We start from the raw sequence: 56,257 nt of genomic DNA on the forward strand, positions 1-56,257 counted from the left end.
GCCTCGCCCAGCTTCAGAACTAGAACTCTTTAGGGGATATCATGCGTAATGCTTTGAGAATGGCGCTTGCCGCCATCATGATGATCTATGCCTTCGCGGCACGCGCGGAGCAGACCGAATATGATCCGGCCAAGGTCTCTGACAGCCTGAAAGCCATCTTCCAGTTCGGTTCGACCTCGACCAAGCAGTCGCTGAACGCCAACACCGTGACGTTGATCACCGGCACGATCGGCGGCACCTATGTGCAATTCGGCGCCGACCTCGCCTCCGTGCTCGACGACGGCAACAGGATTCGTGTGTTGCCAATCGTCGGCCGAGGTTCGGTGCAGAGCGTTGCCGACATCCTGTTCCTGCAAGGCGTCGATCTCGGAATCGTCCGCGCGGATACGCTCGACTATCTCGAGCGCAAAGGTTTTGCCAAGGACATCAAGAAGCAATTCACCTATGTGACGAAGCTCTACAACGAAGAGATGCAGGTGATCGCGCCAAAATCGGTCGCGACACTCAAGGATCTGGAAGGCAAAACTGTAAGCGTCGATCTGCCCAACGGCGGCACCTTCGTCACCGCGCTCACCGTGTTCGAGCGGCTCGGGATCAAGGCGAAATTCGTTTATGTCGAGCAGCGCATCGCGATGGAGAAACTGAAGGCCGGCGAGATCGACGCCGTCATCGTGGTCGGCGGCAAACCGTACAAGTCCGTTTCGACCTTCGGCAATGACGGCCGCTTCCACCTTGCGACCGTGGATTATGCAAAGCCCCTCCAGAGCGACTATCTGCCGGCGACGCTGACCGCCAAGGACTATCCGAACCTGGTCAAGGAGGGCGAGAGCGTGGACACCATCGCGGTGCCGGCCGTGCTCGCGGCCTACAACTGGGCGCCCAACACCGAGCGCTACCGCAAGCTTGCACTGTACGTGGACGCGTTCTTCACGAAATTCCCGACGCTGCAGAACCCGCCCTTCCATCCAAAGTGGAAGGAGGTCTCGCTCGCGGCGCCCCTGGCGGGCTGGAACAGATTGCCGGTGGCGCAGCAATGGCTCGACCGCCACGGCGTCGAACCGGTGACGCGGCAACGCTTCGAGGCGTTCCTGCGACAGAGCCCCTCGGCCGCAAAAGTGTCCGACGCGGACAAGGAAACGCTGTTCAAGCAATTCCAGGCGTGGGACGCCGAAAAGGCCCAGGCCCAGGCGCAGGCGGAGAAGAAGTAGCGAGCAGTCATCCACACATACAGCTGTCATCGCCCGCGAAGGCGGCGATCCAGCATTCCGAGACGGTTATGGTTCAATCGGAAGGCCGCGGCGTGCTGGATTCCGCACCATCGCGAGGAATGACAGCGGAGTATGCGGCGACAGCTATTGCGCGGCTTCCGGCTCCACCTCATCCACCCCGCGCTTCAGCGCGGCGCGGGCGGCTTCGCGATGCTCGTTCGTGATGTGGCTGGCAACCATGCGGATCGCGGTGGCGAGTACGGCGGCGTCATCGGTGAAGCCGAGGATCGGCATCACGTCGGGAACGAAATCAAACGGCAGGATGAAATAGGCGATCGCCCCGAGCAGCGAGGCCTGGACATGGCGCGGCGTCTGCCGGTCGAAGGCGCAGTAATAGGCGGCGAGCAGATCCTCCGCGAACGGCAGATGCGCGGCGACACGCTTCAGCTTGCGCCAGAAGCGGCGGCGCACGCTCTCACGATCTTCCGCGAGCCGGTCGGCGGGCTCGAAACCGACGCTGTGTTCGGCAGCCATGTTCGACAAACTCCCCGTTCCAGCCTGGGTGGCAGATCGCCGCATCCCGTGCTGATCACAAGATGGGGACGCGGCCTTCCCCTGCAAGACGTCAGCCTGGTGTCAGCTTGGCGATGGCGTTCATCGCCTTGGCGAGCTCGATGTCGAGCGCGGTGACGCCGCCGGCGTCATGGGTCGACAGCACCACCTCCACCGTTTTGTAGACATTGCGCCATTCGGGGTGGTGGTCCATCTTCTCGGCGACCAGTGCCGCGCGGGTCATGAAGCCGAACGCCTCGTTGAAATCCTTGAAGACAAAGGTTTTCCCGATCGCCTCGCGTCCTTGAGCCTCGGTCCAGCCAGGTAGTTCGCCCAGCGCCTGCCTGCGTGCCTCCGCCGAGAGCCGTTCTGTCATCCTCGCCTCCGTCCTTTCAGGGGAACTTTACCCTAACACCGCACTGACGCCCCGGGTTCATACGGGATTGGACCCCATCCGCTAACCATGACGGAGATGTAACCCTGCCGGACAAGAAATTTGCTACACTTGCAGGCGTAAACCGCCGGCCAAGATGAAACTGAGCCTCAAGCGAATGTTCGGGAGATCGATGACCGGGGGATTGGACCTGGCCGAAGCGCCCACCCCGCCCTCGCCGCGATCATCGGCGCGGAAGACGGCGCTCGTGACTCTCGCGCTGGTGCTCGCGATCGTTGGCGCGCTCGCCGGCGGCTATTACTTTGCCATGCGGCCGGTGACGCTGAAGATCGCGGTCGGCCCCGCCAACAGCGATGACGTCAAGGTCGTGCAGGCACTGACCCAGGCCTTCGCGCAGCATAAGAGTTCTGTGCGGTTGCGCCCGATCCAGACCGACGGCGCCACCGCCAGCGCCAATCTGCTCGCGGAAGGCAAGGCCGATCTTGCCATTGTGCGCGGCGACGTCGACGTACCGAAGAACGCGCAAGCGGTTGCGACCCTGCGCAAGAACGTCGTGGCGCTATGGTCCGTGTCCGGCAAGGGCAAGAAGAAGGGCGCGAAGATCACCAAGATCGCGCAGCTCGCCGGACATCGGGTCGGCGTGGTCGGCCGCACCCAGGCCAACGTCAATTTGCTCAAGGTGATCCTGCAGCAATACGGTGTCGATCCCGCCAAGGTCGAGATCGTGCAATACCCGGCAACCGAAGCCGTCGAAGCGATCAAGGCGCAGAGGGCTGATGCCTATCTCGCGGCCGGTCCCGTCAACAGCAAGATCACGGCGGAGGCGATCGCCGCTTCCACCAAGGATTTCGGCACGCCGACCTTTCTCGCGATCGATTCCGCGGATGCGATCGCCCAGAACCATCCGGTCTATGAAGCGGCCGAGATTCCCGCGGGCACTTACGGCGGCTCGCCCGATCGTCCCGATGACGAGGTCAAGACCATCAGCTTCTCGCACCACATCGTGGCGCGCAAAGCAGTGTCCGAAACCACCATCGCGGCGTTCACGCGCCAGCTTTTCTCCGTACGCCAGCAATTGGTGACGGAATTCCCGCTGGCGGCGAAGATCGAAACGCCCGACACCGACAAGGATGCGGTGATTCCCGTGCATCCCGGCGCCGCCGCTTTCGTCGACGGCGAAGAAAAGACCTTCCTCGACAGATACAGCGATTACATCTGGTGGACCCTGATGGCGCTCTCGGCCATGGGCTCGATCGGCGCCTGGTTTGCGGGCTATCTGAAGAAGGACGAGCGCGACAACAACAGCCATCTGCGCGAGCGGCTGCTCGACATGATCACCGCCGCTCGAAAGAGCGAAACGACCGAAGATCTCGATCAGATGCAGACCGAGGCCGACGAGATCCTGCGCGATACGCTGCGCTGCTACGACCACGGCGCGATCGAGGAAGGTGCGCTTACCGCCTTCAACATTGCGCTCGACCAGTTCCATGCGGCGGTTGCCGACCGCAAGGCGGTGCTGTTCAGCCTGCCGCAGAACCTGCAGCGCGCCGGTGCCCAATTCCGGGCCGCTGGCAACGCGTAAGCGCTCGCGCGTTATCGCCGCGTCACATTGTCTCAATATAGCGTCTGCTTCACCATGGCGACCGCCCTGGGCGATCGCCTCCCGCGATATCGAGACCGTCTTCATGAACATCAAATTCTCCCGCCGCCGTTTCCTGACGACCAGTGCCGGCGCGCTCGGCGCGGTCGCAATGCCCCATCTCTCCCGCGCGGCCGACCGGCCGGCGGTGACCCATGGCGTGCAGTCGGGCGACGTCACCGTCGACAGCGGCGTGGTCTGGGCGCGCACCGACCGGCCCGCACAGATGCTGGTCGAGGTGGCGACGACGGAGTCGTTCAGGGATGCCCGCGCGCTGCCGCCGATCGCGGCGCTGCCCGACAGCGACTTCACCGCGAAGATGCTGATCGAAAACCTGCCGGGCGGACAGGACATTTTTTATCGCGTCCGCTTCCGCGATCTTTCGCACACCGCGGTGGAGGGCGAGCCGGTGACCGGCCGCTTTCGCACCGCACCCGCCGACCGTCGCGACGTCAGCTTCGTCTGGGGCGGCGACGTCGCAGGACAAGGCTGGGGCATCAACCCTGATGACGGCGGCATGTTCACCTTCTCGGCGATGCGCAAGCACCGTCCGGATTTCTTCCTGCACTCCGGTGACACCATCTATGCCGACGGCCCTATCCAGTCCGAGGTGAAGCTCGTGGACGGCAAGATCTGGAAGAACGTCACGATTCCCGAGAAGGCCAAGGTCGCCGAGACGCTGGACGAGTACCGCGCCGCGCACAAATACAATTTCACCGACGACAATCTTCGCGCCTTCAATGCCGAAGTGCCGATCTTCGTGCAGTGGGACGACCATGAGGTGACCAACAACTGGTCGCTGTCGAAGGAGCTGCCGGCGACCTACAAGGAGCGCGACATCGCACTGCTTGCGGCCCGCGCAAGCCGTGCCTTCCACGAGATGTATCCGATGCGCGAGAGCATCGTCGAGCCCGGCCGCGTCTATCGCCAGATCTCCTATGGTCCCCATCTCGACGTGTTCGTGCTCGACGAGCGCAGCTATCGCGGCCCGAACGGCCCCAACCTCGAAACCGTTTACGACCCGGCCAGCTATTTCCTCGGCCCGGACCAGATCGCCTGGCTCAAGCGCGGCCTGTTGAATTCTCGCGCGACCTGGAAAGTGATCGCCTCCGACATGCCGCTCAGCCTCGTCGTGTCAGACACGCCGAAGGGGGGATCGGAAGCCATTGCGCAGGGCGACGGCCCGGTGCGCGGCCGCGAGTTCGAGATCGCCGACATTCTGCGTTTCATCAAGATGGCGCCGATCAGCAACACCGTATGGCTGACCGCGGACGTGCATTACGCCGCCGCGCATTATTACGATCCGAACAAGGCGCAATTCCAGGATTTCGAGCCGTTCTGGGAGTTCGTGTCGGGGCCGCTTCACGCGGGCACATTCGGTCCGAACGCGCTCGACAATACGTTTGGGCCGGAGGTGCGTTTCGTCAAGGCGCCCGGGAAAGACAACCAGAACCTGCCGCCGTCCGCCGGCATGCAGTTCTTCGGTCACGTCAAGATCGACGGCGCCTCCGGCCAGATGACGGTGACCTTGCGCGACCGCGCCGACGTCGCGCTGTGGTTGACCACGCTCGATCCGAAGCCGGCCTGACGCCGTATCGCTAGTTCGCCGCGCGGACCTGGAGCGCCGCCTCCAGCGCGTCGCTCGAACACGGCTTCTGCAATCGCGGCTGGCCGGCGAATTCGGGCGGGATGCGCGCGTCAGCGCCGTAGCCGGTGACGAACACAAAGGGAATTTTCAGCGCCGCGAGCCGTTCGGCGACCGCAAAGCTGTTCTCGCGACTCAAACCGACGTCGAGCAAGGCGAATTCGGGGGCGTGCGCCGCGATTGCGGCCAGCGCCTGCGCGACTGAACCTACCGTGCGCACGCTCTTCACGCCAAATCCGAGCAGGCGATCCTCGAAGTCGATCGCGATGATCGGATCGTCCTCGACGATGAGGACATCGGCGGGACAGTTCGAATCATCGGAAACGGCGGGTGCCATCATCGTAACTTGGAGCATGAGGTTTCTCTGACTGGGATACCGCGTCATGACGCCTGTACCCGGCGCGGAGGTTCCCGGAACGAAACCACCACATCACAGTTGTTAGGTCTGTCTACTTGTGCACACAGACCTCGTCGGAACTCGCTAATGTGGAGGCGGATGGGAGTTTAAGATGGACGCGCGGACCAGCAACGCCACCGAGATCGATAGCCGGCCGACCAACAATCTGCTGCGGCGCTTGAGCCCGGCCGACTTCGCCCTGCTTGCGCCGCATGTCATGCTCGAAAGCGCCGCAGCGAATGAGCTGCTCTACAACCCCGGCGACGACGTCCAGGTCGTCCACTTCCCCTGCGGACCGTCGCTTGCAACCTTCCTCGTTCCCAATGAGGACGGCCGCGATGTCGAGACCATCCTGGTCGGCCGCGAAGGCGCGGTGGGCGGCATCGTCAGCGAGGGTTATCTGCCGGCCTATACCCGGATCTGCGTGAAATTCGGCGGGCCGTTTGCGCGAATTCACGTCAGCAAGCTGGAGGCCGCCAAGCAGCGCTCGCCCTCGTTGCGCCATGTCTTCGCTCGTTACGCCGACTGCATGCTGGCTCAGATCTTCCAGTCCACCGCCTGCAACGCCATTCACTCGATCGAGCAGCGCACCGCCAAATGGATGCTGGCCGCTATGGAGCGGACCGGCGACGAGAGCAGCGTGCCTCTGACGCACGAGCAACTCGCGACACTGCTCGGCGTCGGCCGCAGCTATGCCAGCCGCGTGCTCCAGTCGTTCAAGGCGGAGGGCGTGCTCGACACGCGACGCGGATCGATCCTGGTCCGCAACCGCGAGGGCCTGCGCCTGCGCTCCTGCCTGTGCAACGAGGCCGTGAAGATGCACTTCGAGGAGGTGCTGCGCGGCGTCTATCCGACCGAGGAGAGGCAGGCCGGCTAGCCGCCTGACTCGCTCCTCTTGGGGGATAAGAAGCGGCCGCACTATCCCGCCGCGGGGGAACCTGGGCTAATGTCCCCGCATGAGCGGGGCTTTCCTTCACACTCTCTTCGACATCGCGGCGTGGCTGGCTGCGGCCGTGGCGCTCTACTGGCTGTCGCGACAGGGCTTGCGGTTTCCGGCGCAATCCTTCGAGCGGTCCTACCTCGCCGCTTTGGTGTTCGGTGCGGGCCTTGGCGCCTATCTGTTCGGCTCCGCGAATCTGTGGCTGTCCGGCCAGAGCGGCATCGCGCGCTCCGTGGAAGGAGCGCTGGTCGGCGGCATCGCGGCGATCGAGCTCTACAAAAGGTCCGCAGGGATCACGGTCCGAACCGGCGCCCGTTTTGCGCTGCCGCTGGCGCTCGGCATCGCGATCGGCCGGCTCGGCTGCTATTTCGCGGGCCTCGACGATTTCACCTACGGCACGCCGACGGCATGGCCCTGGGGCCATGATTTCGGCGACGGCATCCCGCGCCATCCCGTGCAGCTCTACGAAAGCGCCGCGATGGGGGTGTTCGCGCTGCTCTACGTGGTGGCGGTCTTGAACCGGAGCGCGTTTGTGATCACCAATGGTTTCTACCTCGTCCTCGTCTACTATGGAGCACAGCGCTTCCTGTGGGAATTCCTCAAGCCCTACGGCACGCTGATCGGCCCCTTCACGCTGTTTCACCTGCTGTCGCTGTCCATCCTGCTCTACGCCGTCGTCATGCTGGCGAGGGCGCCCAATGCGAGACCCATGCATGAACGCGCCGTTGCGTAAGTCGCGTCCCTATATCTTCTGGGGCCAGACCCAATCTCTCTGCGAGACCTGCCTGAAGCTGGTGCCGGCCAAGATCCAGATCCTCGACAACGAGGTTTGGTACGAGAAGCGCTGCAAGGAGCATGGCGTCCAGTCCACGCTCGTGTCGACGGACGCCGCGTATTGGCGCCTGTGCAAGGATTTCATCAAGCCGGGCGACCGGCCGCTGGCCTTTCAACGGCATACCGAATTCGGCTGCCCCTATGATTGCGGCCTGTGCCCCGACCACGAGCAGCATTCCTGCCTCGCGCTGATCGAGATCACCGAGCATTGCAATCTGACCTGCCCGGTGTGCTTTGCCGATTCCTCGCCGGCGCGGACCAGCTTCACGCCGCTGGCCAAGGTCGAGCGAATGCTGGACGCGCTGGTCGCGAGCGAGGGCGAGCCTGATTTGGTGCAGATCTCCGGCGGCGAGCCGACGCTGCATCCCGACTTCTTCGCGATCCTCGATGCGGTGCGCGCCCGCCCGATCCGCCATGTCATGATCAACACCAACGGCCTGCGTATCGCCCGCGAAAAGGATTTCGTGGCGCGGCTCGCCGAGAACAAGCGCGGGCTCGAGGTCTATCTCCAGTTCGACTCGCTCGAACGCGACGCTTTGATCAATCTGCGCGGCGCGGATTTGCGCAAGATCCGTCAGCAGGCGCTGGAGAATCTCGAGCATTACGGCGTATCGACCACGCTGGTGGCGACCATCAAGCGCGGTGTCAACGATGCCGAGATCGGCGACATCGTCCGCCACGCGCTGACCTGGAAGTGCGTTCGCGGCGTCACGCTGCAGCCGGTGCAGGACGCCGGCCGCAACGAAAATTTCGACAAGAACACCGATCGCATCATGCTGTCGGAGATCCGCAAGCGCGTGGTCGAAACCGGCGTGTTCGGCGACAAGGACATGATCCCGCTGCCCTGCAATCCCGAAAGCATCTCGATCGGTTACGGCCTGCGCAACGGCGAGAAAGTGCTGCCGCTGACCTCGCTGATCCCGCAGGAGCAACTCGTCGCATTGTTGCCCAATACGATAAGCCCGGAGAAGCATCCGGCACTGAGGGAGAAATTCATCGATCTGTTCTCGCTGTCCTCGGGACCGCTGAACACGAGCGAGCGCGTCTGCGAATTGCTGTGCTGCCTGCCGAGCTTCGAGGTGCCGCAGGGAATCACGTACGAGAACGTATTCCGCGTCACCATCGTGCAGTTTCTCGACCGCTTCAATTTCTGCGTCGGCAACGTCAAGCGCAGCTGCATCCATTTCGTCACCGAGAACGGCGCGATCATCCCGTTCGACACCTACAATCTGTTCTACCGAAACGGAAAGATCGACGGCATCCGCGCCGAACTGGCGGCGCAGTCAACCGCAGGAGTCCTGCAGGCATGAGCATCAGCGACACGCCGCCGCCAGCCCCTCCGGGACCGCCTCCTGCCCCGCCGAACAAGCGCGGCGGCTGCCTGACCGCGATCATGGCGATCTTCGGGATCCTCATGCTGCTACCCGGTGCCTGCGCATTGCTGTTCGGCGGAATGTCGGTGATCGAGGGCGGCCGGATGGGTTCCGACGTGGCACCGCTGGTGTTCGTAGGCCTGGTCGTGGGGCTGGGCGGGGTCGCCCTGATCTGGGCCGCGATCAAGGGCCGGCGCGGCTGAGCCCGGCTTTTCGCCTAAACCCCGGGAATTCCCGGACAAAATTCAATCAACCAACGGCCAAAGAACACATTGTTTTTTGGCCGTTTTTGCCTATATTGCGCCGCAACGCGTAGGGTGCCCGGTCGATATGCCGGGCTTTCCCTTTTGGGCGGAAAGCGCCCCGTTTCCAGTCTTCAAGCGTTGTTTCGAGAAGAGGTCCCGGTCTGACCGGCGAGATCGCGCTTAACCCATTGTCCGACCGCAAAGAAGCCCACTCATGAATCTTCGCAACATCGCCATCATCGCCCACGTCGACCACGGCAAGACGACCCTGGTCGACCGCCTCCTCCAGCAATCCGGCACCTATCGCGAGAACCAGAAGGTGACTGAGCGCGCCATGGACTCCAACGATCTGGAGCGCGAGCGCGGCATCACCATTCTGGCCAAGGCGGCCTCGGTGCAGTGGAAGGACACCCGCATCAACATCGTCGACACCCCAGGCCACGCCGATTTCGGCGGCGAGGTCGAGCGCATCCTCAACATGGTGGACGGCGCGCTGGTGCTGGTCGACGCCGCCGAGGGGCCGCTGCCGCAGACCAAATTCGTAGTCTCCAAGGCGCTCAAGGTCGGTTTGAAGCCGATCGTCGTGATCAACAAGGTTGACCGTCCCGACGCGCGGGCAACCGAAGTCATCAACGAGGTGTTCGACCTGTTCGCGGCGCTCGACGCCAGCGAGGAGCAGCTCGACTTCCCGATCCTCTACGGGTCGGCCAAGCAAGGCTGGATGGCCGAGAGCCCGGACGGGTCGCAGGAAGCCGGCATGCAGCCGCTGTTCGACCTGATCGTGCGCCATGTCGCGCCGCCGACCGTCGAGGAAGGCCCGTTCCGCATGATCGGCACCATTCTGGAAGCCAACCCCTATCTCGGCCGCATCATCACCGGCCGTATTTCCTCGGGCTCGATCAAGCCGAATCAGGCCGTGAAGGTGCTGGGCGCCGACGGCAAGATGATCGAGCAGGGCCGCATCACCAAGATCCTCGCCTTCCGCGGCATCGAGCGCACTCCTCTCGACGAAGCCGAGGCAGGCGACATCGTCGCCATCGCCGGCCTGACCAAGGGCACCGTCGCCGACACCTTCTGCGATCCGTCGGTCGACACCCCGCTGGTGGCGCAGCCGATCGACCCCCCGACCGTGTCGATGTCCTTCATCGTCAACAACTCGCCGCTCGCCGGCACCGAAGGCGACAAGGTCACCAGCCGCATGATCCGCGACCGCCTGCTGCGCGAGTCCGAGGGCAACGTTGCGCTGCGGGTCGTCGAAGCCTCCGACAAGGACGCAATGGAAGTTTCAGGCCGTGGCGAATTGCAGCTCGCGATCCTGATCGAGACCATGCGCCGCGAGGGCTTCGAGCTTTCGGTGTCGCGTCCGCGTGTCGTATTTCAGAAGGACGAGGCCACCGGCGCCACCCTCGAGCCGATCGAGGAAGTCGTCATCGACGTCGACGAGGAGCATTCCGGTGTCGTCGTGCAGAAGATGAGCGAGCGCAAGTCCGAGCTGATCGAGATGAAGCCGTCCGGCGGCAACCGTCTGCGGCTGGTGTTCTACGCGCCGACCCGCGGCCTGATCGGCTACCAGGGCGAGCTGCTCACCGATACCCGCGGCACCGCGATCATGAACCGTCTGTTCCACGGCTACGCGCCGTACAAGGGCGAGATCCAGGGCCGCCGCAACGGCGTGCTGATCTCCAACGACCAGGGCGAAGCGGTGGCTTACGCCATGTTCAAGCTGGAAGATCGCGGCCCGATGATGATCGAGCCGGGCTGGAAGGTCTACAAGGGCATGATCGTCGGCGAGCATACCCGCGACAACGACCTCGAGATCAACGTGCTCAAGGGCAAGCAGCTCACCAACATCCGAACCACGTCGAAGGACGAAGCGGTGCGCCTGACCCCGCCGATCCGCATGACGCTGGAAAAGGCGCTGGCCTATATCGAGGACGACGAGCTGGTGGAGATCACGCCGAAGTCGATCCGCCTGCGCAAGCGGCACCTCGACCCGAACGAGCGCAAGCGCGCGGAAAAATCCAAGGAAGCGGTGGCTTAAGGCCACTCGGACACACGACGAATGCGTCATGGCCGGGCTTGTCCCGGCCATCCACGTCTTCGATACTGGTGTCAATGACGTGGATGCCCGGGACAAGCCCGGGCATGACGATGAAATTGACCGCTATGTCCCTCCCCTCCTCCGTCGACGTCGCGATCATCGGTGCGGGCGCCGCCGGCCTCGGCGCGGCGCATGCGCTGGCAGGCCCCGGCCTCTCCGTGATCGTGCTCGAGGCGCGTAACCGGCTCGGTGGCCGGGCCTGGACGGTGCAGGCCTCGCCCGAAGTCACCTTCGACGTCGGCTGCGGTTGGCTGCATTCGGCGGACAACAACTCCTTCGTCGCGATTGCAAAGCAGCTCGATTTCGAGGTCAACAAGGACCTCCCGCCCTGGCGCGAGCGCGCCTATGGCGACGCGTTTCCGAAAGCCGAGCGCGATGATTTCATGCACGCCATGGACGCCTTCTATCAGCGGCTGTGGGAGACCGCCCAGAAGGGCCAGGATGTCCCCGCGAGCTTCAGCCTGGAGCCCGGCAATCGCTGGAATCCCATGATCGACGCGATCTCGACCTACATTAACGGCTGCGAACTGAAGGACATGTCGACGCTGGACTGGGACGCCTACGAGGACAGCGACCTCAACTGGCGCGTCCGCCGCGGCTACGGCGCGCTGATCGCGGCCTATGGCGCGCCCTGCCTGGTGGCGCTGAACTGCAACGTCACGCTGATCGATCATTCCGGCCAGCGCATCCGCATCGAGACATCGCAGGGCACGCTGACCGCGGACAAGGTGATCGTCACCGTGCCGACCAATCTGATCGCCAATGAGGCGATCCGCTTCTCGCCACCTCTCCCCGCCAAGGTCGACGCCGCGGCCGGCCTGCCGCTCGGTGTCGATGACAAGGTGACGCTGGCGCTCGACGATGCCGAAGCCTTCCCGAAGGAAGGTAATTTGCGCGGCGCCACGATGCGCACTGACATGGGCACCTATCATATCCGCCCGTTCGGCCAGCCCTGCATCGAAGGCTTTTTCGGCGGCAGCTTTGCACGCGAACTGGAAGACGCGGGCGACGGCGCCATTGCCGCCCAAAGCATCGAGGAGATCGCAGGCTTCCTCGGCAACGACATCAGGCGAAAGCTGAAGCCGCTCTACGAGTCGCGCTGGGCCCACGACCCCTTCGCGAGAGGCTCCTACTCGCACGCCCTGCCCGGCCACGCCGGTGACCGCGCCGTGCTGGCGGCACCGACCGATGGGCGGCTGTTCTTTGCGGGAGAAGCGACGTCGCCGAACTTTTTCTCGACGGCGCATGGGGCGCGGGACTCAGGGGAGCGGGCGGCGAGGGAAGTGCTGGGCGTTCTGGGCAAACCGTAACCGCACGCTCGTCATTGCGAGCGCAGCGAAGCAATCCAGAATCTTTCCGCAGCGACACGGATCGCTTCGCTGCGCTCGCAATGACGAATTACTCGATCACCCGTGCTCGCAAATCGGCGTCAGGCACGAAGCACGCATCGTACTTGCCAAATATGCGGTAACGGTTGCGCGCAATGAGGCTATACACCGGGTCGCGCAACGCTTTCGGGACGGCAAACAACGCACGCACCCAGCCCCAGCCGGGAAGCTGCGACAGCACCGTCAGCGCAGCGTCCGACTTCATGAACACCTCGCCGCCGTGAATGACGGCATTGGTGTCGGGATCAGCGGGATCGATGCCGAACGTGCGCGCGAGCCGGGCGCCATAGTCGGACTGGATCGGCGTGAAGCGAAACCTCTTCCCCGTGTCGCGCGCGGCGACGAAGCGGACCCAGCGCGAGCAAAAAATGCAGACGCCGTCGAAGAGGATCACGTCGTCGTCAGGCCATTTTGGCATCAGCGATTGTCCAACATCAAAAGCGCAACAAGCATCAGCACGATCGCCGGCCCCGTCTTCACCGGTGCGCCGAGCGGCTCGATCCAAAGGTCCGGCGTCAGGATCGCGGCACCCAACATATAGCCCAGCGAAGCCAGGATGCCTGCAACGAGCCCGAGCGCAGCGGTGCGACGGAACGCGATCAACACGCCGATGCTCATATCCATCAGGCTGGTGGCGATGGTGATGGGATCGACGAGCGCCGAGGGAAAGTTGTGCGCACTCAGGATGCCAGCAGCGGCGCGATAGGACACGAACAGCGCGATGAAACCGGAGACGCACCAGAACGCGACAAGGCTCGCGAAGATCAGCGTCTTCACCAAAAACAGCCGCGCGAACCATTTGTCCTGGATCGTGGCGGGGTGGCGCCCGACCGTCTGAGCCAGTGATTTCGGCACGATGCCCGTGGCGGCGATCCACGCCGAGGGATCGCCGGTGACGCCGCGGCGCAGCTCGGCGATGGCCGTGGAGCGCATCGGCGGTATCCAGCCGAGATAGTTGGCGACATCGCCGCCTTTCGCGCCGAGATCGAGCACGAAGGACGGCATCGCGACGCGCGACCAGCCGGCCGTACCGAACGCGATACGGAACTGCTTGATGACGCCAGCCATTGTAATCGGTTCGACCTGCATCAGGTCCCAGTTCACGGCCTTCACCGATGCGTCGTCGATATCGCGCGCGGCAAGCCAGGCAATGGTGGCGGAAATATCCTCGACAGCAAAGGGCTGGAACGGCGTCGCCATCTCCTTCTCCGGCAGGTCGAGCGGGGAGGCCGCAAGCGTGCGGAGCATCGCGCTGCCGCCATAGGCCGACGGCGCGACCACGAAACCGGGCCGCAGGATGGCGTGGGGAGTGCCGGAAGCCACGATCAAACGTTCGGCCTCACGCTTCGTCGTTGCGAACGCGGTTCGATCCTCGCCGGCGGTCCCGGGAATCGAGATGTGCACAAACCGGATCGCACGGCCGCTGCCGCCAATCGCCTGAAGCAATCGTATGACGAGATCGCGATGCACCGCGTTGGTATCGCTGCCGGGGCCGTCCTGGAGCACGCCGAGGCAGTTCACGACGACAGCGACCGCGTGCTCACCAAGGAGGCGCGTCAGAGCCGCCGCATCGAGGGAGAGGATCGGCAGCTCGATGTCCAGCGCGCTCATCTTCTGCGCCACCGACAGGCTGCGCGCCACCCCGATCACGCGAAATCCATGCGCGCGAAGATCGTCGGTGACGTAGCGGCCGATCAGGCCGGAGGCGCCGAGCACGAGAATGGTTCGCTGGCTCATGACCTTCCTCAAAACGGTTTTGCGATCATCAGCCAGAGGATCAGCATCGTGGCCCCGAAGCCGGGGAAACCGAACGCGAACCAGCGGCGAAACAGGACGAAATAGCGCTCCGGAAGCGCGCCACGCTGCTCGGCGGCCTTCCGCGCGAGATCGCGCATCTCGATCTGCATGAAGATCACGGGGATCCAGAACAAGCCAGCAATTGCATAGAGCGCAAGGGAGGCGAGCAGCCAGCGCTCGGCGACCGACGTTGCCGAGAGCATCATCAGCAGGCCGCCCGTGACCGGCTGGAGGATCACGGCGGACAACGTGAAGATCGCGTCGGCGATCACGACTGCCGAAGCGGTGCGCGCGATGAACGCCACGTCGTTCGTGCGATGTGCCATCAGCATGAAGAAGGCAATGCCGGTTCCGGTGCCGAGGATGACGATAGCTCCGAGCACGTGCAGATATTTGATGAGGAAATACAGCGTCATGGCTTCTTGGTCACCACGGGCTTGGGCAGGCTCAACCCACGCGCAAGCTCGGCACTCGCGGCTTTGACGCCGGCCTCGGTTTCGATCATCCAGTGGCCCTCGCTACCGACGGCCGGCGTCGTGCGGAAGTCGACCTTGCCACCGCGGCCGCGAAACGCATCGACCAGCGCAAGCGAAAATGCCGGTGCAAAGTAGCTGTCATTGGCGGCAACGAGCCATGTGACGCGGATGCGCGCGGCCTTGCCGAATTCAGCCGCCGCGGCGAGAAGCGTATGCGGCGCGCAGATCCGGTTCGGCTCGTCATTGGCATGGCCGCCGCGGCCCGGCGCAATGGCGATGATGGCGGAGATCGCCTTCGGATCGGCATTCGCGAGCGCCAGCGCGCCCCAACCGCCGGCGGAATGGCCTATCACGATCGCGGGGTCCTTGCGGATAAAATCCTGCTTTCGCACATAGTCCAGCGCGAGCGCGATTTCGTCGGCCGTTGCGCGGCCCGAGCGCACGTAGTCCGCCTCGTCGCAGCCACCCTGGTCCTCGACATAGCGGCCACCGGTCGCACCATGGCCGAGCCGTTCGGGCACCAGCACGGCGAAGCCGCGCGCGATGAGGAATGCAGTGAGTGCGCGGTATTCCGGCTGTGGCGTTTGCGCGCGCCGCAAGCTGTTTTGCGTCGAAGCATGCGCGATCACCGCAAGCCGGAAGGGGCCGGCACCGGGCGGACGAAACAGCAGGGCATGAGCGGCGATGTCGGTATCCGGCGATGGCACGTGCCATTGCTGCCGGCGAAACGGAGCGCCCTCCGCTCCTGACGAACCAAAAATGACCTGAGCGCACACCGGCGGCGCGGTCAGCAAGGCCAACAGAGCCAGGAGCACGAGAATGTTGAGGAGCCGCATGAATGGCCGGAGGCGAGAAACTGCGACTGTCACACTAGTAGGAACGAATCAATATCGGCAGACTTTCTGCGTTGCCATTGCCGTTCATTCGTTGCCGCAAAGCAGTTTTGCACCGGCGCAGAGCACCCTGGTGCCATTCGAACCGGCGTCTTGTCTTTTTTCGGTACAACATGGTTCAAATACTGATGCAGAAAGTCCACACGTTAACCGATAATTAACGATAGGTCTTGCCGCCGGCGCGGCGACTTGGTTTGATCACGTCCATGAGCACAACCCTGATCGAGGTCCGGCCGGCCAAAGCCGCAGATGCAACTGCGGTGGCGTCCACCCATGACGAAGCCTGGCGCTCCGCCTATCAGGGCATCATTCCCGGCGCCGAACTGGAGAAGCTGATCAACCGCCGCGGTCCGCAATGGTGGGACAGCGCGATCCGCAAGGGCAGCCGCGTCAGCGTGCTGGTGTTCGGCGACAAGATCGCAGGCTACGCCAATTACGGCCGCAACCGCGCCCGCAGCCTGCATTTCGACGGCGAGGTCTACGAGCTTTATCTGCGTCCTGAATTCCAGGGCCTGGGCTTTGGTCGCCGCCTGTTCACCGCGGCCCGCCGCGACCTGATGCAGAGCGGCCTGAAGAGCATGGTGGTGTGGGCGCTCTCGGACAACGATCCGGCCACCGAGTTCTACCGCGCCTTGGGCGGCCGCATGGTGGCGCGGTCCTCGGAGCGTTTCGGGCCGAAGTCGCTCGACAAGGTTGCCTTCGCTTGGACCAATTGAGCTGCTGAAGTCCCGCCGGCAGCGTTTTCCTTCCGTCGATACCGCTGCCTTGAGCCGGTGATCGCCGGATTCATTATTTCACAAAAACGCGATGGATCAGCGGGCCAAGCCCGCGTATGACAGCGCCAAAATCGCTGCCGGGTGCGATTTAACCTCGGCAACAACGGAGCCTTGAATGCGTATCGATGCGGTCTCGATCGGGAAAAACGTCCCTCACGACGTCAACGTCATCATCGAAGTCCCCGTGGGCGGCGAACCGATCAAGTACGAGATGGACAAGGAAGCCGGCACGCTGGTGGTTGACCGCTTCCTCTACACGCCGATGCGTTACCCCGGGAACTACGGCTTCATTCCGCACACGCTGTCCGACGACGGCGATCCCTGCGACGTCCTCATCATCAACACCCGCGCCATCATTCCCGGCGCGGTCATGAGCGTGCGCCCGGTCGGCGTGCTGTTCATGGAAGACGAAGCCGGCGGCGACGAGAAGATTCTTGCGGTGCCGTCGTCGAAGCTGACGCAGCGCTATGACAAGGTGAAGTCGTATTCCGACCTGCCGGACATCACGCTCCAGCAGATCCAGCACTTCTTCGAGCACTACAAGGATCTCGAACCCGGCAAGTGGGTGAAGATCCTGCGCTGGGGCGGCCCCGAAGATGCGCACAAGCTGATCCTCGAAGGCATCGATCGCGAGAAAAAGAAGAAGGCCTGAGCTCTGCTCCCTCGCCCCGCTTGCGGGGCGAGGTGAACTACACCGCCGGCTTCGGCAGCCCTGCAATCGCGCAGGCCGCGCGCAACGTGTTCACGAGCAGGCAGGCGACTGTCATCTGACCGACGCCGCCCGGTACCGGCGTGATGGCGCCAGCCACGGCGAGCGCTTCCTGAAAGGCAACATCGCCGACGAGACGCGTCTTGCCGTCGTCCCTCGGAATCCGGTTGATGCCGACGTCGATCACGGTCGCCCCCGGCTTCAGCCAGCCGCCGCGCACCATCTCGGACTTTCCGACGGCGGCATAGACGAGGTCTGCGCGCCTCACGAGCCCGGGCAGGTCACGCGAGCGCGAATGCGCGATGGTCACCGTGGCGTTCTCGTTCAGCAACAGCTGCACCAGCGGTCGGCCGACGAGGTTGGAGCGGCCGATGACGATGGCGTTCATGCCTTCAAGCGAAGCATGCACGCTCTTGGTCAAAATGATGCAGCCGAGCGGCGTGCAGGGCGACAGCGCCTCGAAACCGCCGGCGAGGCGGCCGGCATTGTTCGGATGCAGCCCGTCGACATCCTTGCCGGGGTCGATGGCATTGACGACCGCCGCGGTATTGAGGCCCTTGGGCAGCGGTAGTTGCACCAGAATACCGTGCACGGCGGGATCGCGGTTGAGTTTTGCGACCAGCGCCAGGAGATCTGCTTGCGAGACGTCGGCCGGCAGCTTGTGCTCGAACGAGGCCATGCCGGCGGCCTGGGTCTGGGTGTGTTTCGACCGGACATAGACCTCGCTCGCCGGGTCGCTTCCGACCAGGACCACCGCAAGGCCCGGAACCAGATTGTGCTCGCGCTTGACGCGTGCGACCTCGTCGGCGACGCGGGCGCGAAGTTCTGCGGCGATGACTTTTCCGTCGATGATCTTGGCGGTCATGTCAGTTCCCTCAGTCTGTCGATTTGGCTGATGCGAGCTGGCGCAGGGCTTCGCCGAGCCGCGCCGGATCGCCGTCGACCGCGATCTGCTTCAGCCGCGAGGTCGCTCCCGACAGGAGTTTGACGCTGGCCTTGGGCACGCCCAACGATTTCGCCAGCAGCACCAGAACGGCCTTGTTGGCCTCGCCGCCATCTGCGATAGCGCGCACTCGCACCTTGAGCACGCTGCGGCCATCGGAGAGCTGCTCGATCCCGTCGATGTCGTCGCGGACGCCGCGCGGCGTCACCCGCAGCGCGATGCTGATACCTGCGGCCCCGTAACGCCAAGGTTCCTTGATGACAAGGTTCTTTGGCAACCCAAGGCGCTCCAGCTTGCTTAGATCACGTTCGGGTAGATGTAATACAGGATCACCCGCTCGATGAACATGATGAGCAGGATCAGGATGATCGGCGAGATGTCGAGGCCGCCGAGGCTGGGCAGGAAATTGCGAATCGGAGCCAGGACCGGCTCGGTGATTCGGTACAGGAACTCCGCCACCGCCGAAACGAACTGGTTGCGGGTGTTCACGACGTTGAAGGCGATCAGCCAGGACAGGATCGCGGACGCGATCAGCAGCCAGACGTAGAGGTCGAGCACGATGATGACGATGTCGAGAACGGCACGCATGGCTTTTGAAGACTCTGACTTTTGAAAATTCTGGCTGCGGTCGGGATTGACGCCTGCTGCTAGATATCGGTTCCCCCCGGTCCAAACAAGGGAAGTCGGTGCCGGGATGGCTAAAACCGGGTTACACCCGTCCTTGACTTGACCTTGGCGGGGACTTAAATGGCGCCCGGTTGTCGGCCGCATTGACCAGAGCGGCCTACAAAAGGGGCCATAGCTCAGCTGGGAGAGCGCGTCGTTCGCAATGACGAGGTCGGCGGTTCGATCCCGCCTGGCTCCACCACGCTTCGCCCTTCGGGCTACGCGTGGCGCAGCCGCGCGGAGCTCGAGGGGCGAAGCGTGGTGTCCGGCGTAGCCCGCAGGGCGAAGACGGACTGCCCCTTAAGCTTCCCTACTTCCCCGTAAACCTTGGCGGCCGCTTCTCCATGAAGCTCGCGACTCCCTCCCGGAAATCGCTGCCGTTCAGCGCCACCATCATGTCCCGATTGGCTTCGATCGTCGCCTCCGCCAGCGTCTGGAACGGCACCTCGTAGAGCTGCCGCTTGATCACGGCCATCGCGCTCGGCGAGACGAAATCGGCGAGGTCGCGCGCATAGGCATAGGTCTCCTCGCGCAGCTTCTCGGGCGAGCAGAGCCGATTCACCAGCCCCATCCGCAGCGCCTCGTCACTCGAAACGCGGCGCGCCGAGAGCAACAGATCCATCGCGTTGGCGTGGCCGACGATTCGCGGCAGCATCCAGCTGATGCCGTGCTCGGCGATCAGACCACGCCGGGCGAAGGCGGTGGTGAACACGGTGTTGTCGGCGGCAAAGCGCAGGTCGCAATAGAGCGCGTGGACGAGGCCGATGCCGGCGGTCGCGCCATTGAGCATGGCGATGACAGGCTTTCCGATCGACGGGTAGAAGCCATAGCGCGTCTGCCAGTCCGGCCGCCGGTTCATGTCGAAGGGAGGCAGGTTCGACGCGCGCCTGACATCATCGGGGTCGAGCCCCTTCAATGCGTCCATGTCGGCACCGGCGCAGAAGGCGCGGCCCGCGCCGGTGATCACGATGACGCGGACATTGTCATCGGCGCTCGATGCTTCCATCGCATGGCGCACGTCGCGCTCCATGATCGGCGTCCACGCATTCATGCGATCGGGACGGTTGAGCGTGATGGTCGCGACCTTGTCGCTGACCTCATAGAGAATGTGTTCGTAAGCCATGGTGCTCTCCCTTTGTTTGCCGGCGCAGTTTCGCGCGCGCTCGTTGACATGAGCCTAGCATATCAAGGGATGAGACAAGGGCTTGTGCCAACGGCCTGGGAGGGCGCGATCACTCGGCGGCTTGCGCCAGCAACGGCCGACGCGCCAGCCAGCCGTCGATGAATTGATCAAGCCAGGCCCGTTCCGCGGCATCGTAGACGGCACGGTCCGCGAAGTGATGATGCCGCTGCCGCGCGCCGGGCGCGCTGAGACCGTCATAGCCGCGCGTGGTCCAGCAATGCATCATGGCGTAGGTCACGTCAGGATGAAACTGCACGCCGAAAGCGTTGCCGGTGCGGAACGCCTGCACCGGAAAATCATCGCCTTCGGCAAGCAGTTCAGCGCCAACCGGTAGCTCGAAGCCTTCGCGATGCCAGTGATAGACCCGTGCCGGCCAATTCGGGCAGAGCCCGTGTCCCGCGGGTGTCGGGCGGATCGGGTAGTAGCCGATCTGGGTCAGCGCATCGGCATGCGCCGCGACGCGGGCTCCTAACTGCTTCGCGAGCATCTGCGCGCCGAGGCAGATGCCGAGGAACGGCCGCTGTTCGCGGAGCGGAATTTCGATCCAGTCGATCTCGCGGCGGATGTAGTCGTCGGGATCATTGGCGCTCATGGGACCGCCGAAGACCACAGCGCCGGCATGCTGGTCGAGGGTCTCAGGCAGCGGATCGCCGAGGCGGGGACGGCGGATGTCGAGGCGGTGGCCAAGGGCGCGCAGCGCATTGCCGACGCGGCCGGGCGTCGAGGATTCCTGATGCAGGATGATCAGAACCGGCAACCGGGTTTCGAAGGCGGCGACATCAGGCGTCCTTCTGGGGAAGGGCACCACATCTGCGCCACCAAATCTGTCCGTCCGGAACGACATGGTCTTTGCGACTGCTATCGGTTCTGACCGCCAGCATAACTAAGCGATCGTTAATTTCGTGTGAGTTTGCGCACACACACTCCCGATAGAAAGCAAGCTCCGGGCCACGACCGACCGAGAGCTCCCTCTAGCGTCTTTGTCTCTGAAACCGGCTGGTGGCGGACAGGATGAAGCCGCGCGGGAAGAAGCGCAGCGCGAATGGCACAATCTTGATGCCCAGACCGGGGAGCACGGCCCGCTTGTTGGCCATCAGGCCGCGATAGGCCTGTCGTGCGACCTCAGCGGCAGGAACATTGAGAAGGGCCGTATCATGTCCGGACCCAACGCCGGCGCGCGCCTGGAATTCGGTGGGCACCGGGCCCGGGCAAAGTACGGTGACGCGAACGCCGTGCGGTGCAAGCTCCGCCCGCAAGGCCTCGGTGAAGGAAATGACATAGGCCTTGGACGCGTAATAGACCGCCATGCCGGGGCCGGGCAGATAGCCGGCGACCGATCCGACGTTGAGGAGGCCACCCTTGTTCCTGATCAGCTGATCGGCAAAGCGCAGCGACAGATCCGTCAGAGCCCGGACATTGACATCCACTATGCCGACCTGCTCGACGCGGTCGCGCTCAATTGCGTCGCCGAACACGCCGAAGCCGGCATTGTTGACGAGATGATCGAGCTCGACGCCTTCGGCAGCGAGTGCGGCGGCGATCTTCTCGCCGGCATCCGCATCCTCAAGATCGCAGGCGATCACGATCGGCTTTTTGCCACCCTTGGCAGCGAGCTCGTTTGCGAGCGCCTCGAGCCGGTCCGCGCGTCGCGCCGTCAGCGCAAGACGGTGTCCGTTCGCGGCGAACACACGCGCTAGCTCCGTGCCGATGCCCGCCGAGGCACCGGTGATCAACGTTACCCGCTCAGTCACGATCAAGATCTCTTGAATTGAAGTTTTTTGGCGCCGCAATGCTGGAACGAGAGCATAGGCCGTGCGCGACAGGCAAGCGGCGTCCACCGCATAGCCACCTGAGCGGGAAACGGGGGAAGCAGGAAAACCCCGTTTTTACAGGGGAAAACCGGAACCCGGGCAGCCCCGAGGCTACATTAAAGTTTCGTCATGTGGTCCGCACAACCGCCAATTGGCGGTATTGGCAATGATCACCCACCGACCGCGCTGTTCTTGACCTGACCACCGGCACGATCTGCGACCGCGTGCTTCAGGTCGATCCGGTCGCGTTGCGAAATCCCGAGCAGGTCGGAGGCACGCCAGACCACATTATCCTCGAACTCGGTAACCTGGCCATCGGCATAGACCAGCTCCCACATCATCTGGACGACCCGCTTGCGGCCCTCTTCGTCGAGCGAGCGCATCATGATGCTGGTGAAGTGATAGAGGTCGACCGCCTCGCCCTCGACCTCCGTCGCATCCGCGATCAGACGATCCGCGGTGCCGCGATCGAGCCCAAAGTGGCTTTCGATCAGGCTGTGCAATTTGCGCTGCTCGGCAGCCGTCGGCTGGCCGTCCAGCGAGATCACGTGAACCAGCAGCGCGGTCGCCGCCAGCCGGTAATCACTGTCACCGAAAGCACGGTCCTGGGCATGGGGAGCAACAATGTCGGCGATGAATTGGCGCAGGCCGTCGAGCATAAGATCCTACCGAAATCGATGAAGCCGCGGAGCGCGACCGCTACCAGCATTATATGAGTAGGAAATTCAACCGGCGCAACGTGCGTCAGTTCCGCGCGTCGCATTACGTTTCGGCAATCTGAGTCTGTGATTTTGGAGTAGGGCAAGGCAAGTGCGCACATGTGGTCCCGGCGAAGGCCGGGACCCATAACCACAGGCTGCGGTTTGGCGAAGGCTTTGGCAACGACCATCCAGCCTGTTTCGGAAATCACGCGGTATGGTCCCGGCCTTCGCCGGGACGACACCAGTCACGGTATCTCGTACACCACCATCTTGTCGGCGATGCCGCGCAGTGCGGCCTGCTTCTGGATCGGCCTGATTTCGCGCTGCTTGAGGACTTCGGCAACCGCCGGCGCATCCAGCACCGGGCCGGTGATGTGAATCTCCTGCGCGGTCGAGAGGCTCTGCACGCGGGCGGCGATGTTGACGGTCTGGCCGAAATAATCCTGCCGCTCGTTCAGCATCACCGCGAGGCACGGACCTTCGTGGATGCCGATCTTGACGATGAGATCGGCAGTACCGCGCTTTTTGTTGAGCTCGTCCATCGCCGCGCGCATCCGCAAACCCGCTGCGATCGCATGCTCGGGACGGACGAAGGTCGCCATCACGGCGTCGCCGATGGTCTTCACCACCGCGCCTTTCTCGGAGGAGATGATCTCGAGCAGCGCATGGAAATGCGCGCGCACGAGGTCGAAGGCGGCAAGATCGCCGACGCGCTCATAGAGCGCGGTCGATCCCTTCAGATCGGTGAACAGGAAGGTCAGCGAGGTGATCTGGAGCCGCTGGTCGAGACTGAGATTGTCCGCCTTGAACACATCACGAAACGTCTGGTTCGACAGCATCCGCTTGGCGGTCAGGAACGGCTTGCGCTTGCCGATGAGGTGATGGAGCGCCTCGGCCGCGATGAACACCGACGGCAGCACGCGTACGCCGGCCTGGTTCTCCAGCGACAGCCGCAGCGGGCCCGGCCGCATGGTCGTGGTTCCCGTCGGCGCCTGCACCCTGTTGTACATGATGGCGAGCTGCTGACGGTCCTTGGTGGGCTCGCCCTGCACGTCGATGAAATGCGCCGCGTGCGTCACCGGTTCGAAGATGATGATGAAATCGTTCGGCAGTTGCAGCGACATGGTCGCCTTCTCGCCGGCCGGCAGCTCCATCGTATCCAGCGTCACCTCGTTGGCGAGCGTCGCAAACGATTCCTTGTTGAAGTCGACGCCGGAACTCCAGAACACCTGCTTGAAGTACTCCCACACCGGAAGCGTATCGGGATCATGCGCCGCAATGCGCCGGACGCGTGAATTGACGGTGAAGGAGACTTCGACCTGATCATCGACGGAGGCCTTGTAGCCGCAGGCGCACAGCGCACAATGATAATCGTCTGGCTTGAGCGCCTTCAGGGTCGAGTGCGCACCCAACACGCCGCCGCAGCCCGGGCACAGCACATTCCAGCCCAGATCGAACAGGCCGAGCCGCGCCGAATGCAGGAATGCCGAAATCGCGTGCTCTTCATCGAGACCGTGCTGCTTCGCGAAATCGAGGACATTGACGCGGTTGAGCTCGTGATCTTCGCCGTCCTCGATGAGGCGCGCGATCGCGTCGACCACTTTCGCATCGGCGGTCTGCTTCAGAACGGAAAACTGGGCCTGGATATCGCTCATGGCGCAACTCTATCTGGAGTGGATCACGCCGTCGGCCAGGCGAACGCCTGTCACCGACGCGTGATGCGGAACAGCGGCGACCGGTCCGGCTGGGTCGTGACGACGCCGAGCGGAATGACAGGGCTGGTATCGGCAAGCTCGACACGGAACGCACCGATCAGCCGGGCCAGCGCCAGCACGGATTCGGCTTGCGCGAAGGGGGCGCCGACGCAGACGCGCGGACCCGCGCCAAAGGGCAGATACGCGAATCGATCGGGCCCTTCCGTGGACATGAAGCGTTTTGGAATGAACGCGTTCGGCTGATCCCACAGCTTCTCGTGCCGGTGCAGCAGCCACGGTGCGATCATGATGATGTCGCCCTTGCCGATGGCGACGCCGGCCGCGTTGTCCTTCTCGCGCGCGGCCCGGGCGATCAGGAAGGCCGGCGGATAAAGCCGCATGGTCTCCTCGATCACGGCGCGGGTGAACTTCTGCCGATCGATGTCGGCCATGCTGTCGAGGTGCTCGCCGCGGGTCTCGGAGGCGATCTCCTCCTGCGTATCGGGATCGAGCGCGAGCAGATAGAGCGCCCAGAACAGCGCGGTCGCCGTGGTCTCGTGACCCGCGAGGATCATAGTCGCGACTTCGTCGACGAGTTGTTCGTCCGAAAAGCCCTTGCCGGTTTCAGGGTCACGCGCCTCGTCCATGAGATCGAAAAGATCGCGCGGCGGCGCGCCGTCTTTCTTGCCCATCTCACGCCGCTCGGCGATCAGCATCGCGACGAATTCGGTCCAGCGCTTGCGGAAACGGGCGCGGGCAAAATCCATCGGACTCGGCCAGGACAGCGGCAGCACCATGTCGAGCAAGTACGGCCGTCCGAGTCGGGCTCCATACTCCATGACGAAGTTGCGCAAGGTCGGACCATGCCGGTCCATGCCGAACGAGAACATGGTGCGGCCGGCGATCTCCAGCGTCATGCGCTGCATGATCTCGCGCAGATCGACCGGCTCGCTCGTTCGCCCGTCGAGCTTTGCGATGGTCTCGTCGAGCACCGCCGTCATGTGCGGAACGAGATTTGCTGTCGCACGCGGCGTGAACGCCGGCGCGAGGGTGCGGCGCTGAAACGTCCACGAATGGCCCTCCGCAATCAGAAGACCGTCGCCGAGCACGGGACGAAGCATGCGGATGCCCGCCGGAGTACGCGAATAATTCTCGTAATTGCTGAGCAGGACATGCCGGATCGCATCCGGCCGGTTCAGGATGAAGCTGTTGCGGAAGAAGAAGCGGCCCTCAATGACGTCTTCCTCATAGGCGCGCTGCCCCCAGGTCGCGATCATATTCCGCTTGATCACGGCAAGCCGGCCGAGGAACGACATGTCGTCGGGCGCTCGCGGCGGCGTCGGAGGGACGATGGGCCGACGCACGCTGGCGATGTTCATGGCTCTCTCCCGGAGGGGTGGCGCAGGCAGTTAGCTAGTAAGTCAGCTCGGCAATCGCAATCCTGTTCTCGGAGGCAGGCCAGGCGCGTGCCACAATTCGTTCTTCGTTGAATTCGGCCACGATGTTACGCCCGACCTCGCCGGCCGGAAGGCGCAGTGTTGCTGTCGAATCCGTGGGCACACCCGATTTGACGTCCGCCGGCTCCTTGCCGTCGAGCAGCACCACGTCCCGCGGCAGGCCGAAATAGCCGCGCGGACGCGACATGATCACGACGGCCCCGGCGTCCTTGTCCGCGGGACCGAGCGGGCGCGCGGCGCGCAGGTGAACGACGTCGGACGAGCGCGGGAAGGGCGAGTGGTAGATGTGCGTCGTCGGCGCATCCGGCGCTGCGAGGGCGAATTCGAGCGACCAGGAAGGTTCGACCTGCGCCGGTCCCCAGCGGCCGTCGGCACCGGTCTTCGCGCTGTGCACGGCGCTGCCCTTGCGCTCACCGGTTTCAGGATCAACCCGAAAGATATCGACGGTTGCACCGGCCACCGGCCAATTGGTCGGCGCACCGCCCGGTGTGCCCGTCACGAGGCCGCTCAGCCTGACGCTCTGCTCCGGCACAATCGCGATTCGCGCGGGCTCGCGGCCGGCAATGAACTTATAGATCTCGCGGAAGGCTCGGGGGTGAAACGCCACCTCGCGATGATCGAGTGCGCCCAGCACGAGGTTGGTAGCCCCCTTCAACTCCGGACCTTCGACGCTGACGCCGGTCGGCGTGCCGGGCTTGCCGATGAAGCGGCCATCGGCCTGCGCGTATTTGTCCATGCCGTCGCTGCGCAAGGTCAGGAAGGCAACACCCGGCGTCACCTCACTCTCGCCCTCGTTCAGGCCGCGCAGGAACGCGCCGCGGCCGTTGAACTCGCTGTTGGGCTGGTCGTCAGTCGCGAACACGCCGTGATTGGGCGTGCCGCACAGCACGGCGTGGCTGACATCGCCGGCGCCGCCGTTCTTGATGACGTTGCGGATGGCATAGCCGCCGCGCGAGCTGCCGACCAGCGCCACGCGGGCGGCGCCGGTGCTGCGCTTCAATTCGGCTATGGCGGCGGCGAGCTCGCGGCGCTGGTCCTCGGTCGAGGAGCGGCCCGCCTGCTCGACCTTGTCGTCACTTCGCGCATTGGGATCGTTGAAATTGATCGCATGCATGCGATCGCGCGCAATGCCGTTGGATTCCATCCGCCACAAGCTCGTCATCCAGAGCGCGTCGTAGTCGCCATTGCCGTGGACGAACAGGATTGGCGGCACCTCGCTCGGCGCAGTGGGTGCGGATTGAGCCAATGCGCCCGTGCGCAAGCTCGCAATTGCGAAGGGCAAGCTGCCGGCACCTTGCAAGATCATCCGTCGTGACAGCTTCATCTGTTCCTCCCCGGCAAAAGCATCTCTGTGCACCGCTTATACCGGCCTAACCACTGGACAGCGAAGGACTTTCGCGGGCATCACTGAACTTGCCGAAATCGCCCAAAGACCACGCCGACGCCACTTCTGCCAGCCCATTTGGAAGGGGATATGACCGAGCAGACGAACCGTCAGAAAATTGACGCCGACGGCATCATGGCGCCGCTACGGTACACCGTGTTCCGGCGCATCTGGCTCGCCAGCCTGCTCTCCAATCTCGGCCTGCTGATCCAGGGCGTGGGCGCCGCCTGGGCGATGACGCAGATGGCGGCCTCGGCGGGCAAGGTGGCGCTGGTACAGACCGCCCTGATGCTGCCGATCATGCTGATCTCGATGCCGGCGGGCGCCATCGCCGACATGTATGACCGCCGTATCGTCACCCTGATCGCGCTCATGATCGCGCTGACTGGCGCGACCGCACTCACGGTCCTGGCCTGGTTCAACTTCATTTCCCCGGAAACGCTGCTCGCCTTCTGCTTCGTGGTCGGCAGCGGCAACGCACTGTTCGGTCCGGCCTGGCAGTCCTCGGTCAGCGAGCAGGTGCCGCCCGATGCACTGCCGTCAGCCGTCGCGCTGAACGGCATCAGCTACAACATCGCCCGCAGCTTCGGCCCTGCGGTCGGCGGTGTCATCGTCGCCGCACTCGGTGCTGTCGCGGCGTTCGCGTGTAACGCGATCCTCTATTTGCCGCTGTTGGTGGTGCTGCTGCTCTGGCGGCGCAACACCGAACCCTCGCGCCTGCCGCGGGAGAAGCTCAACCGCGCCATGGTATCGGGCTTCCGCTACATCACCAATTCGCCGCCGATCAAGATCGTGCTGTTGCGCACGCTGGTGATGGGCCTGATTGGCGGTGCCATCATGGCGTTGATGCCGCTGGTCGCACGTGATCTGCTGCATGGCGGCGCGCAAACCTACGGCATCATGCTCGGCGCCTTCGGAATGGGCGCTGTGATCGGCGCGCTCAACATCCACGAATTGCGCAAGCGCATGAGCGGCGAAGCCGCGATCCGCGCCTGCACCATCTCGATGGCGTTTGCGATGGCCGCTCTCGCCGTGAGCACCGAGCCGGTGCTGACCGCGGCTGCGCTGGTGCTCGCCGGCGCGGTCTGGATGGCCGCCATCGCGCTGTTCAATATCGGCGTGCAGCTCTCGGCGCCGCGCTGGGTCGCCGGCCGCTCGCTCGCGGCGTTTCAGGCCTCGATTTCCGGCGGCATCGCGATCGGCGCCTGGGGCTGGGGCCATCTCACCGACTATGCCGGCGTCGAGGTCGCGCTGCTGACGGCCGCCGGCCTGATGCTGATCTCGCCGGTGCTCGGAATCTGGCTCACGATGCCGCGCGTCGGCGCCCGCAACGAAGACGCCGATCTGCTGGCCGATCCGGAAGTCAAATTGTCGCTCACGGCGCGCAGCGGGCCGCTGGTGGTCGAGATCGAATACCGCGTCGCCCAAGAGAACGCCCGCGCCTTTCACAACGTGATGCAGGACGTGCAGCTCTCTCGCCAGCGCAACGGCGCCTATGGCTGGTCGATCGCGCGCGACATCGCCGATCCCGAATTGTGGACCGAGCGCTATCATTGCCCGACCTGGCTCGACTATCTGCGCCAGCGCAACCGCTCGACCCAGTCCGAACGCGCGCTGCATCAGGAGGCGATCGATTTCCACATCGGCCCGGATCCGGTGCGGATCCGCCGCATGCTCGAGCGTCCGTTCGGCTCGGTGCGCTGGAAAGAGGAGACGCCGGACCAGGCAGCAAGTGAGGTGCTGCCCGTGGTCGCCACTGCGGCGGGAAGCAGCACTTAGGTTTTGCGAGTCCGTAGCGACGTCTTACTGCCCGTGATCCGTCAGCACCTTGTCGCAGCCCTTGGTGAGCCGCGTACGGTTCTGCTTGAGGCAGGCGAGCACGGCGCCATCGCCATTGTTCATCACCGGACGGCAGAAGCGCGTGACGTCGCGCGCGCAGGCGTCGTGACCGGGCTGCTGCGCTGACGCAGCCGATGCAAACAGGATCAATGGAATGATGGAAAGAAATCTGGTCATCGCGTAATGCCTCTTACCCGGAAGATGTGCGGGCGAAGCTAGAGCGACGATCCCGAAGCCGCAACGGCTTTATTGGCAGACGGGCTTGCGCCGCCGCGGCGCTCCGGCATCACGCCGGGGCACATCGCGAGGGGAGCTAACCGACGCAACGACGCTATCGTTGCTGTTACTGACCGACTCTTATTGACTGTCCCGGGCGTCAGCGACCTTGCGTGACGCGCCGCCCTTGGCGAGATCCTTGTCCATCACCGCACGGCAACCGGCGCTCAGATCCGAACGATGCTTCATCATGCACGCCGTGATCTTCGGGATGTTCGGGATTTCCGACGAGCACAGGCGGAAAGCGTCGCCGGTGCACTGCTGCTGCGCTTCGGACGAGAAGGCGAAGCTCGAGCCGGTCGAGGCGATCGAGAGGATGGCGGCAAAGCCCAGAGCCAGGCTGACGTCGCGGATCTTGCTACTTAAGGACTTGATGTTCAGCGAGTTGGTCATTTGAAGCTCCCATTGGCACCGCGGAAGCGGGCCCGCCGTTGTTGATGGGATTGACCATGCTCCAGCAAAACAGTTCCGACTGTGATGACGGTCACGGGAGGCTCACCCTCTGTGACCTCGGTCACGCTGGCGCACCTCGCTGAAATTCCTCCATATCCGCTGTCGTGTTGGTGTCACGTTAACTGTTCCTTCGCATTAATGGCTCGTCGAGCGGGAAATTCCGCCGGTTTGGTTGCGTAATTGGAAAGAATGGCGATGCGTAATGCGTTGGGCCTGATGCTGGCCAGTGTAGTTGCGGCGGTCGTGATTGCCGCCGGCGGTTGGTTTTATTATTCCTCGCGCGCCGATCAGGCCGCTCCCAAGACGATTGCCGCCCGTGCCGCCGATCCATTGCCGGCACAGGCGAAGCTCGCCGCCAAGGACGACGTCGCGATCACGGCCGCGATTGCGGCCAAGCCGGCGGCAGCCGCCCCGGCGCCCGCACCCGCGCCGATGCCGGTTCAGCAGAAATCGACCTGCGCCAATCCCAACGCGCTCGGCGTCTCCCGCGTGGTCGAGATCGACACCACCGGCGGTCCGGGCTTCGGCTTCGATCATTTCAAGCAGTTCGACTTCCTCACCGACAAGGAGGTCGTGCTGACGTTCGACGACGGCCCCTGGCCGGTCAACACGCCCGCCGTACTGAAGGCGCTCGCGGACGAATGCGCCAAGGGCCTGTTCTTCTCGGTCGGCAAGCATGCGACCTACCACCCGGAGATCCTGCGCCAGGTGCTGGCCCAGGGCCATACGGTCGGCACGCACACCTGGTCGCACGTCAATCTGAACGGCAAGAAGATGACCGAGCAGATGGCCAAGGACGAGGTCGAAAAGGGCATTAGCGCGGTGAAATACGCGCTCGGCACCAACCCGGCGCCGTTCTTCCGCTTCCCGCAGCTCCAGCACAATCCGGCGATCGTGAGCTATTTCGGCACCCGAAACGTCGCGATGTTCTCGACCGATATCGACTCCTTCGATTTCAGGAAGGGCGCCACGCCGGAGAAGATCATCGAGACCGTGATGACCAGGCTCGACAAGCTCGGCAAGGGCATCATCCTGATGCACGACTTCCAGAAGCACACCGGCGAAGCCATGCCCGCGCTGCTCGCGCGGCTGAAGGCCGGCGGCTACAAGATCGTGCAGATGAAGGCCAAGACGACCCTCCAGTCGCTGCCGGAATATGACGAGGCGCTGCTGAAGGACCTAAAGGTGCCGACCTCGAGCGCGCGTCCGATCGGGAGCGTGGTGCAGACGGTTTCGCAGTAACGCGCCCGATCAGATTCAAAACTCTCGCGTGATGGCCGGGCTTGTCCCGGCCATATCCTTTTGAGAGCGGGCATCTTACCAGTAGATGCCATGGCGATGCAGCTCGCTGATGATGCGGCCTTCGGTCCAGCTGCGCTTGTGCTTCGGCTTGTCTGCCTTGGCCGTTGTCTTCGCGGCGGGTTGCGTCGTCGTCGCGGGCGCTGAGGCCGTCGTGGTCGTGGGTGTGGCAACCGCCGCGGGCGCATTGAGCGACACCGCCGGCGGGCGATCGAGATATTTCGGAGCTTCGGCGGCAGGCGCTGCTTCGCTCACCTGCGTCGGCGCGGCGGCAAGCGCCGGCGCCGTTTGCTGAACCGAAGCCGGCTCGCTCACCGCGGACAGCGACAGGCTGCGCGGGCCTCCGGCCTGGGCAGAGGCAGAGACCAGCACCATGGCGGTCACCAGAATGATCTTGCGCATATGAAATCTCCCCGTGTTTGGCGTGAGCTGGACACTGGGGGAGCCGCGCTCGGGGTAATGTGACGCGAATCACGCCGGCGGCATCCCTCGCATCTGTTGATTGGCTAGCGGCGAACACTCAGCTCCCGGATCGCAAAACCGAGGTCGCGGGGATCGCCCGGAAAATGCGTGACGGCATTGGTGTCCAGCTCGACCACGAGCGTTTCGTCGCCTGCAAACTGATCCAGCGGAAATGACAACGGGCCCGCAGGCACGACGCCTTTGTAGATCTCACGCCCATTGATCTTGACCAGGAACTCGTTTCCGCAGATCGGCGTGGGCCACAATTCGAGCTTCAACGTGCGCGCCGGCATCACAGGCTTGTTCGGAATCTCGAGACGCGCGCTCGGTGATGCCCATTGCAGCGCACCCCCTGGGGTGATTTCCTTGCCGAAAAGACCGCGCGTTGCGATCCCCGGCGGGGCTTCCGTGCCGACCTCAAGCTCATTGCGCTGCCCATCCATGAATTCGCGCGAAGACCGGTCTGTGGCCACGGATATCAGCCGCTGCCCCGGATTGGCAGTGAGCCGCCCGGACGCCACCAGACAGTCGAACTTTTCAAAACCTTCGGGAAAATACGGCCGCCCCGCCGTGTCGGGCCAGGACATGATTCGCGGCGCCGCCCAGGGCACCCGAAGCTCCGCTGCGAGCCGGCGCAACAAATTGTGCATCATCGGATTCGCAACATCGATGACGAGTGCGTTGCAGCTCTTGATGTCCGCCGACAAGCGATTGTAGTCCCAGTCGAGAGACGTCGCCTTTTGCGCGTTGACCTGCGCGGCGGCGGTCGGAAGCCCCGGAAGACTCGCGCCCACCGCTTGCATCACCAGCAGCGGCCGCAACATGCCAAGGCCGAGGTGAACAGCTACGACGACGACAACGGCGGCGACGGCGCCCGGATTCCACCGATTCGCAGCCAAGGGAACCAAGCGCGCCAAGGGAGCAATGACAAGCGTGAAGAGCATCGGCGTCGCCATGGCCAGGCCCTTGCCCGCGGCCCAACCATGACCGGCCGCGAGAATGGCAATCGGCATGAGGCATCCGGCAAGGCTGCCTGCCAGGAGCCGCGCGACGCTTCCGTCCGGCTCGGCGCGCCAGATCGTCCACGCGGTTCTTGCGATGCCCCTCAACAGCACGAACAGAAAGCCATAGAGCAGCAATTTCCACGCAACCGCCACCGCGGCGGGCCAACCCGCCGACGGCAGCACCGCATAGAGGCCGAGACCCGCAAGCGCGGATTCGACGGGCAATGAGAACCAGGCGTTCGCCAGTTCTCCGATACGATTGTCGGGGCTGCCGATGACATCGAGAAAGTTCGCGTCACTGCCGAACAGGTAGCGCTGATAGTATTTCCACCAGTCGGGCGGGTTGATCGCTGCATGACTCAGCTGGCGGACGACATAGGCAACCGTGCCGGACCAGAGCGGGATGCACGCGAACAGCGATATTCCCACACCTGCCGCCAGGCCTGACGCAGCCACGGGCAAGGCCTTGCGCGAGGCGCGATGCCAGCAGCCCATCGCGGCCGCAACCGCCGCGGCGAGACCGTAGATCGTCAGCGATTCCGGATAGAGAAAGAACGCGCCTGTCATCAACGCCGCAAAGACCGCTCCCAACCGCATGATCGAGCTGGGCATTTGCCCAAAGCGATTGCGATCGAAGGCGAACGCCACGAATGCGAGCAGAAGCAGGAAGATCGGCTGCGTCGCAAGTTGAGACCAGGCGTTGATATCGAAGACGTACTGTTCGAAGAAGCCGATCGTGAGCGCGACGGCGCACGCAAACGCCAGCCAGCGCCGCATCGAGAGCGCGTTGACAAAGACGAACAGCGCGGCAAACAGCATGTTGAGCTGCATGCCGACCATATACGGATAGGCGCAATCGACGACATCGCCGCGACTGATAGCGGCGATTGCCGCATGGATCATCGACACGGCGCCGCGATAGTCGACGAACTTCAGTGCCATCACTGAAATTGGATTGGAGTTCGACTCGTCCGCGCCCTGGATGGCCAGGGTTGCGTAGTCGAGCACGCGATACGAGACCGACGATCCCACGTACAACATATGATCGTAGACGTTGGCCTGGAAAACGCGGAAGCGCGCGCCTCCGGTCCAGCCGGGAGCAAGACACACCATCGCAATAGCCGCGATCGCTATCGCCATCGCGAGCCATCGTCCGGGCGATGGCTCAGGCCGCCGACGCAGCGCCGGGAAGCGTATTGCAGCGGCAATGACAAGACCGGCGATTGCCATCGCAGGCAACGTCACCCACGGAGCGACGCCGGAGAGATACAGGACCGCGGTTCCTGCGGCGAGGAGGCCGAAGCCAAGCGGCGGCGCGAGCGCCCAGCGCACAGCAAACTGGTCCGACGGCAGAAGCAGGGAGAACGGAAGACCAATGGCGCCGGACGTCAGCGCGACGAGCCCAACCACCAGGATATCATGCATGCTGCCTCGCGCCGCCGCGTTGCCTGTAGTTTCGGCCGTCCGGACGCGCTGTCAATCCAAGGCAAATGACCAAAGCGCGCGACACGCGGGCCGCGAAGCATTTGGCTCGTCAGCTTCATGCACTATGATCTGGGATATTTCGACCTGGAGCAGAAAACCCTGCAACGTCTCGACAACGAGGCTGTCACCCATGTCTTAGGTACGTTCCGTTCTTGGGTACGTTCCGTTACCCATGTCTTCGGGCCGGACAATCAAGGCGCTGGTGCCGCAAGAGGGATTCGAACCCCCGACCCCGTCATTACGAATGACGTGCTCTACCAACTGAGCTATTGCGGCGAACCATGCCGGGGCCCGCGCGAGGCCGGTCCCGTTACGCGCGCTCCTGATATCGGGCATGGCCCGAATTGGCAAGGTGGAGCCGGCTCCCATATGCCGCTCACCCGCCCCAGCGAGACCAGAATCCGCGCCAGCCGCCGGCCTGGGCCTTTGCGTGGTCCCTGGGCGTGCCGATTTGTTCCGTAAATTCATCGCTCGGGCCCTCGTCGTCGATACCGGGATCATCCGGGGCGCGGACGATCGGGATGACGGCGGGAATAGGTGCTTGTCCAGGTTTGCCGAGGTCGGCGCGGGTCCGGAACACCGGCGTTGCCGCCGCGGACGATGATTCGGCGATCTCAGGGGCCGGTTTGAGCGGCTCGGCAGGCGTGACGACCGGCTCTTCCTTGACGGTTTCTTTGGCGGTCTCCTCGACGGCTTCCTTTAAGATTTCCTGGGCTTCAAGGGGCGGCGAATTGTCCTGCGGAGCGGGCACCGGATCCGGCGCCATGACAGCCGGTTCCACCGGGCTCTCGCTCGGGGCCGTCGTCACCCGCTTCGGCGGCGGAGCCGCCAGCATCGCCTCCTCGAAGGCCGAGGATTCGATCATGGCGCCTTTGTCGGAAGGAAGACTCGCGACTGGCGTTTGCCACTGGAAGGCGTCAAGACGGCCGGTGACCGGGGAAACCGGACGCCAGCGGTCGCTGACATAACCGTCCGCAGTCCAGGCCGGATCATGGCGGGCGCGCACCGCGCGCAAGGTCCAGGCGCGGGCCCGGCCGCCGTCACCATGCTCGGTCCGCTCGATCTCGGCCATCAGCAACGCCACGCGCTGGGTGGGATCGTTGACGTAAGGCGCCAGCACCGCGCGCGCACGGGCAAACTCGGACGCATCGATCGCGGCGCGCGCGATCGCCAGCTGGCCCTCGATATAGCCAGCCTTGTCGGCAGAAATCTTGGCCGCAAGCGTCTCGACCCGCTGCAGGCGCTGCCGCGCGGAATCGCCGAGCTTCACATGCGCATAGGCATCCGCAAGATCAGGATGCGGATTGGCGAGCCAGGCGGTTTCCACCAGCTTCATGGCGCGGCGCACCTGATGCGCCTCGCTCTCGAATTTTGCAGCGAGCACTGCGGCCGGAACCAGGGTCGGCGCGAGCTTGACCGCCTGCATCACGCTCTCGCGCGCGACGTCGCGGTCCATTGTTTCCAATTCCAGCGCGCGGGCGGCGAGCAGCACGCCGCGCTGGCGGCGATAGGCCTGCTTGTCGATCAGGCCCGCGGACAGATTCGAATCGAGGATCGCGAGCGCGCCGCTCCAGTCGCCGCGCGCGCAGCGGAAGCCGAGCACCGCATGCGAGGCCCAGGTCGAGGACGGCGACAGCTTGATCGCTTCCTCGGCGATCATCACGGCGCCGACCGCATCGTCGGCGCGCTGCGCCTCGATGAACAGGCCGCGCAGGCCGAGCAGGCGCGTGTCCTCGCGCTCGGCCATGGCACGGAAGACGCGCTGGGCCTCGTCGCGATTGCCCTCGAGCTGCGCCGATTGCGCATGCAAGAGAAGCGCGAGCGGATCGTTTGCAGCCAGCCGCCGCGCGGTATCGGCGTGGCGACGGGCAAGCGCGGTGTCGCCATGGCCGATCGCAAGCAGGCCGTGGGTGATGGCGTGGCGGCCGCGAGCATGGCGCTTTTCGTGACGACGGCGGCGCAGACGCCCCGGAGCGCGCCAGGCCATCGTCAGCAGGCTCCAGACCAGCACGACTGCCGCGGCAAAGAGACCAAGCAAGAACACGAAGCGGGGAAGCGTCGTTGTGGCGCGGAAAGCGCCCGCAGTCAGGACGAGGTCGCCGGGCTGATCGGCAACCCAGGCCGCGCCGGCCGCCGCCAGTGCGATCAGAACGAGGAAGAGGACGATGCGAAGCATGACGATCCCTATACGCGCTGATTGTTGCGCGAACCTTTATTGACCAGGCTTGACGAGATCCGCCATGGCGGCGTCGGCGAATTTGCGTGACGCGGCGAGCGCGGCGTCACGGGCATCGGTCTTGTCGAGCCAGGCTTGCGCCGGTGCACGATCGGCCTCGGGCAGCGTCTTCAACTCGCGCCGCGCCTCGACGAAATCGTTGCGCAACGCAGCCGCCGTCACCCGCGCGACGATCGCGCCGCGATCGTTGCCGACCCCGTCGGTACGCTCGATGCGGACGAGTTTCGACGCCCCCGCCTGAAGGCGCTCGACGATTCCGGTGCCGCTGGCCGGAGCTTCCGCCCGCGGCGACAATTTTGGCACGATGTTGAGGAGCTCGCGACTCAAGGCGACCGGCGTCGGAATGCCTGACGACGCAAAGGTGTCGAGCGGCTTCAGCATCTCCGGCTTTGCTGCCAGCGACCGCGCGGCGGCGAGCTGCGACTCGTAGGCATCGCCGTGGCGAACGGCGACGTCGAGCAGGGCCGCCGCCACCACATGGCGCAGCGGCTTGTCGTCCATCGTCTTCGCGTCGGCGATCTTCTCGCTTTGCTGTGCGAGTTCCGCACGTTCGGTCTTGCTTGCACGCTCGAGCTGAGCGAGGCGGTCGTTGAGAGCGGCAAGATCGGGCGCGGCAGCGCGCGGCGCCGATGTCGCGTCGTTCAGGGCGCTGGCAGTCTTGTCGGATTGTGCGCGCAGATTGGCGATCTCGCTGCGCAGGCTCGTTGCGGATTTCTCCAGCGCATCGATCCGCGCCACCATGGCCGGATCGGCGGCCGGCTTGCCCGCCTTGGCTTCGACCGCGGCCACGCGCCCGCTCAGCGCCTCGACGGTTGCGCCCGTCACTTGCGGAGCAGCCGGCGGCGCCTGCACGGCAGGCCAGCCCAGCATCCAGCCGACCGCGATCACGATTGCGGCTGCGACGGCGCCGGAGAACGGAGCGATAACCCAGGGTGAAATCGACGGCGATACCGACGCGGACGCAACGGAAGACTCTTCTTCGGCAGGTTCGGGCTGCGGCGCGGCAATAGCTTCTTCGGACCTTACCTCTTGAGACTTTTCCTCTTGAGACTTTTCCTCTTGAGACTTGCCCTCTTCAGATTTGGCTTGCTCATGCGCGGCCTGTTCGGTCGCTGCCCCAGCCTCAGGCTCGCCCGTCACCTGCTGCGGCTGGGTCGAGACTTCCGTCGCCTCGAGGTCGATGGTGGGCGGGATGCGCTTGGCGCGGCCGGACTCGGGAGCCAATCCTGCGTCTTCAGGCTTGTCGTCGGCCATCGTGACGGTTCCTCACACTTACCTGCCCTGAACGAACGGACCCGATTGCGTCGGATTCGGCCCGACCTCTTACGCCAAACGGGTGCGCAAAGCACGCTCCAAGGTGTCAAATAAGGCATTTTCGTCCGGCGTCGCCGCAACCAGAACCTGCGAGGCACCGGCCTCGCGCAGTACGCCGGCGACCGGCTCGGACAGGCAGCACTGCGGGATCGCCAGAGCCGAGATTTCGACACCTTCCGCCCGCGCGGCCTCCAGGAAAGCCCGCGCGCTGCGCCGGGAGTAGTGCAGCACCGCCTCGATCCCATGGGCGGCAAAGCCTTCACAGACATCGCGCGGCAACAGCTTGACTGGCGCCATGCGATAGGTCGTCTGCGTGATGACGATGAAGCCTTCGGCGCCCAGCTCCCCGCCGAGGTCGCGCGACAGATCCGCGCCCGCGAGATAGAGCAACGTGCTCTTTTTCTTCAGCCGCTTGTCGCGCGCGCTCTGCATCACCTTGTCGCGCAGGGCAGCGGCATCGCCACCGGCGACGATCACCTCGGCAAAACCGGCATCGCGCCCGGCGGCAGCCGTGTGCTCGCCGACCGCGAACAGCGGCAGCTGCAGGAGACCAAGGTCCGGTAATTGCGATGCGACGCCACGGATCGCATTGGCCGATGTGACAATGACGGCGCTGTAGCTCGTTTCACTCTCGTCATGGAAGGCGACCGGCTCGAACTTGAGCACCGGCGCGAGCAGCACCACATGACCCCGTGCACGCAGATTTTCCGACGTCGCCTCATTGTCGGGATGCGGCCGTGTGACAAGAATGGACATCGCTTGTGTTCCCGAACCACGTGGCGGTGGCGCTTTCACGAGGAACGGCAGCGCGTGACGATTGCGTTGGCCGACCCCGGAATGCTACCGGACGTACCAGAACTCTGCTTTGCGGATGAGCGCAAGGGGCGGGAAGGGCGCAAATTGGATAACAATTCGCCAATGCTGGTACTGGGCATCGAAACCACCTGCGACGAGACCGCCGCGGCGGTGATCGAGCGTGCGCCTGACGGCAGCGGCAAGATCCTGTCCAATATCGTGTGGTCGCAGGTCGAGGAGCATGCCCGTTTCGGCGGCGTGGTACCGGAGATCGCGGCCCGCGCCCATGTCGACCTGCTCGACGGCATCATCGACCGCGCCATGACTGAGGCCGGCATCGACTTCGCCCAGCTCGACGGTGTCGCGGCCGCCGCGGGCCCGGGACTGATCGGCGGCGTCATCGTCGGGCTCACCACCGCGAAGGCGATCGCGATGGTGCACGACACGCCGCTGGTCGCGGTGAACCATCTGGAAGCGCATGCGCTGACACCGCGCCTGACCGACGCACTCGAATTTCCCTATTGCCTGTTTCTCGCCTCGGGCGGCCATACCCAGATCGTTGCCGTCACCGGCGTCGGACAGTATGTGCGGCTCGGCACCACCGTCGACGATGCGATCGGCGAAGCCTTCGACAAGGTGGCGAAGATGCTGGGGCTGCCCTATCCGGGCGGCCCGCAGGTCGAGCGCGCGGCAGCCAACGGCGATGCCGCGCGATTTGCGTTTCCGCGGCCGCTGCAGGGACGCCCCGACGCCAACTTCTCACTCTCGGGATTGAAGACAGCGGTGCGCAACGAAGCAAGCCGGTTGGCCGAGATCACACCGCAGGACGTCAACGATCTCTGCGCGAGCTTCCAGGCCGCCGTGCTCGACTCCACCGCCGACCGGCTGAGCGTCGGCCTGAAACTCTTCCGCGAGCAGTTCGGTGCACCGCGTGCGCTGGTGGCGGCCGGCGGTGTCGCCGCCAATCAGGCGATCCGCGGCGCGCTGCATGACGTTGCGAGGAAAGCCGGAACACAATTGATCATGCCGCCGCCGGCGCTCTGCACCGACAATGGTGCAATGATCGCCTGGGCCGGCGCGGAACGTCTCGCGCTCGGCATGACCGACACGATGGAAGCACAGCCTCGCGCGCGCTGGCTGCTCGATGCGAACGCGACGGCACCGGCCGGATACGGCAAGACACGCGCGGGATTCTAGCAATGACAGCGTTCCGATCTGTCGCGGTGATCGGCGCGGGCGCCTGGGGCACGGCGCTGGCGATGGTGGCGGCGCGGGCCGGACGGAACGTGACGCTGTGTGCGCGCAATTCCGAGCACGCGACGCGAATCGCATCGAGCCGCGACAATCCGCGGCTGCCGGGCGTGCGGCTTGCGCCGGAGATCATCGTCACGAGCGACCTAGCCCTCGCCGCACGCGCGGACATGCTGCTGATCGCAGTGCCCGCGCAGCATCTGCGCGGTGCTGTCAACATGCTCGCCTCGCACCTGGAAAAGCCGGTGCCGATCATTGCCTGCGCCAAGGGCATCGAGCACGGCACCCATAAATTCATGACCGACGTGATCGCCGAGGCCGCGCCTCACGCGCAGCCGGCGATCCTGTCGGGCCCGAGCTTTGCCGACGATGTCGCGCGTGGCCTGCCGACGGCGGTGACGCTGGCCGCAAAGGACGACGCCTTGGCGAGCCACCTGGTGCAGGCGCTGGGCTCGCCGACGTTCCGGCCCTATCACTCCACCGATGTCCGCGGCGTCGAGATCGGCGGCGCCGCCAAGAACGTGCTGGCGATCGCGGTCGGCATCGCGGTCGGGCGCAAGCTCGGCGCTTCCGCCCAGGCCGCACTTACCACCCGCGCCTTTGCCGAGCTGACACGCCTCGGCCGCGCGCTCGGCGCACGCAGCGAAACACTCACGGGCTTGTCTGGCCTCGGCGATCTGATCCTGACCTGCTCGAGCCCACAATCGCGCAATTTTGCGCTCGGCCTGTCGCTTGGCCGCAGCGAGCAGCCGCCCGCCGGCAAGCTTGCCGAAGGCGAATTCACCGCGCCGGTACTGATCGAGCTCGCGGCTTCGCAAAAAATCGAAATGCCAGTATCGGAAGCCGTCGCATCGATCCTGACCGGCAGAAGCACGATCGACGCCGCGATCTCGGGGCTCATGACGCGACCTTTCAAGGCGGAGGAATGAACATGGCGTACTGGCTGGTGAAATCCGAACCATCGGTGTGGTCCTGGGACCAGCAGGTGGCGAAAGGCGCCAAGGGCGAAGCCTGGACCGGCGTGCGCAATTACACCGCGCGCCAGAACCTCGTCGCCATGAAGAAGGGCGACAAGGCGTTCTTCTATCATTCCAACGAGGGCAAGGAGATCGTCGGCATCGCGGAGATTATCAAGGAAGCCTACCCCGATCCGACCGACAAGACCGAGAAATTCGTCTGCGTCGACATCAAGGCCGACAAGCCCTTGAAGACACCGGTGTCGATGGCCGCGATCAAGGCCGAGAAGAAGCTCGCCGACATGGCCCTGGTGAAATATTCGCGCCTCTCGGTGCAGCCGGTGACGGCCGAGGAATGGAAGCTCGTCTGCAAGATGGGCGGGATGTAGGCTTAGGTGCTGTAGCCCGGATGAGCGAAGCGATATCCAGGACTACTGCTGCTATCCCGCATGTCGCTACGCTCATGCGGGCTACGACATCGGAGCTTGTTTCTCCGGCAGCGCAAACACCTCGCATGGCGAGGCGATGCCCCGCAGCGAATGCGATCCGAGCGCGATCAGAGGCATGTCGGTCTCGGCGGCGAGCGCGCCCGACACCAGCACGGTTCTGCCGAGCGGCTTGCACAATCCTTCGAGCCGGCTGGCGAGATTGACGGCGGGACCGATCGCGGTGAAATCCAGCCGATTGGCGGCACCGATATTACCCCATAGCATCTCGCCGAGATGCAGCGCCGCGCCGAACGCGAGCGGCGGCAGACCTTGAGCACGGCGCTCCGCGTTGAGATACACCATCCCGGCTTCGGCTGCGCGCGCGGCACGCAGAGTTGCATCGGACGCTTGGCGCGGTGACGGCCCGACCACCGGAAAGATCGCGAGCACACCGTCGCCGATGAATTTCAGCACCTCGCCGCCGAAGGCGTGGACCGCGCCGGCGATGCGATCGAACCAGGCATCGAGCGCCGCGATGACCTCGGCAGGCGGATTGGTTTCCGATAGGAGCGTGAAGTTGCGCAAATCGGCATAGAGCAGCGCGGCCTGTATGGTCTCGCCGAGGTCGCGCCGCAGGGGTGCCGCCAGCACCCGCTCCGCACTGCGCTTGCCGAGATAGGCATCCAGCGTCGCGCGCAACGTTGCACGCGCGGCAAGTACGGCAAGGGGTGTAGCGGCAAAGCGCGCGGCCTGGCGCAATTGCTCGGTCTCGTCCGCGGTGAACGGACGCGGCCCGATCCAGCCGAGCAACGGCCCGTCGGGCCGTCCGACCAAATCTTCGTGCACTTCACCCTCCGCGATGTCGCGCAGCCAGCGGCGGCCGGCATCGTTGGGCGGGTCGGGCGCGAGGCCGCCTGGTGCGAAGCCGAGCGCTTCGATCACCCGGCCGTTCTCCGCGCGCCACAACCAGGTCCGTTTCGCGATCAGCGGATGTGGCACCTCCAGCGTCAGGCTGCCCGCCGCAAGCGGCACGCCATCGGCGACCAGATGTGCGCCAAGGTCCGCGAGCAGGCGGTCGGCGCCGGCGCTATCGGCGGCGGCATCGACAAGCCAGGCGAGTGTCGGCGAGAGGTGCATGGCCCGATCATGACGAAGGCAGGCGGTCTTTGTCACGGGCAATCCTTGACGGGCCGCTCGAGCGCCGCCATGTCCCAGTGTCAGCCCAGGGGTGATCGTCGATGACCGAACCGTTCATAGTGCGACGCGAGACCCAGATCGCGGCCCCACGCGCCACCGTTTTCGCCTACCTGACCGACCCCGAGAAGATTTTGAGCTGGATGGGTTCCGACGCGACCACGGAGCCACATCCCGGCGGGCTGTATCTGCTCAAAGGCATCGGCCCCCGCGGCGGCGTTGCCCGCGGCGCATTCCGCGAAGTCGTGCCGGTGCATCGGCTCGCCTACACGTTTGGATGGGAGGGCGGCCAGGAAGTGCCGCCCGGCTCAAGCCTGATCGAGATCGACCTGATCGAACGCGACGGCGGCACATTGCTGCGCATGACCCATAGCGGGCTGCCGACCGAGGAACAGGCGGCCGCCCACGCGACGGGATGGGCGCACTATCTGGGACGGCTCACGGCAGCCGCCGCGGGCGGCGATCCCGGTCCCGACAACGGCGTTTCCAACAAGGCGTAACGACGCCGAGGTCAGACCGCCGCGGTCGCCACCACCTGCTGCAAAAGCTGCTCGCGCCTGGCCTGCGAGCGCTGGCCCTTCATGGTCGCGGCGAAGCGTTCCAGGATGCCGTCCTCGAACGCGGTGACGATGGTATCGTGAACATAGCTCTTGCGGCAGATCGCCGGCGTGTTGGAGAGCTGGTCGGCAGCGCCGCGGATCGCCTCCAGCACCTGCTTCTTGCGGCCGCGCTGGCTGGTCGCCGGCGTGATCCGCGACAGCGATTCCACGACGACGGCAGAGGCCATCAGCGTGCGGAAATCCTTCAGCGAGATCTTGATGCCGGCGATCTCGCGCAGAAACGCGTTCACCTGCGTGGTGCTGACCGCGCGCACGATGCCATAGGGATCGCGATACTGGAACATGCGCTTGCCGGGAACGCCCTGCAAGATCCCGATGGCGCGCACGAGCTTGGCCGCGTCGCACTCCTTGCGCACCGCCTTGCCGCCCTTCGCCTTGAAGGTCAGCACGAAGCTGTCGTCTTCCAGCGAGACGTTGGACTTCAGCAGCGTGGTGGCGCCGCGGGTGCCGTTGAGACGGGCATAGGATTCGTTGCCGGGGCGGATCGCGGTGCGCGCGATCAATTCGATGACGGCGGAGAGCGCGAACTCGCGGGTCGGCTCGTCGCCCGACAGGAACGCCGAGACCTTGCGCCGGATCTTGGGCAGCGCGCCGACGAGCTTTTCCAGGCGATGCGCCTTGCGTTGCTCGCGGACCTTCTCCCAATCGGCGTGATAGCGATATTGCAGCCGGCCCGCGGCATCGCGTCCCACTGCCTGGAGATGCGTGCTCGGATCGGCCGAGTAGCGCACCTCGCGATAGGCCGGCGGCACCGCCATCGAATGCAGCCGCCGAATGGTGCGGGCATCGCGGATGTGGACGCCGTTAGGCCGCACGAACGAATAGCCCTTGCCGCGCCTGACGCGGCGGATGGTCAGCTCGTTCTGGTCGCCGAGCCGCAGGCCCAGTTCCTTGGCGAGGGCCTCGACCGTCGTCGACGGCGCCGCGTCGAACACTTTCTTCGGGCTGGGACGGCCGGAACCGGCCGGTTTCGGCCATTGTCCGAGGGCTTTGGCCAGCGCGATGGCTGCAGGATCGGCTGAAGCGGGCCGTATCGTCCCGAGATTCTGCTGATCCATCATAGTCTTATGCCTTAGCCCTGTCTGTTGTCGGTCAATGCCGCTGTTCTGATTTTTGTTCCAAGGGGTCTCGTTGGACCCGGGTTGGCCATTTAGGGTGTTCCGAACCGCATTGCGAGTCCCGAATCAGTGAGAGGCAGTTTCTAAATACCTCTGCTGAATGCATGGCGCTCTGCGCGGGCCCATTCCGAGGATCTGGGTGAAGACCCCAAAGCCGCCCGTCGCCCTGTTTCAAAACTGCGACAGTCGCACGAAACGGCTTGATCCTCCGCATGGCAGGCTGCTCGCCGAAGGTCCAGCTTGTGCACCTTGTCGGGTCCGGTTAGCCCGACGCATAATCGGTTCAACGATCAAGTCGGCTCGCCAGTGGTCCGTGCTCGGCTCGCCGTATGTGGAGGGAAACATGTCCGAGAAGATCTACGACGTCCCCGCAGAATGGGCGAAGCGCGCCTGGGTCGACCAGGCCAAGTACAAGGACATGTACGCCCGCTCGATCTCGGACCCGAACGGTTTCTGGGCGGAGCAGGCCAAGCGCATCGACTGGATGCACGCGCCGACCAAGATCGAGAACGTCTCCTTCGCGCCCGGCAACATCTCTATCAAATGGTTCGAGGACGGCGTCCTCAACGTCGCCCATAATTGCATCGACCGGCATCTCCACAATCGTGCCAACCAGACCGCGATCATCTGGGAAGGCGACGATCCCGCACAATCCCGGCACATCACCTACAAGGAGCTGCACGACGAGGTCTGCCGGATGGCCAACATCCTGCGTACCCGGAACGTCAAGAAGGGCGACCGCGTCACCATCTACCTGCCGATGATTCCGGAGGCGGCCTACGCGATGCTGGCCTGCGCGCGGATCGGCGCGATTCACTCCGTGGTGTTCGCCGGCTTCTCGCCCGACAGCCTCGCCCAGCGCATCAACGACTGCCAGTCCAAGGTGATCATCACCGCCGATGAGGGCCTGCGCGGCGGCAAGAAGGTGCCGCTGAAGGCCAATGTCGACGCGGCGCTCGCCAAGGCAGACGGCGTCGACTGGGTCGTCGTGGTCAAGCGCACCGGCGGCGCGGTCGAAATGAATCCCTCGCGCGACCTCTGGTACCACGACGCCGCCAAGATGGTGACGACCGAGTGCCCGGTCGAGCACATGCACGCCGAGGATCCGCTGTTCATCCTCTACACCTCGGGCTCGACCGGCCAACCCAAGGGCGTGCTGCACACCTCCGCCGGCTATCTCGTGTTCGCCGCGATGACGCATCAATACGTCTTCGACTATCACGACGGCGACATCTACTGGTGCACCGCCGACGTCGGCTGGGTCACCGGCCACAGCTACATTCTGTACGGACCGCTCGCCAACGGCGCGACCACGCTGATGTTCGAAGGCGTGCCGAATTACCCGGATAATTCGCGATTCTGGAACGTCATCGACAAGCACAAGGTCAACATCTTCTACACCGCGCCGACCGCGATCCGCGCGCTGATGCAGAGCGGCGACGCGCCCGTGAAAAAGACCTCGCGCGCCAGCCTGCGCCTGCTCGGCTCGGTAGGCGAGCCGATCAATCCGGAAGCCTGGGAGTGGTATCACCGCGTCGTCGGCGACGACCGCTGCCCGATCGTCGATACGTGGTGGCAGACCGAGACCGGCGGCATTTTGATCACGCCGCTGCCCGGCGCCACGAAGCTCAAGCCGGGCTCGGCGACGCAGCCGTTCTTCGGCGTGGTGCCTGAGATCGTCGACGCCGACGGCAACGTGCTGGACGGCGAGACATCAGGCAATCTGTGCCTGACGCGGTCATGGCCGGGCCAGATGCGCACGGTCTATGGCGACCACGTCCGCTTCGAGCAGACTTATTTCTCGACCTACAAGGGCAAGTACTTCACCGGCGACGGCTGCCGGCGCGATGCGGACGGTTATTACTGGATCACCGGCCGCGTCGACGACGTCATCAACGTCTCCGGCCACCGCATGGGTACCGCCGAAGTCGAAAGCGCGCTGGTGGCGCATGAGAAGGTCTCGGAAGCCGCCGTGGTCGGTTACCCGCACGACATCAAGGGTCAGGGCATTTACGCATATGTGACCCTGATGGCCGGCATCGAGCCAACCGAGGATCTACGCAAGGAGCTCGTCACCTGGGTGCGCAAGGAGATCGGCCCGATCGCTGCGCCCGACCAGATCCAGTTCTCGCCCGGCCTGCCCAAGACCCGATCCGGCAAGATCATGCGCCGCATCCTACGCAAGATCGCCGAGGACGAACCGGGCAGCCTGGGCGACACCTCGACCCTGGCCGATCCCGGCGTGGTCGACGACCTCGTCAAGAACCGTCAGAACAAAAAGGCGGTCTGAGCCACATCGTCCTGTGCCCCGGACGCAGCGTAGCGCGCACTTCGCGGTGCGCTGCAGAGTCGGGGCCGATGCAACGGCAGACTCTGTGGCCTTCTAGATCCCGGCTCTGCGTCGCACCGCTTCGCGCTGCGCCGCGTCCGGGACACGAGATCGCATCCCCGCGTTAGCGCTCCCCCGAACAACGGCCGTTCACATCCTCACGCACTTGTCAGGCCGCGCCCCGGCGCCCGGGCATCTTTCCCGCCAAGTGTTGTTTTCAGGTCATTTACTTTGTTTCGAACATTTCCTTTGTTCCCCCTGCTGGCTGGCCCTTGGCGGCCGTGCGTGGAAACCATCCGGTTAACAGGCGCGGTTAAGAATGTCCCCTAACAAGGACTTGGCGAGCCGGCGATTGCCGGTTTTGCGTAATCTTGGACGGTCCGTTCGGGGCAAGGGGAAAATCGATGTCGATGAGGATTGCTGTGGCGCTGGCCGCCACTGTCGTGACTGGGGTCTTGACGTTGACGGCGGCGCAGGCGCGGCCGGAAATGGTGGGGACGAACCTGGCTGACTATTCGCCGGGCACCATCGTGGTCAAAACCAACGAGCGTCGGCTCTATCTCGTCCTCGATAGCGGCCACGCCGTGCGCTACCCGGTCGGCGTCGGCAAGTCCGGCAAGCAGTGGGCCGGCACCACCCGCATCGACGGCAAGTACCGCAATCCGGCCTGGGCGCCGCCCGCCGAGGTGAAGCGCGACAAGCCCAGCATCCCGGACGTCATCCCGGGCGGCTCGCCCCGCAATCCGATGGGCGTCGCGGCGATGACGCTGTCCGGCGGTGAATACGCGATCCACGGCACCAACGTGCCGGGCTCGATCGGCGGCTTCGTCTCCTATGGCTGCATCCGCATGCTCAACGACGACATCACCGATCTCTACAGCCGCGTCTCGGTCGGCACGACGGTGGTCGTGACGCGCTGATCGCCGGCATCAGGACGAGACGGCAATAGCCGCGTCGTTCGACGCGGCTTTTTTGTCACCAGAAGCGCCAGCTCCGCGCGCACCAGCCGTCGCGATGGCCGCCATTGTAGCTCCGCGCGTAACCGCCCGCGAGCAACGCCGCCGAGACATTGGTCGTGCGTTTGGTCGCGACGTCGGCGAGAACGCGACCATATTTGTCGGCACCGAGGTTGGTGATCGTCACGCCACCCTGTGCGAGCAGATCGCGCAATGCGCGGGCCGCCGCTTCGGCCTTGTCCAGTTCCTCCTGGCAGGATGCTTTCATCTCGGGTGCGTCGATGCCGCGCAGGCGAACGCGCACGATGAGATCGCGGCCGTCGCGCTGACGAACGCGTGCGAGAAAGGTGTCGCCGTCAATGGTGCGAACGACATCGACCGGCTCGCGACGATCGGGATGGCCGCCTTGCTGGAGCACAATCTCGGCGTCTCGTGATTGACCGTCGGTCACGTGAGGGAACTGCCAGTTCATCCCATGCCGGGACGTGAACACCACGGCCACCACGATTCCAACCACGAACATCCACGGCAACAGCCCTGAGAACCGGCGACCAAATGGCGAGCCGCTGTATGAAGGCCGATATGGATGGCTTGGATCGAAACGCGACATCCGCGCACGCTAGGGCTGAGTCGGGCAGTCCGGCAAGCGAGCCTCAAAAGACAAGCTTCAGAAGTCGGAAGCGATGCCCTTGCGCTCCCAATCGCCATAGCGGGTCGGTTCGGGTCCTTTTGGGCCCTGCAACTCCTTTGGCGCCGCCTCGCCGTCGTTCTTGGCTCGGGCTGCCGCAGCCTGACGGCGCGCTTCGGCCTCGGCCAGCGCGCGCCGGGCGGCCGGCGTAAGCTGCTTGCGATCGGGAACGGGAGGCTGGTCGCTCATCGCCGGCTTTCTAGCGCGGGATGGCCCGCGACGCGACGCCCAATAACGCATTCCTGAAATGGCTCCGAAAGGGCTGAAAAACCCGGAAGCGATTCTTACATTTGGCATATTCGCGTGCCAGAGATCGCCTTCTCAAGGCATGCGCCCATTACGGCGAACTGCCGCTGCTCAGAACCTTGTTTCCGCATGCCTTCTCAACGTTTCGCTCCTCCATCCGAAGTGCCCGGTCTCGCGGCGCGGCGGATTGCCGCCGACATCGTCGACGGCGTGCTGCACAAGCACCGCACACTTGACGAGCAGCTCGACGGCAGCGGCGCCCATCCCGGACTGAAGACGCTCCCCGACCGCGACCGCGCGCTGATGCGCCGCCTGGTCGCCACCGTGCTGCGCCGGCTCGGCACGCTCGGCCATGTGCTGTCCCGCCTGCTCGACAAGGGCATTCCCTCCGACGCGCCGCGCGCGCAGAGCGCGCTGTTGATCGGCGCCGCCCAGATCCTCTGGATGGACGTGCCCGATCACGCGGCCGTCGATCTCTCCGTTCGCCTCGTGCAATCCGACCGGCGCGCCGCGCGCTATGCCGGCCTCGTCAACGCCGTGCTGCGCCGCTGCGCCCGCGAGGGCAAGGCGCTGGTGGACGAGGTTGCCGCGCAGTCGCTGGACCTGCCGCCCTGGATGGTCGCGCGCTGGAGCGCGCATTATGGCGAGACGGTCGCAAGGGACATGGCGCTCGCGCTCAGCCATGATCCGTCGCTGGATCTGACCGTGAAGTCGGACGCCGCGCAATGGGCGAGCCGGCTCCATGGCGAAGTGCTACCGACCGGATCGGTGCGCACGGTGCTGCACGGCGCGGTGACCATGCTTCCCGGCTTCGCCGAAGGACAATGGTGGGTGCAGGACGCCGCCGCTGCGTTGCCAGCCCGGCTGTTCGGCGACATCAAGGGCAAATCCATCGCCGATCTCTGCGCCGCTCCCGGCGGCAAGACCGCGCAACTGGCGCAGGCCGGCGCGCACGTCACCGCCATCGACCGCTCGCCTGCCCGGGTGGCACGGCTGCGCGAGAATCTGACGCGGTTGTCGCTGCAGGCCGAGACCGTCGTCGCCGACGCCGCGGAATGGGCCGGCCCTGCCGATGGCTTCGACGGCATCCTCATTGATGCGCCTTGCACATCGACCGGGACGATCCGCCGCCACCCCGATGTATCCTGGCTCCGGCAGGAATCCGACATCGCCGCAATGACCGCGCTCCAGCGGCGGCTGCTGCAAAAATCGGTCTCGCTACTCAAGCCCGGTGGGACGCTAGTTTATTGCACCTGTTCGCTGGAACCTGAAGAGGGCGAGCATGCGGTCGCCGCGCTGCTGACCGCGGAGCCCGGTCTTCGCCGGGTTCCGATCGATGCGTCCGAGGTGTCTGGGCTCAGCGAGATCATTACCGCCGAGGGCGATCTGCGCACCCTGCCCAGCCATCTGCCGAACGCCGATCCCAAGCTCGGCGGGCTCGACGGATTTTTCGCGGCCCGGCTCGTTAAATCCTGATTTTGCACTGGATTTTGCAAACCCGGCACTGATTCGCGTCGTTCAAGGTGGTGTCGGCCGTCCGATTTTGGGATTAATAAGGATTCGTCGGAATCCTCTCCCCCATCAAGGCAAGGCGTGTCGGTCGCTCAACGCAGACGTATCTCGACGCTGGTGATGAACCGCTTCGCGCGGAACATGCTCGCGCGCGCGAGCGGCGGTTCCGTCGCCCTGTCGCGGGTTTGGCCCGGCCGCGCCGACCGGCTGATCATCGCGCCGCATGATCTACGCACCGCGGATGCGACCCGCGCCGCCGAGATCTATGCCGGCCGCTTCGTCTTCGCCGGCAAGATCGTCAATTGCCACGGCCGCTCGATCTTCGATCTCGAGCCGCCGTCGGAAGATTGGGAAGTTGCGCTGCTCGGCTTCGGCTGGCTGCGCCATTTGCGCGCCGCCGACACCGCGCTGACGCGCGCAAATGCGCGCTCGCTGATCGAGGACTGGATCGGCAACCCCGCCAGCAAGCGCCGCCCCGTCGCGCGACGCGCCGACGTGCTGGCGCGCCGCGTGATCTCCCTGCTGTCGCAGGCGCCGCTGGTGCTGAACGATACCGACAACAAATTCTATCGTCGGTATCTGCGCGCGCTGGCGCGCGAAATCCGCTTGCTGCGCTACACCATGGTCAACATCCCCGACGGAGTGCCGAAGCTCCAGGTGCTGATCGCGCTGTGCTATGCGGCGTTGTGCCTTGCCAACCAGGCAAGTCACATCCGCAGCACCTCGAAAAAGCTCTCGGATGAATTGCAGCGGCAGATCCTGCCCGACGGCGGCCATGTCTCGCGCAACCCGGGCGCGCTGATCGAGCTCTTGATCGACCTGTTGCCGCTGCGGCAGACCTTTGCCGCGCGCAACATCGCGCCGCCGCCCGCGCTGCTCAACGCGATCGACCGCATGATGCCGATGCTGCGCTTCTTCCGCCACGGCGACGGCAATTTCGCGCTGTTCAACGGCATGAGCGCGACCCCCTCGGACCTGCTTGCGACGCTGCTTGCCTATGACGACACCCACGGCGCGCCGATGTCGAACATGCCGCATACCGGTTTCCAGCGCCTCGATGCCGGCCAGACCACTTTGATCATCGACACGGGCCCGCCGCCGGCGGCCAGCGTCAGCCACGACGCCCATGCCGGCTGCCTGTCGTTCGAACTCTCCTCCGGCATCAGCCGCATCGTCACCAATTGCGGCATGCCGGCCACGGGCCGCGACAATTGGCGGCCGTTCGCACGCGGCACGGCGGCGCATTCGACGCTGACCTATCACGACACCTCGTCATGCCAGTTCGTGGAGATGTCGGCTATGAAGCGGCTCTTGCACGGCGCTCCGGTCACCAGCGGCCCCGTCGAGGTTGAGAGCTATCGCGAAATCGTGCAGAACGGCACCCTGCTCACGACGTCGCATGACGGTTACCTGACAAAATTCGGCGCGATCCACCGCCGCGTACTGATGATCGCCAATGACGGCGCGCGCATCGACGGCGAGGACACGTTGTCGCCGCCGCAAGGCGGGCGCTTCAAGGGTCCGGATGCCGATTTCGCGCTGCGATTCCATCTGCACCCGGCGGTGAAGGCGAGCCGGCTGTCCGACGCCCGCGGCGTCATGCTGGTGCTCCCGAATCGCGACGTCTGGACCTTCGAGGCGCTCGACGACAAGGTGGAGCTGGAGGACAGCGTATCCCTGGCCGGCAATGACGGCCCGCGCCGCACCGCGCAGATCGTGATCCGCCAGGACGCGCGGCAGGCGCCCTCGATCCGCTGGAGTTTTGTGCGCTCCACCGCCTCGCCGGCGGTCACGAATGCCCGCAGAAATGCACGGCGGGAGCCGGAACTTCCGCTGTAGACGCATGCGATTCGGCACCATCTGGTCGTTGTGATAGCGACCGAAAACTGCTATCGAGCCCTCGCTCGCGCGACTGGCGACCTTGGATGGAGCACCATCGGGAAGCGCGGGACACAGCTGCCGCGCGCCTGGGCATTACTCCTTCAGACAGAGGATCTTGCTCATGACTGACCATCCCCGCCGCGTCACCCGCGCACTTCTCTCCGTTTCCGACAAGACCGGCCTGATCGACTTCGCAAAGGCGCTTGCCGCGCACGATGTCGAGCTGATCTCGACCGGCGGCACCGCGAAGGCGATCGCCGCGGCCGGCCTCGAGGTGAAGGACGTGTCCGAGCTGACCGGCTTCCCCGAGATGATGGATGGCCGCGTGAAGACGCTGCATCCGAAGGTGCACGGCGGTCTGCTCGCGATCCGCGACAACAAGGACCATGCGGATGCGATGACGGCGCATGGGATCGCGCCGATCGATCTCCTCGTCGTCAATCTCTATCCGTTCGAGGCGACCGTCGACAAAGGCGCGGGCTTCGAGGATTGCATCGAGAACATCGACATCGGCGGCCCCGCGATGATCCGCGCCGCCGCGAAGAATCATGACGACGTCGCCGTCGTGGTCGAGGCGCAGGACTATCAGGCCGTGCTCGATGAGCTCGCCGCCAACAGCGGTGCAACCACGCTGAAGTTGCGCCGGCGCCTTGCCGCCAAGGCTTACGCGCGCACTGCCGCCTATGACGCCGCGATCTCGAACTGGTTCAATCGCCAGCTCGAGATCGACGCGCCCGATTTCCGTGCCTTCGGCGGCCGGCTGATCCAGTCACTGCGCTATGGCGAGAATCCGCACCAGACCGCGGCGTTCTATGCGACGCCCGACAAGCGGCCGGGCGTCTCGACCGCGCGGCAGCTCCAGGGCAAGGAGCTCTCCTACAACAACATCAACGACACGGATGCGGCCTATGAATGCATCGGCGAGTTCGACGCCAAGCGCACCGCAGCCTGCGTCATCGTCAAGCATGCCAATCCCTGCGGCGTCGCGGAGGGCTCCGACCTCGTCGGCGCCTACCGCAAGGCGCTGGCCTGCGATTCCACCTCGGCGTACGGCGGCATCATCGCGATGAACCGCGCACTCGATGCTGACACCGCGCGCGAGATCACGAAAATCTTCACCGAGGTGATCATCGCGCCTGACGCTAGCGAGGAAGCGATCGCCATCATCGGCGCGCGCAAGAACCTTCGGCTTCTGCTCGCCGGCAGCCTGCCCGACCCGCGCGCGCCGGGCCTCACCGCCAAGACGGTGGCGGGCGGTCTCCTCGTGCAGAGCCGCGACAACGCCGTCGTCGACGACATGACCTTCAAGGTTGTCACGAAGCGCGCGCCCACTGATGCCGAGATGCGCGACCTGAAGTTTGCTTTCCGTGTCGCAAAACACGTCAAGTCCAACACCATCATCTACGCCAAGGATCTCGCGACCGTCGGCATCGGCGCCGGCCAGATGAGCCGGGTCGATTCAGCACGGATCGCGGCACGCAAGGCTCAGGATGCGGCCGCCGAGCTGAAGCTCGCCGAACCGCTCACCAAGGGCTCGGTGGTGGCGTCGGATGCGTTCTTCCCGTTCGCCGACGGCATGCTCGCCTGCATCGAGGCCGGCGCCACCGCCGTGGTGCAGCCCGGCGGCTCCATGCGCGACGACGAAGTGATCAAGGCCGCCGACGAGCACGGCATCGCCATGGTGTTCACGGGCACGCGGCACTTCAGGCACTGATTGAACGGCGGTAGCCCGGATGGAGCGAAAGCGAAATCCGGGTTCTCGCAATTTGGCGGCAGTGGTCCCGGATTGCGCTTCGCTCCATCCCGGCTACGAAATTACTCGCGCACCCGCATCAACAGCGCCAGCCCCGCGACGAAGAAAACCACCAGCACGGCCATGCCGGCCTTCTGGCTCGCCGTCACCGCGGTGATCACGCCGATCAGCAGCGGGCCGATGAAGGACGTCACTTTCCCTGTCAGTGCGAACAGACCGAAATACTGCGCGATGCGGTCCTTCGGCGCGAGACGAATCAGGAGCGTGCGTGAGGCGGCTTGCAGCGGACCGCCGGCTGCACCGATCAGGCAGCCCAGCACCAGGTAAGCGCGCTCCGACGCAGCGGCGAACAATCCACCGCCCGGCGCGGGCGGCGCGACCTTGATGAAGAAGATCGAATCCTTGTCGACGAGCAGGATCGCCGCCAGCGCCAGCAGCAGGATCAGCATGCTGCCGCCGATCACGCGCTTCGGCCCGAAGCGATCGTCCAGCTTGCCGCCAAACCACGCGCCAAACGCGCCGGCGATCGCGAGCATGATCCCGAACGTGCCGATCTGGATCGTGTGCCAGCCGAACGTGCCAGCCGCATAGATGCCGCCGAAGGCAAACAGCGACACCAGACCGTCGGTGTAGATCATGTTGGCGAGTAGAAACGCCGCAAGCGATTTTTGCTGCGGCAGCCCCTTGATCGATTGCTTCAGCTCCGACAGGCCTTCGTGCAGCGCCTCGCGCACCGGACGCTTCGCCGGATAGTCCGGCGTGAACAGGAACATCGGCGTCACGAAAATGATGAACCAAAGCCCGGTCAACGGTCCGGCGGCGCGATCGCCCTGACGACTGACGGGATCAAGCTCGAACAGAGGCGTGAAGCCGAGCAGGGTGCGGCCGGTCTCGGGATTCGCGGCGAGCAGACCGAGCACGATGATCAGGCTGACGATGCCGCCGACATAACCCGTCGCCCAGCCGGTGCCGGAGAGCCGACCGATGCGCTCCGGCGGCACCAGAGTCGGCATCATCGCATTGTTGAAGAGGGTGGCGAATTCCGCGCCGACACTGGCGAGGGCGACCGCGGTGAGCAGCGGCGGAATGATCGAGGGATCGCCGGGCTTGCCGATCCATAGCGTGCAGGATGCCAGCACCAGCACTGCGCCAAATCCCGCGATCCACGGCTTCCTGCGGCCCGAAGCATCGGCGATGGCCCCCAGCACCGGCGACATCAGCGCGATCGCAAGGCCGGCGGCAGCCATCGCAAAGCCCCACAGCGATTGCCCGGCGGCGGGATTCGGCGCAATGGCGGTGGCGAAATAGGGCGCGAACACGAAGGTCGTGACCAGCGTGAAATAAGGCTGCGCGGCCCAGTCGAAGAAGATCCAGCTGACGACGGCGCTGCGCGGCGGATAGGTCCGCTGCGCGCCGGCGATGCGCGCATCCGGGGCGATCGTCGTCACTCCAAAATCCTCATCACGAACAGTTTTGCCTCTGTCGGGGCAAACCGTATAGCATTGCAGCGCTGCATGTGAACTGCCCATGGCCATTGCGGAAGTTTGATGATGTCGTCTTTTTCGACACGGCGGACATGTTTCGCCTTCCTTGCCACTCTGGCGTTCGGACTTCCGACCGCGACCGCGCAGGATGCGCGGCGGGCCTATGTGCCGCCCGCGCTCGACACGGTGCACGCCGTTCCCGCCGAGCACGGCATGGTCGTAGCGCAGGAGAAAATCTCCGCGCAGGTCGGCGCCGATATCCTGCGGCGCGGCGGCAATGCCGTCGATGCCGCGGTCGCGACCGGCTTTGCGATGGCCGTGACCTATCCGCGGGCCGGCAATATCGGCGGCGGCGGCTTCATGGTGATTCATTCCACCGAGCGCAACGAAGACATCACGATCGATTATCGCGAGACCGCGCCGGCTGCGACCACGCCGCAGATTTTCCTCGGCGCCGACGGCAAGCCCGATGCGGCGAAGTCGCGGGATTCTGCGCTCGGCGTCGGCGTGCCCGGCACCGTCGCGGGTCTTGCGCTCGCCCTGGAAAAATGTGGCTCGGGCCGGTTCACGCTGGCGCAACTGCTCGAGCCCGCGATCGTGCTCGCCCGCGACGGCTTCCTCGTCGGCGACGACATTGCCGACACGCTGCCGGGCTGGCACAAGCGGCTGGTGCGCTGGCCCTCCTCGGCCCGGATATTCTCGCGGCCTGATGGCACGCCGCTCAGCCAAGGCGACAGGCTGGTGCAGAGCGATCTCGCCGAAACGCTGTCGACTGTCGCCGTACAGGGCCCGCGCGGTTTTTATGAAGGGCCGGTCGCGGAAAAACTCGCCAAGGCCGTGACTGATGCGGGCGGCATCATGACGCCAGCGGATTTGAAATCCTATCAAGCGGTGATCCGCGCGCCGGTGCGCGGCACCTATCGCGGCTATGACATCGTGTCGATGCCGCTGCCGTCGTCGGGCGGCGTGGTGCTGGTGGAGACGCTCAATATTCTCGAAGGTTTTCAGCTCGCCGATCTGAAGCAGGGATCGCCGGCCTCGCTGCATCTGTTGATCGAGGCCATGAAGCGCGCCTATGCGGACCGGGCGCGCTATCTCGGCGATCCCGCCTTCGTCAACGCGCCGATCGGGACGCTCACCGGCAAGGACTATGCGGCCAAGCTGCGGGCAACCATCTCCGCGGATCGCGCCACGCCGTCGGAACAGCTCGTTTCCACTGCGACCTCACCGCATGAGGGCAGCAACACCACGCATTTTTCCGTCGTCGACGGCAGCGGCAACGCGGTCAGCAACACCTATACGCTGAACTTCAGCTATGGCGTCGGCCTCGTCGCCGACGGCACCGGCGTGCTGCTCAACAACGAGCTCGACGATTTCACCGCAGCGGTCGGCGCTTCCAATGCCTACGGCCTCGTCGGCTTCGAGGCCAATTTGCCCGGGCCGGGCAAGCGGCCGCTGTCCTCGATGTCGCC

At 64.8% G+C, this 56,257-nt stretch carries 53 protein-coding genes, 2 tRNA genes and 1 riboswitch (2 of these 56 running past the window's edge); of the genes, 25 read left to right on the forward strand and 30 right to left on the reverse strand.

Translation table 11 applies throughout. The features are described 5' to 3' along the window. Both AC0L3B_RS03880 and AC0L3B_RS03885 read left to right on the forward strand, forming a co-directional pair. Positions 1–23, forward strand: partial view of a hypothetical protein gene (locus AC0L3B_RS03880; protein ID WP_473380047.1) — the 3' portion only. The gene continues 820 nt to the left of window position 1, outside the view; the window shows 23 of its 843 coding nt (coding positions 821–843); its start codon lies beyond the left edge, outside the window; its stop codon occupies positions 21–23. Between the two features lie 18 nt (positions 24–41). Next, complete coding sequence (locus tag AC0L3B_RS03885) at positions 42–1,208, forward strand: TAXI family TRAP transporter solute-binding subunit (protein WP_247338184.1); 1,167 nt, start codon at positions 42–44, stop codon at positions 1,206–1,208. Between the two features lie 144 nt (positions 1,209–1,352). Here the strand turns inward: AC0L3B_RS03885 and AC0L3B_RS03890 are convergent, their stop codons facing one another. Next, the gene (locus AC0L3B_RS03890; RefSeq protein ID WP_018459760.1) at positions 1,353–1,742 is read right to left on the reverse strand and encodes a YkvA family protein; all 390 of its coding nucleotides are present in this window, start codon (positions 1,740–1,742) and stop codon (positions 1,353–1,355) included. Between the two features lie 91 nt (positions 1,743–1,833). Further along, entirely contained in the window at positions 1,834–2,136 is a 303-nt protein-coding gene (locus tag AC0L3B_RS03895) for a 4a-hydroxytetrahydrobiopterin dehydratase (protein WP_018459759.1), read from the reverse strand. A gap of 154 nt (positions 2,137–2,290) precedes the next feature. On the opposite strand from AC0L3B_RS03895, the gene AC0L3B_RS03900 reads away from it, so the two are divergent. Together AC0L3B_RS03900 and AC0L3B_RS03905 are read left to right on the forward strand one after the other, a co-directional pair. Beyond that, positions 2,291–3,736 carry a TAXI family TRAP transporter solute-binding subunit gene (locus tag AC0L3B_RS03900; RefSeq protein ID WP_018459758.1) on the forward strand — a complete coding sequence of 482 codons (1,446 nt, stop codon included), beginning with the start codon at positions 2,291–2,293 and terminating at the stop codon, positions 3,734–3,736. A gap of 103 nt (positions 3,737–3,839) precedes the next feature. Next, entirely contained in the window at positions 3,840–5,381 is a 1,542-nt protein-coding gene (locus AC0L3B_RS03905; protein ID WP_473380048.1) for an alkaline phosphatase D family protein, read from the forward strand. A gap of 10 nt (positions 5,382–5,391) precedes the next feature. On the opposite strand, the gene AC0L3B_RS03910 is transcribed toward AC0L3B_RS03905, so the two are convergent. Continuing rightward, positions 5,392–5,793 (reverse strand): response regulator, encoded by a 402-nt coding sequence (locus AC0L3B_RS03910; protein ID WP_085359643.1) that lies wholly within the window; start codon positions 5,791–5,793, stop codon positions 5,392–5,394. Between the two features lie 154 nt (positions 5,794–5,947). Here AC0L3B_RS03910 and AC0L3B_RS03915 point away from each other — a divergent pair, with 154 nt between their 5' ends. The 6 genes from AC0L3B_RS03915 to AC0L3B_RS03940 all read left to right on the forward strand — a co-directional run bounded on the left by AC0L3B_RS03915 (position 5,948) and on the right by AC0L3B_RS03940 (position 12,638). After that, positions 5,948–6,712 (forward strand): Crp/Fnr family transcriptional regulator, encoded by a 765-nt coding sequence (locus AC0L3B_RS03915; protein WP_018459755.1) that lies wholly within the window; start codon positions 5,948–5,950, stop codon positions 6,710–6,712. Between the two features lie 79 nt (positions 6,713–6,791). Further along, the gene (locus AC0L3B_RS03920; RefSeq protein ID WP_473380049.1) at positions 6,792–7,508 is read left to right on the forward strand and encodes a prolipoprotein diacylglyceryl transferase; all 717 of its coding nucleotides are present in this window, start codon (positions 6,792–6,794) and stop codon (positions 7,506–7,508) included. Next, the gene (locus tag AC0L3B_RS03925) at positions 7,489–8,919 is read left to right on the forward strand and encodes a radical SAM protein (protein ID WP_247474931.1); all 1,431 of its coding nucleotides are present in this window, start codon (positions 7,489–7,491) and stop codon (positions 8,917–8,919) included. Before AC0L3B_RS03920 ends, AC0L3B_RS03925 begins: the two co-directional genes overlap by 20 nt. After that, on the forward strand, positions 8,916–9,185 hold the full coding sequence (locus AC0L3B_RS03930; protein ID WP_018459752.1) for a hypothetical protein: 270 nt from the start codon (positions 8,916–8,918) through the stop codon (positions 9,183–9,185). The genes AC0L3B_RS03925 and AC0L3B_RS03930 overlap by 4 nt, the downstream gene beginning before the upstream one ends. Before the next feature lie 256 nt (positions 9,186–9,441). Next, positions 9,442–11,268, forward strand: coding sequence for a translational GTPase TypA (gene typA, locus AC0L3B_RS03935; protein ID WP_085348520.1), 1,827 nt, complete (start codon positions 9,442–9,444; stop codon positions 11,266–11,268). Between the two features lie 125 nt (positions 11,269–11,393). Next, complete coding sequence (locus AC0L3B_RS03940; RefSeq protein WP_085384729.1) at positions 11,394–12,638, forward strand: flavin monoamine oxidase family protein; 1,245 nt, start codon at positions 11,394–11,396, stop codon at positions 12,636–12,638. 88 nt (positions 12,639–12,726) lie between these two features. Here AC0L3B_RS03940 and AC0L3B_RS03945 read toward each other — a convergent pair whose 3' ends face one another. The 4 genes from AC0L3B_RS03945 to AC0L3B_RS03960 are packed head-to-tail and all read right to left on the reverse strand — an operon-like array spanning position 12,727 to position 15,825. After that, positions 12,727–13,134: a thiol-disulfide oxidoreductase DCC family protein gene (locus AC0L3B_RS03945; protein ID WP_085348521.1), complete on the reverse strand. Its 408-nt coding sequence runs from the start codon at positions 13,132–13,134 to the stop codon at positions 12,727–12,729. After that, on the reverse strand, positions 13,134–14,453 hold the full coding sequence (locus AC0L3B_RS03950) for a DoxX-like family protein (protein WP_473380050.1): 1,320 nt from the start codon (positions 14,451–14,453) through the stop codon (positions 13,134–13,136). The genes AC0L3B_RS03945 and AC0L3B_RS03950 overlap by 1 nt, the downstream gene beginning before the upstream one ends. 8 nt (positions 14,454–14,461) lie before the next feature. Further along, entirely contained in the window at positions 14,462–14,929 is a 468-nt protein-coding gene (locus AC0L3B_RS03955; RefSeq protein ID WP_085359637.1) for a DUF2269 family protein, read from the reverse strand. Continuing rightward, on the reverse strand, positions 14,926–15,825 hold the full coding sequence (locus AC0L3B_RS03960; RefSeq protein ID WP_473380051.1) for a dienelactone hydrolase family protein: 900 nt from the start codon (positions 15,823–15,825) through the stop codon (positions 14,926–14,928). The genes AC0L3B_RS03955 and AC0L3B_RS03960 overlap by 4 nt, the downstream gene beginning before the upstream one ends. Before the next feature lie 263 nt (positions 15,826–16,088). Here AC0L3B_RS03960 and AC0L3B_RS03965 point away from each other — a divergent pair, with 263 nt between their 5' ends. Both AC0L3B_RS03965 and ppa read left to right on the forward strand, forming a co-directional pair. Next, complete coding sequence (locus tag AC0L3B_RS03965; protein ID WP_007598725.1) at positions 16,089–16,598, forward strand: GNAT family N-acetyltransferase; 510 nt, start codon at positions 16,089–16,091, stop codon at positions 16,596–16,598. 175 nt (positions 16,599–16,773) lie between these two features. Beyond that, on the forward strand, positions 16,774–17,310 hold the full coding sequence (gene ppa / locus AC0L3B_RS03970) for an inorganic diphosphatase (RefSeq protein WP_007604168.1): 537 nt from the start codon (positions 16,774–16,776) through the stop codon (positions 17,308–17,310). Between the two features lie 37 nt (positions 17,311–17,347). Here ppa and AC0L3B_RS03975 read toward each other — a convergent pair whose 3' ends face one another. The 3 genes from AC0L3B_RS03975 to AC0L3B_RS03985 are packed head-to-tail and all read right to left on the reverse strand — an operon-like array spanning position 17,348 to position 18,898. Beyond that, entirely contained in the window at positions 17,348–18,232 is an 885-nt protein-coding gene (locus AC0L3B_RS03975) for a bifunctional methylenetetrahydrofolate dehydrogenase/methenyltetrahydrofolate cyclohydrolase (RefSeq protein ID WP_473380052.1), read from the reverse strand. A gap of 10 nt (positions 18,233–18,242) precedes the next feature. After that, a complete protein-coding gene (locus tag AC0L3B_RS03980; protein WP_018459744.1) occupies positions 18,243–18,587 on the reverse strand; it encodes a DUF167 domain-containing protein in 345 nt (114 codons plus the stop codon). Between the two features lie 20 nt (positions 18,588–18,607). After that, positions 18,608–18,898: a YggT family protein gene (locus AC0L3B_RS03985; RefSeq protein WP_007598721.1), complete on the reverse strand. Its 291-nt coding sequence runs from the start codon at positions 18,896–18,898 to the stop codon at positions 18,608–18,610. Between the two features lie 204 nt (positions 18,899–19,102). On the opposite strand from AC0L3B_RS03985, the gene AC0L3B_RS03990 reads away from it, so the two are divergent. Continuing rightward, a tRNA-Ala gene (locus AC0L3B_RS03990) sits at positions 19,103–19,178 on the forward strand. 108 nt (positions 19,179–19,286) lie between these two features. Here AC0L3B_RS03990 and AC0L3B_RS03995 read toward each other — a convergent pair. From AC0L3B_RS03995 to AC0L3B_RS04025, 7 genes are all read right to left on the reverse strand, one after another. Further along, a complete protein-coding gene (locus tag AC0L3B_RS03995) occupies positions 19,287–20,099 on the reverse strand; it encodes an enoyl-CoA hydratase (RefSeq protein WP_085359633.1) in 813 nt (270 codons plus the stop codon). A 109-nt stretch (positions 20,100–20,208) separates the two neighbouring features. Next, entirely contained in the window at positions 20,209–21,003 is a 795-nt protein-coding gene (locus tag AC0L3B_RS04000) for a glutamine amidotransferase (protein ID WP_473380053.1), read from the reverse strand. 127 nt (positions 21,004–21,130) lie between these two features. Then, the gene (locus tag AC0L3B_RS04005) at positions 21,131–21,910 is read right to left on the reverse strand and encodes an SDR family NAD(P)-dependent oxidoreductase (RefSeq protein ID WP_026233870.1); all 780 of its coding nucleotides are present in this window, start codon (positions 21,908–21,910) and stop codon (positions 21,131–21,133) included. A 230-nt stretch (positions 21,911–22,140) separates the two neighbouring features. After that, positions 22,141–22,629 (reverse strand): tellurite resistance TerB family protein, encoded by a 489-nt coding sequence (locus AC0L3B_RS04010; RefSeq protein ID WP_204512893.1) that lies wholly within the window; start codon positions 22,627–22,629, stop codon positions 22,141–22,143. 287 nt (positions 22,630–22,916) lie between these two features. Further along, entirely contained in the window at positions 22,917–24,326 is a 1,410-nt protein-coding gene (locus tag AC0L3B_RS04015) for an adenylate/guanylate cyclase domain-containing protein (RefSeq protein WP_247474935.1), read from the reverse strand. A 50-nt stretch (positions 24,327–24,376) separates the two neighbouring features. Beyond that, positions 24,377–25,744 carry a cytochrome P450 gene (locus AC0L3B_RS04020; protein ID WP_456653063.1) on the reverse strand — a complete coding sequence of 456 codons (1,368 nt, stop codon included), beginning with the start codon at positions 25,742–25,744 and terminating at the stop codon, positions 24,377–24,379. A gap of 34 nt (positions 25,745–25,778) precedes the next feature. Then, entirely contained in the window at positions 25,779–27,146 is a 1,368-nt protein-coding gene (locus AC0L3B_RS04025; protein ID WP_473380054.1) for a hydrolase, read from the reverse strand. Positions 27,147–27,296: 150 nt separating this feature from the next. Here AC0L3B_RS04025 and AC0L3B_RS04030 point away from each other — a divergent pair, with 150 nt between their 5' ends. Further along, on the forward strand, positions 27,297–28,985 hold the full coding sequence (locus AC0L3B_RS04030; RefSeq protein ID WP_473380055.1) for an MFS transporter: 1,689 nt from the start codon (positions 27,297–27,299) through the stop codon (positions 28,983–28,985). Between the two features lie 24 nt (positions 28,986–29,009). On the opposite strand, the gene AC0L3B_RS04035 is transcribed toward AC0L3B_RS04030, so the two are convergent. Together AC0L3B_RS04035 and AC0L3B_RS04040 are read right to left on the reverse strand one after the other, a co-directional pair. Then, positions 29,010–29,222 (reverse strand): cysteine rich repeat-containing protein, encoded by a 213-nt coding sequence (locus tag AC0L3B_RS04035; RefSeq protein WP_247474939.1) that lies wholly within the window; start codon positions 29,220–29,222, stop codon positions 29,010–29,012. A gap of 180 nt (positions 29,223–29,402) precedes the next feature. Further along, entirely contained in the window at positions 29,403–29,714 is a 312-nt protein-coding gene (locus AC0L3B_RS04040; RefSeq protein WP_085359625.1) for a hypothetical protein, read from the reverse strand. A 255-nt stretch (positions 29,715–29,969) separates the two neighbouring features. Here AC0L3B_RS04040 and AC0L3B_RS04045 point away from each other — a divergent pair, with 255 nt between their 5' ends. Beyond that, positions 29,970–31,016 carry a polysaccharide deacetylase family protein gene (locus AC0L3B_RS04045; RefSeq protein ID WP_085348538.1) on the forward strand — a complete coding sequence of 349 codons (1,047 nt, stop codon included), beginning with the start codon at positions 29,970–29,972 and terminating at the stop codon, positions 31,014–31,016. A 75-nt stretch (positions 31,017–31,091) separates the two neighbouring features. Here AC0L3B_RS04045 and AC0L3B_RS04050 read toward each other — a convergent pair whose 3' ends face one another. From AC0L3B_RS04050 to AC0L3B_RS04075, 6 genes are all read right to left on the reverse strand, one after another. Further along, positions 31,092–31,475: a hypothetical protein gene (locus AC0L3B_RS04050; protein ID WP_085348532.1), complete on the reverse strand. Its 384-nt coding sequence runs from the start codon at positions 31,473–31,475 to the stop codon at positions 31,092–31,094. Between the two features lie 104 nt (positions 31,476–31,579). Further along, positions 31,580–33,964 (reverse strand): hypothetical protein, encoded by a 2,385-nt coding sequence (locus tag AC0L3B_RS04055; RefSeq protein WP_473380056.1) that lies wholly within the window; start codon positions 33,962–33,964, stop codon positions 31,580–31,582. Positions 33,965–34,224: 260 nt separating this feature from the next. After that, positions 34,225–34,300 (reverse strand) — tRNA-Thr (locus AC0L3B_RS04060). Positions 34,301–34,400: 100 nt separating this feature from the next. Beyond that, the gene (locus AC0L3B_RS04065) at positions 34,401–36,200 is read right to left on the reverse strand and encodes a heme biosynthesis HemY N-terminal domain-containing protein (RefSeq protein ID WP_204512897.1); all 1,800 of its coding nucleotides are present in this window, start codon (positions 36,198–36,200) and stop codon (positions 34,401–34,403) included. 36 nt (positions 36,201–36,236) lie between these two features. Next, positions 36,237–37,514: a COG4223 family protein gene (locus AC0L3B_RS04070; protein WP_473380057.1), complete on the reverse strand. Its 1,278-nt coding sequence runs from the start codon at positions 37,512–37,514 to the stop codon at positions 36,237–36,239. Between the two features lie 69 nt (positions 37,515–37,583). Continuing rightward, complete coding sequence (locus AC0L3B_RS04075; protein WP_018459701.1) at positions 37,584–38,330, reverse strand: uroporphyrinogen-III synthase; 747 nt, start codon at positions 38,328–38,330, stop codon at positions 37,584–37,586. Positions 38,331–38,492: 162 nt separating this feature from the next. Between AC0L3B_RS04075 and tsaD the strand changes: the two genes are divergently transcribed. The 3 genes from tsaD to AC0L3B_RS04090 are packed head-to-tail and all read left to right on the forward strand — an operon-like array spanning position 38,493 to position 40,965. Continuing rightward, positions 38,493–39,566 (forward strand): tRNA (adenosine(37)-N6)-threonylcarbamoyltransferase complex transferase subunit TsaD, encoded by a 1,074-nt coding sequence (gene tsaD / locus AC0L3B_RS04080; RefSeq protein ID WP_018459700.1) that lies wholly within the window; start codon positions 38,493–38,495, stop codon positions 39,564–39,566. A gap of 2 nt (positions 39,567–39,568) precedes the next feature. Then, positions 39,569–40,549, forward strand: a complete 981-nt coding sequence (locus AC0L3B_RS04085; protein WP_204512899.1) for an NAD(P)H-dependent glycerol-3-phosphate dehydrogenase — start codon at positions 39,569–39,571, stop codon at positions 40,547–40,549. 2 nt (positions 40,550–40,551) lie between these two features. Continuing rightward, positions 40,552–40,965: an EVE domain-containing protein gene (locus AC0L3B_RS04090; RefSeq protein WP_204512900.1), complete on the forward strand. Its 414-nt coding sequence runs from the start codon at positions 40,552–40,554 to the stop codon at positions 40,963–40,965. Positions 40,966–41,046: 81 nt separating this feature from the next. Here the strand turns inward: AC0L3B_RS04090 and AC0L3B_RS04095 are convergent, their stop codons facing one another. Further along, positions 41,047–42,141 (reverse strand): adenylate/guanylate cyclase domain-containing protein, encoded by a 1,095-nt coding sequence (locus tag AC0L3B_RS04095; RefSeq protein ID WP_204514029.1) that lies wholly within the window; start codon positions 42,139–42,141, stop codon positions 41,047–41,049. Between the two features lie 101 nt (positions 42,142–42,242). Between AC0L3B_RS04095 and AC0L3B_RS04100 the strand changes: the two genes are divergently transcribed. Next, complete coding sequence (locus AC0L3B_RS04100) at positions 42,243–42,698, forward strand: SRPBCC family protein (RefSeq protein ID WP_018459696.1); 456 nt, start codon at positions 42,243–42,245, stop codon at positions 42,696–42,698. An 11-nt stretch (positions 42,699–42,709) separates the two neighbouring features. Here AC0L3B_RS04100 and AC0L3B_RS04105 read toward each other — a convergent pair whose 3' ends face one another. Then, positions 42,710–43,879, reverse strand: a complete 1,170-nt coding sequence (locus AC0L3B_RS04105; protein ID WP_018459695.1) for a DNA topoisomerase IB — start codon at positions 43,877–43,879, stop codon at positions 42,710–42,712. A gap of 400 nt (positions 43,880–44,279) precedes the next feature. Between AC0L3B_RS04105 and acs the strand changes: the two genes are divergently transcribed. Together acs and AC0L3B_RS04115 are read left to right on the forward strand one after the other, a co-directional pair. After that, positions 44,280–46,226: an acetate--CoA ligase gene (acs, locus tag AC0L3B_RS04110; protein ID WP_085384754.1), complete on the forward strand. Its 1,947-nt coding sequence runs from the start codon at positions 44,280–44,282 to the stop codon at positions 46,224–46,226. Between the two features lie 443 nt (positions 46,227–46,669). Then, positions 46,670–47,185, forward strand: coding sequence for a L,D-transpeptidase (locus AC0L3B_RS04115; RefSeq protein ID WP_018459693.1), 516 nt, complete (start codon positions 46,670–46,672; stop codon positions 47,183–47,185). Between the two features lie 55 nt (positions 47,186–47,240). Here the strand turns inward: AC0L3B_RS04115 and AC0L3B_RS04120 are convergent, their stop codons facing one another. Continuing rightward, positions 47,241–47,831, reverse strand: a complete 591-nt coding sequence (locus AC0L3B_RS04120) for a thermonuclease family protein (protein WP_026233862.1) — start codon at positions 47,829–47,831, stop codon at positions 47,241–47,243. Positions 47,832–47,888: 57 nt separating this feature from the next. Then, on the reverse strand, positions 47,889–48,098 hold the full coding sequence (locus AC0L3B_RS04125; RefSeq protein WP_473380058.1) for a DUF1674 domain-containing protein: 210 nt from the start codon (positions 48,096–48,098) through the stop codon (positions 47,889–47,891). Between the two features lie 186 nt (positions 48,099–48,284). On the opposite strand from AC0L3B_RS04125, the gene AC0L3B_RS04130 reads away from it, so the two are divergent. The 3 genes from AC0L3B_RS04130 (at position 48,285) to purH (ending at position 53,262) form a co-directional block, all read left to right on the forward strand. Further along, on the forward strand, positions 48,285–49,631 hold the full coding sequence (locus tag AC0L3B_RS04130; protein ID WP_026233861.1) for an RsmB/NOP family class I SAM-dependent RNA methyltransferase: 1,347 nt from the start codon (positions 48,285–48,287) through the stop codon (positions 49,629–49,631). A gap of 156 nt (positions 49,632–49,787) precedes the next feature. Further along, the gene (locus tag AC0L3B_RS04135; protein WP_026233860.1) at positions 49,788–51,506 is read left to right on the forward strand and encodes a heparinase II/III family protein; all 1,719 of its coding nucleotides are present in this window, start codon (positions 49,788–49,790) and stop codon (positions 51,504–51,506) included. Between the two features lie 59 nt (positions 51,507–51,565). Continuing rightward, positions 51,566–51,647, forward strand: a riboswitch (ZMP/ZTP riboswitch). Positions 51,648–51,669: 22 nt separating this feature from the next. Further along, positions 51,670–53,262 (forward strand): bifunctional phosphoribosylaminoimidazolecarboxamide formyltransferase/IMP cyclohydrolase, encoded by a 1,593-nt coding sequence (gene purH / locus AC0L3B_RS04140; protein ID WP_473380059.1) that lies wholly within the window; start codon positions 51,670–51,672, stop codon positions 53,260–53,262. Between the two features lie 101 nt (positions 53,263–53,363). On the opposite strand, the gene AC0L3B_RS04145 is transcribed toward purH, so the two are convergent. Continuing rightward, the gene (locus AC0L3B_RS04145; protein WP_473380060.1) at positions 53,364–54,749 is read right to left on the reverse strand and encodes an MFS transporter; all 1,386 of its coding nucleotides are present in this window, start codon (positions 54,747–54,749) and stop codon (positions 53,364–53,366) included. 99 nt (positions 54,750–54,848) lie between these two features. Here AC0L3B_RS04145 and ggt point away from each other — a divergent pair, with 99 nt between their 5' ends. Beyond that, positions 54,849–56,257, forward strand: the 5' portion of a protein-coding gene (gene ggt / locus AC0L3B_RS04150) for a gamma-glutamyltransferase (RefSeq protein ID WP_473380061.1). The gene runs 343 nt beyond the window's last position; the window shows 1,409 of its 1,752 coding nt (coding positions 1–1,409); the start codon lies at positions 54,849–54,851; its stop codon lies beyond the right edge, outside the window.

It is taken from the genome of Bradyrhizobium sp. Kon56 (genome assembly GCF_055807635.1).

Coding starts and splice junctions, on each gene's coding strand:
- AC0L3B_RS03885 (WP_247338184.1), top strand. CDS start 42: ATGCGTAATGCTTTGAGAATGGCGCTTGCCGCCATCATGATGATCTAT.
- AC0L3B_RS03890 (WP_018459760.1), bottom strand. CDS start 1,742: ATGGCTGCCGAACACAGCGTCGGTTTCGAGCCCGCCGACCGGCTCGCG.
- AC0L3B_RS03895 (WP_018459759.1), bottom strand. CDS start 2,136: ATGACAGAACGGCTCTCGGCGGAGGCACGCAGGCAGGCGCTGGGCGAA.
- AC0L3B_RS03900 (WP_018459758.1), top strand. CDS start 2,291: ATGAAACTGAGCCTCAAGCGAATGTTCGGGAGATCGATGACCGGGGGA.
- AC0L3B_RS03905 (WP_473380048.1), top strand. CDS start 3,840: ATGAACATCAAATTCTCCCGCCGCCGTTTCCTGACGACCAGTGCCGGC.
- AC0L3B_RS03910 (WP_085359643.1), bottom strand. CDS start 5,793: ATGCTCCAAGTTACGATGATGGCACCCGCCGTTTCCGATGATTCGAAC.
- AC0L3B_RS03915 (WP_018459755.1), top strand. CDS start 5,948: ATGGACGCGCGGACCAGCAACGCCACCGAGATCGATAGCCGGCCGACC.
- AC0L3B_RS03920 (WP_473380049.1), top strand. CDS start 6,792: ATGAGCGGGGCTTTCCTTCACACTCTCTTCGACATCGCGGCGTGGCTG.
- AC0L3B_RS03925 (WP_247474931.1), top strand. CDS start 7,489: ATGAACGCGCCGTTGCGTAAGTCGCGTCCCTATATCTTCTGGGGCCAG.
- AC0L3B_RS03930 (WP_018459752.1), top strand. CDS start 8,916: ATGAGCATCAGCGACACGCCGCCGCCAGCCCCTCCGGGACCGCCTCCT.
- typA (WP_085348520.1), top strand. CDS start 9,442: ATGAATCTTCGCAACATCGCCATCATCGCCCACGTCGACCACGGCAAG.
- AC0L3B_RS03940 (WP_085384729.1), top strand. CDS start 11,394: ATGTCCCTCCCCTCCTCCGTCGACGTCGCGATCATCGGTGCGGGCGCC.
- AC0L3B_RS03945 (WP_085348521.1), bottom strand. CDS start 13,134: ATGCCAAAATGGCCTGACGACGACGTGATCCTCTTCGACGGCGTCTGC.
- AC0L3B_RS03950 (WP_473380050.1), bottom strand. CDS start 14,453: ATGAGCCAGCGAACCATTCTCGTGCTCGGCGCCTCCGGCCTGATCGGC.
- AC0L3B_RS03955 (WP_085359637.1), bottom strand. CDS start 14,929: ATGACGCTGTATTTCCTCATCAAATATCTGCACGTGCTCGGAGCTATC.
- AC0L3B_RS03960 (WP_473380051.1), bottom strand. CDS start 15,825: ATGCGGCTCCTCAACATTCTCGTGCTCCTGGCTCTGTTGGCCTTGCTG.
- AC0L3B_RS03965 (WP_007598725.1), top strand. CDS start 16,089: ATGAGCACAACCCTGATCGAGGTCCGGCCGGCCAAAGCCGCAGATGCA.
- ppa (WP_007604168.1), top strand. CDS start 16,774: ATGCGTATCGATGCGGTCTCGATCGGGAAAAACGTCCCTCACGACGTC.
- AC0L3B_RS03975 (WP_473380052.1), bottom strand. CDS start 18,232: ATGACCGCCAAGATCATCGACGGAAAAGTCATCGCCGCAGAACTTCGC.
- AC0L3B_RS03985 (WP_007598721.1), bottom strand. CDS start 18,898: ATGCGTGCCGTTCTCGACATCGTCATCATCGTGCTCGACCTCTACGTC.
- AC0L3B_RS03995 (WP_085359633.1), bottom strand. CDS start 20,099: ATGGCTTACGAACACATTCTCTATGAGGTCAGCGACAAGGTCGCGACC.
- AC0L3B_RS04000 (WP_473380053.1), bottom strand. CDS start 21,003: ATGTCGTTCCGGACGGACAGATTTGGTGGCGCAGATGTGGTGCCCTTC.
- AC0L3B_RS04010 (WP_204512893.1), bottom strand. CDS start 22,629: ATGCTCGACGGCCTGCGCCAATTCATCGCCGACATTGTTGCTCCCCAT.
- AC0L3B_RS04015 (WP_247474935.1), bottom strand. CDS start 24,326: ATGAGCGATATCCAGGCCCAGTTTTCCGTTCTGAAGCAGACCGCCGAT.
- AC0L3B_RS04020 (WP_456653063.1), bottom strand. CDS start 25,744: ATGAACATCGCCAGCGTGCGTCGGCCCATCGTCCCTCCGACGCCGCCG.
- AC0L3B_RS04025 (WP_473380054.1), bottom strand. CDS start 27,146: ATGAAGCTGTCACGACGGATGATCTTGCAAGGTGCCGGCAGCTTGCCC.
- AC0L3B_RS04030 (WP_473380055.1), top strand. CDS start 27,297: ATGACCGAGCAGACGAACCGTCAGAAAATTGACGCCGACGGCATCATG.
- AC0L3B_RS04035 (WP_247474939.1), bottom strand. CDS start 29,222: ATGACCAGATTTCTTTCCATCATTCCATTGATCCTGTTTGCATCGGCT.
- AC0L3B_RS04040 (WP_085359625.1), bottom strand. CDS start 29,714: ATGACCAACTCGCTGAACATCAAGTCCTTAAGTAGCAAGATCCGCGAC.
- AC0L3B_RS04045 (WP_085348538.1), top strand. CDS start 29,970: ATGCGTAATGCGTTGGGCCTGATGCTGGCCAGTGTAGTTGCGGCGGTC.
- AC0L3B_RS04050 (WP_085348532.1), bottom strand. CDS start 31,475: ATGCGCAAGATCATTCTGGTGACCGCCATGGTGCTGGTCTCTGCCTCT.
- AC0L3B_RS04055 (WP_473380056.1), bottom strand. CDS start 33,964: ATGCATGATATCCTGGTGGTTGGGCTCGTCGCGCTGACGTCCGGCGCC.
- AC0L3B_RS04065 (WP_204512897.1), bottom strand. CDS start 36,200: ATGCTTCGCATCGTCCTCTTCCTCGTTCTGATCGCACTGGCGGCGGCC.
- AC0L3B_RS04070 (WP_473380057.1), bottom strand. CDS start 37,514: ATGGCCGACGACAAGCCTGAAGACGCAGGATTGGCTCCCGAGTCCGGC.
- AC0L3B_RS04075 (WP_018459701.1), bottom strand. CDS start 38,330: ATGTCCATTCTTGTCACACGGCCGCATCCCGACAATGAGGCGACGTCG.
- tsaD (WP_018459700.1), top strand. CDS start 38,493: ATGCTGGTACTGGGCATCGAAACCACCTGCGACGAGACCGCCGCGGCG.
- AC0L3B_RS04085 (WP_204512899.1), top strand. CDS start 39,569: ATGACAGCGTTCCGATCTGTCGCGGTGATCGGCGCGGGCGCCTGGGGC.
- AC0L3B_RS04090 (WP_204512900.1), top strand. CDS start 40,552: ATGGCGTACTGGCTGGTGAAATCCGAACCATCGGTGTGGTCCTGGGAC.
- AC0L3B_RS04095 (WP_204514029.1), bottom strand. CDS start 42,141: ATGCACCTCTCGCCGACACTCGCCTGGCTTGTCGATGCCGCCGCCGAT.
- AC0L3B_RS04100 (WP_018459696.1), top strand. CDS start 42,243: ATGACCGAACCGTTCATAGTGCGACGCGAGACCCAGATCGCGGCCCCA.
- AC0L3B_RS04105 (WP_018459695.1), bottom strand. CDS start 43,879: ATGATGGATCAGCAGAATCTCGGGACGATACGGCCCGCTTCAGCCGAT.
- acs (WP_085384754.1), top strand. CDS start 44,280: ATGTCCGAGAAGATCTACGACGTCCCCGCAGAATGGGCGAAGCGCGCC.
- AC0L3B_RS04115 (WP_018459693.1), top strand. CDS start 46,670: ATGTCGATGAGGATTGCTGTGGCGCTGGCCGCCACTGTCGTGACTGGG.
- AC0L3B_RS04120 (WP_026233862.1), bottom strand. CDS start 47,831: ATGTCGCGTTTCGATCCAAGCCATCCATATCGGCCTTCATACAGCGGC.
- AC0L3B_RS04125 (WP_473380058.1), bottom strand. CDS start 48,098: ATGAGCGACCAGCCTCCCGTTCCCGATCGCAAGCAGCTTACGCCGGCC.
- AC0L3B_RS04130 (WP_026233861.1), top strand. CDS start 48,285: ATGCCTTCTCAACGTTTCGCTCCTCCATCCGAAGTGCCCGGTCTCGCG.
- AC0L3B_RS04135 (WP_026233860.1), top strand. CDS start 49,788: ATGAACCGCTTCGCGCGGAACATGCTCGCGCGCGCGAGCGGCGGTTCC.
- purH (WP_473380059.1), top strand. CDS start 51,670: ATGACTGACCATCCCCGCCGCGTCACCCGCGCACTTCTCTCCGTTTCC.